General features: G+C 64.2%; 61 protein-coding genes, 3 tRNA genes and 1 pseudogene (1 of these 65 running past the window's edge). 17 read left to right on the top strand and 48 right to left on the bottom strand.

The window, feature by feature from the left end; genetic code table 11:
* The 9 genes from J3474_RS02800 to J3474_RS02760 all read right to left on the bottom strand — a co-directional run.
* On the bottom strand, positions 1 to 961 hold the start of the coding sequence (locus J3474_RS02800; RefSeq protein ID WP_013832701.1) for a potassium transporter Kup. 1007 nt of this gene lie to the left of the window's left edge; 961 of the gene's 1968 nt are visible here — the first part of the coding sequence; the start codon lies at positions 959 to 961; its stop codon lies off the left edge, out of view.
* 101 nt (positions 962 to 1062) lie between these two features.
* Positions 1063 to 1728, bottom strand: coding sequence for a tetratricopeptide repeat protein (locus J3474_RS02795; protein WP_207093042.1), 666 nt, complete (start codon positions 1726 to 1728; stop codon positions 1063 to 1065).
* Complete coding sequence (locus tag J3474_RS02790; protein ID WP_207093041.1) at positions 1725 to 2177, bottom strand: cytochrome c-type biogenesis protein; 453 nt, start codon at positions 2175 to 2177, stop codon at positions 1725 to 1727. The genes J3474_RS02795 and J3474_RS02790 overlap by 4 nt, the downstream gene beginning before the upstream one ends.
* Positions 2174 to 2728 (bottom strand): DsbE family thiol:disulfide interchange protein, encoded by a 555-nt coding sequence (locus J3474_RS02785; protein ID WP_207093040.1) that lies wholly within the window; start codon positions 2726 to 2728, stop codon positions 2174 to 2176. Before J3474_RS02785 ends, J3474_RS02790 begins: the two co-directional genes overlap by 4 nt.
* A complete protein-coding gene (locus J3474_RS02780) occupies positions 2725 to 4671 on the bottom strand; it encodes a heme lyase CcmF/NrfE family subunit (protein WP_207093039.1) in 1947 nt (648 codons plus the stop codon). Before J3474_RS02780 ends, J3474_RS02785 begins: the two co-directional genes overlap by 4 nt.
* A complete protein-coding gene (gene ccmE, locus J3474_RS02775; protein ID WP_007013816.1) occupies positions 4668 to 5120 on the bottom strand; it encodes a cytochrome c maturation protein CcmE in 453 nt (150 codons plus the stop codon). The genes J3474_RS02780 and ccmE overlap by 4 nt, the downstream gene beginning before the upstream one ends.
* Positions 5120 to 5263, bottom strand: a complete 144-nt coding sequence (locus tag J3474_RS02770; protein ID WP_007013815.1) for a hypothetical protein — start codon at positions 5261 to 5263, stop codon at positions 5120 to 5122. The genes ccmE and J3474_RS02770 overlap by 1 nt, the downstream gene beginning before the upstream one ends.
* 43 nt (positions 5264 to 5306) lie before the next feature.
* Positions 5307 to 6038, bottom strand: coding sequence for a heme ABC transporter permease CcmC (gene ccmC / locus J3474_RS02765; RefSeq protein ID WP_207093038.1), 732 nt, complete (start codon positions 6036 to 6038; stop codon positions 5307 to 5309).
* 106 nt (positions 6039 to 6144) lie between these two features.
* A tRNA-His gene (locus tag J3474_RS02760) sits at positions 6145 to 6221 on the bottom strand.
* A gap of 178 nt (positions 6222 to 6399) precedes the next feature.
* Here J3474_RS02760 and J3474_RS02755 point away from each other — a divergent pair.
* Positions 6400 to 7029, top strand: coding sequence for a 2OG-Fe(II) oxygenase (locus tag J3474_RS02755; RefSeq protein ID WP_207093037.1), 630 nt, complete (start codon positions 6400 to 6402; stop codon positions 7027 to 7029).
* Positions 7030 to 7069: 40 nt separating this feature from the next.
* Here the strand turns inward: J3474_RS02755 and J3474_RS02750 are convergent, their stop codons facing one another.
* Complete coding sequence (locus J3474_RS02750; RefSeq protein WP_207093036.1) at positions 7070 to 7615, bottom strand: superoxide dismutase family protein; 546 nt, start codon at positions 7613 to 7615, stop codon at positions 7070 to 7072.
* 239 nt (positions 7616 to 7854) lie between these two features.
* On the opposite strand from J3474_RS02750, the gene J3474_RS02745 reads away from it, so the two are divergent.
* Positions 7855 to 8223 (top strand): PilZ domain-containing protein, encoded by a 369-nt coding sequence (locus tag J3474_RS02745; protein ID WP_158511851.1) that lies wholly within the window; start codon positions 7855 to 7857, stop codon positions 8221 to 8223.
* Between the two features lie 101 nt (positions 8224 to 8324).
* Here the strand turns inward: J3474_RS02745 and rpmE are convergent, their stop codons facing one another.
* The 16 genes from rpmE to J3474_RS02665 form a co-directional block, all read right to left on the bottom strand.
* Positions 8325 to 8552, bottom strand: a complete 228-nt coding sequence (gene rpmE, locus J3474_RS02740) for a 50S ribosomal protein L31 (protein WP_007013811.1) — start codon at positions 8550 to 8552, stop codon at positions 8325 to 8327.
* A gap of 159 nt (positions 8553 to 8711) precedes the next feature.
* A complete protein-coding gene (gene fabZ / locus J3474_RS02735) occupies positions 8712 to 9164 on the bottom strand; it encodes a 3-hydroxyacyl-ACP dehydratase FabZ (RefSeq protein ID WP_007013810.1) in 453 nt (150 codons plus the stop codon).
* A gap of 20 nt (positions 9165 to 9184) precedes the next feature.
* The gene (locus J3474_RS02730) at positions 9185 to 9871 is read right to left on the bottom strand and encodes an OmpH family outer membrane protein (RefSeq protein WP_207093035.1); all 687 of its coding nucleotides are present in this window, start codon (positions 9869 to 9871) and stop codon (positions 9185 to 9187) included.
* Positions 9871 to 12486 (bottom strand): outer membrane protein assembly factor BamA, encoded by a 2616-nt coding sequence (gene bamA, locus J3474_RS02725; protein WP_242528163.1) that lies wholly within the window; start codon positions 12484 to 12486, stop codon positions 9871 to 9873. The genes J3474_RS02730 and bamA overlap by 1 nt, the downstream gene beginning before the upstream one ends.
* Positions 12487 to 12672: 186 nt before the next feature.
* Entirely contained in the window at positions 12673 to 14058 is a 1386-nt protein-coding gene (gene rseP, locus J3474_RS02720; protein WP_007013807.1) for an RIP metalloprotease RseP, read from the bottom strand.
* 1 nt (position 14059) lies between these two features.
* Complete coding sequence (locus J3474_RS02715; RefSeq protein WP_013832690.1) at positions 14060 to 15211, bottom strand: 1-deoxy-D-xylulose-5-phosphate reductoisomerase; 1152 nt, start codon at positions 15209 to 15211, stop codon at positions 14060 to 14062.
* A gap of 2 nt (positions 15212 to 15213) precedes the next feature.
* Positions 15214 to 15981, bottom strand: coding sequence for a phosphatidate cytidylyltransferase (locus J3474_RS02710; protein WP_207093034.1), 768 nt, complete (start codon positions 15979 to 15981; stop codon positions 15214 to 15216).
* 76 nt (positions 15982 to 16057) lie between these two features.
* Complete coding sequence (gene uppS / locus J3474_RS02705; RefSeq protein WP_207093033.1) at positions 16058 to 16747, bottom strand: polyprenyl diphosphate synthase; 690 nt, start codon at positions 16745 to 16747, stop codon at positions 16058 to 16060.
* 34 nt (positions 16748 to 16781) lie between these two features.
* Positions 16782 to 17339 carry a ribosome recycling factor gene (gene frr / locus J3474_RS02700; protein WP_013832687.1) on the bottom strand — a complete coding sequence of 186 codons (558 nt, stop codon included), beginning with the start codon at positions 17337 to 17339 and terminating at the stop codon, positions 16782 to 16784.
* A 5-nt stretch (positions 17340 to 17344) separates the two neighbouring features.
* On the bottom strand, positions 17345 to 18067 hold the full coding sequence (gene pyrH, locus J3474_RS02695; RefSeq protein ID WP_207093032.1) for a UMP kinase: 723 nt from the start codon (positions 18065 to 18067) through the stop codon (positions 17345 to 17347).
* A 192-nt stretch (positions 18068 to 18259) separates the two neighbouring features.
* On the bottom strand, positions 18260 to 18802 hold the full coding sequence (locus tag J3474_RS02690; RefSeq protein ID WP_013832685.1) for a carboxymuconolactone decarboxylase family protein: 543 nt from the start codon (positions 18800 to 18802) through the stop codon (positions 18260 to 18262).
* A gap of 212 nt (positions 18803 to 19014) precedes the next feature.
* A complete protein-coding gene (gene tsf, locus J3474_RS02685; protein WP_007013801.1) occupies positions 19015 to 19938 on the bottom strand; it encodes a translation elongation factor Ts in 924 nt (307 codons plus the stop codon).
* A 97-nt stretch (positions 19939 to 20035) separates the two neighbouring features.
* Positions 20036 to 20800, bottom strand: coding sequence for a 30S ribosomal protein S2 (gene rpsB / locus J3474_RS02680; RefSeq protein ID WP_013832683.1), 765 nt, complete (start codon positions 20798 to 20800; stop codon positions 20036 to 20038).
* A 667-nt stretch (positions 20801 to 21467) separates the two neighbouring features.
* On the bottom strand, positions 21468 to 22322 hold the full coding sequence (gene pssA, locus J3474_RS02675; RefSeq protein ID WP_207093031.1) for a CDP-diacylglycerol--serine O-phosphatidyltransferase: 855 nt from the start codon (positions 22320 to 22322) through the stop codon (positions 21468 to 21470).
* Positions 22319 to 23068 (bottom strand): phosphatidylserine decarboxylase, encoded by a 750-nt coding sequence (locus J3474_RS02670; RefSeq protein ID WP_013832681.1) that lies wholly within the window; start codon positions 23066 to 23068, stop codon positions 22319 to 22321. The genes pssA and J3474_RS02670 overlap by 4 nt, the downstream gene beginning before the upstream one ends.
* 97 nt (positions 23069 to 23165) lie before the next feature.
* Positions 23166 to 23251, bottom strand: a tRNA-Tyr gene (locus J3474_RS02665).
* A gap of 220 nt (positions 23252 to 23471) precedes the next feature.
* Here J3474_RS02665 and rlmB point away from each other — a divergent pair.
* Together rlmB and J3474_RS02655 are read left to right on the top strand one after the other, a co-directional pair.
* A complete protein-coding gene (gene rlmB, locus J3474_RS02660) occupies positions 23472 to 24212 on the top strand; it encodes a 23S rRNA (guanosine(2251)-2'-O)-methyltransferase RlmB (protein WP_207093030.1) in 741 nt (246 codons plus the stop codon).
* 58 nt (positions 24213 to 24270) lie between these two features.
* The gene (locus J3474_RS02655) at positions 24271 to 25101 is read left to right on the top strand and encodes a hypothetical protein (protein WP_207093029.1); all 831 of its coding nucleotides are present in this window, start codon (positions 24271 to 24273) and stop codon (positions 25099 to 25101) included.
* 168 nt (positions 25102 to 25269) lie between these two features.
* On the opposite strand, the gene J3474_RS02650 is transcribed toward J3474_RS02655, so the two are convergent.
* The 4 genes from J3474_RS02650 to J3474_RS02635 form a co-directional block, all read right to left on the bottom strand.
* Entirely contained in the window at positions 25270 to 25542 is a 273-nt protein-coding gene (locus J3474_RS02650; RefSeq protein WP_007013794.1) for an HU family DNA-binding protein, read from the bottom strand.
* Between the two features lie 410 nt (positions 25543 to 25952).
* Positions 25953 to 26321 carry a 50S ribosomal protein L19 gene (rplS, locus tag J3474_RS02645; RefSeq protein ID WP_007013793.1) on the bottom strand — a complete coding sequence of 123 codons (369 nt, stop codon included), beginning with the start codon at positions 26319 to 26321 and terminating at the stop codon, positions 25953 to 25955.
* Complete coding sequence (gene trmD, locus J3474_RS02640) at positions 26318 to 27064, bottom strand: tRNA (guanosine(37)-N1)-methyltransferase TrmD (RefSeq protein ID WP_207093028.1); 747 nt, start codon at positions 27062 to 27064, stop codon at positions 26318 to 26320. The genes rplS and trmD overlap by 4 nt, the downstream gene beginning before the upstream one ends.
* A gap of 55 nt (positions 27065 to 27119) precedes the next feature.
* Positions 27120 to 28034, bottom strand: a complete 915-nt coding sequence (locus J3474_RS02635) for a LysR substrate-binding domain-containing protein (protein ID WP_207093027.1) — start codon at positions 28032 to 28034, stop codon at positions 27120 to 27122.
* 113 nt (positions 28035 to 28147) lie between these two features.
* Here J3474_RS02635 and J3474_RS02630 point away from each other — a divergent pair, with 113 nt between their 5' ends.
* A complete protein-coding gene (locus J3474_RS02630) occupies positions 28148 to 28468 on the top strand; it encodes a hypothetical protein (RefSeq protein WP_242528162.1) in 321 nt (106 codons plus the stop codon).
* An 84-nt stretch (positions 28469 to 28552) separates the two neighbouring features.
* Here J3474_RS02630 and rimM read toward each other — a convergent pair whose 3' ends face one another.
* The 6 genes from rimM to J3474_RS02600 form a co-directional block, all read right to left on the bottom strand.
* Entirely contained in the window at positions 28553 to 29062 is a 510-nt protein-coding gene (rimM, locus tag J3474_RS02625) for a ribosome maturation factor RimM (protein ID WP_207093025.1), read from the bottom strand.
* Positions 29063 to 29081: 19 nt separating this feature from the next.
* Positions 29082 to 29525, bottom strand: a complete 444-nt coding sequence (gene rpsP, locus J3474_RS02620; protein WP_007013788.1) for a 30S ribosomal protein S16 — start codon at positions 29523 to 29525, stop codon at positions 29082 to 29084.
* A 31-nt stretch (positions 29526 to 29556) separates the two neighbouring features.
* Positions 29557 to 31014 (bottom strand): signal recognition particle protein, encoded by a 1458-nt coding sequence (gene ffh / locus J3474_RS02615; protein ID WP_007013787.1) that lies wholly within the window; start codon positions 31012 to 31014, stop codon positions 29557 to 29559.
* 164 nt (positions 31015 to 31178) lie between these two features.
* Positions 31179 to 31254 (bottom strand) — tRNA-Ala (locus tag J3474_RS02610).
* A gap of 170 nt (positions 31255 to 31424) precedes the next feature.
* Positions 31425 to 31745: a TIGR02300 family protein gene (locus J3474_RS02605; protein WP_207093024.1), complete on the bottom strand. Its 321-nt coding sequence runs from the start codon at positions 31743 to 31745 to the stop codon at positions 31425 to 31427.
* 9 nt (positions 31746 to 31754) lie between these two features.
* A complete protein-coding gene (locus J3474_RS02600; protein WP_007013785.1) occupies positions 31755 to 31925 on the bottom strand; it encodes a hypothetical protein in 171 nt (56 codons plus the stop codon).
* 25 nt (positions 31926 to 31950) lie between these two features.
* Here J3474_RS02600 and aroA point away from each other — a divergent pair, with 25 nt between their 5' ends.
* From aroA to J3474_RS02565, 7 genes are all read left to right on the top strand, one after another.
* Entirely contained in the window at positions 31951 to 33279 is a 1329-nt protein-coding gene (gene aroA / locus J3474_RS02595) for a 3-phosphoshikimate 1-carboxyvinyltransferase (RefSeq protein ID WP_207093051.1), read from the top strand.
* Positions 33276 to 33557, top strand: coding sequence for a permease (locus J3474_RS02590; RefSeq protein ID WP_207093023.1), 282 nt, complete (start codon positions 33276 to 33278; stop codon positions 33555 to 33557). Before aroA ends, J3474_RS02590 begins: the two co-directional genes overlap by 4 nt.
* A gap of 53 nt (positions 33558 to 33610) precedes the next feature.
* Positions 33611 to 33868: a hypothetical protein gene (locus J3474_RS02585; protein ID WP_207093022.1), complete on the top strand. Its 258-nt coding sequence runs from the start codon at positions 33611 to 33613 to the stop codon at positions 33866 to 33868.
* A gap of 38 nt (positions 33869 to 33906) precedes the next feature.
* Entirely contained in the window at positions 33907 to 34539 is a 633-nt protein-coding gene (locus J3474_RS02580; protein WP_207093021.1) for a d(CMP) kinase, read from the top strand.
* Between the two features lie 221 nt (positions 34540 to 34760).
* Positions 34761 to 36464 (top strand): 30S ribosomal protein S1, encoded by a 1704-nt coding sequence (gene rpsA / locus J3474_RS02575; protein WP_007013780.1) that lies wholly within the window; start codon positions 34761 to 34763, stop codon positions 36462 to 36464.
* A 136-nt stretch (positions 36465 to 36600) separates the two neighbouring features.
* A complete protein-coding gene (gene gloB, locus J3474_RS02570; protein WP_207093020.1) occupies positions 36601 to 37365 on the top strand; it encodes a hydroxyacylglutathione hydrolase in 765 nt (254 codons plus the stop codon).
* Positions 37366 to 37549: 184 nt separating this feature from the next.
* Complete coding sequence (locus tag J3474_RS02565) at positions 37550 to 37861, top strand: hypothetical protein (protein ID WP_232512673.1); 312 nt, start codon at positions 37550 to 37552, stop codon at positions 37859 to 37861.
* 213 nt (positions 37862 to 38074) lie between these two features.
* On the opposite strand, the gene J3474_RS02560 is transcribed toward J3474_RS02565, so the two are convergent.
* The 8 genes from J3474_RS02560 to J3474_RS02525 all read right to left on the bottom strand — a co-directional run bounded on the left by J3474_RS02560 (position 38075) and on the right by J3474_RS02525 (position 44882).
* Positions 38075 to 38662: a hypothetical protein gene (locus J3474_RS02560; RefSeq protein WP_083835203.1), complete on the bottom strand. Its 588-nt coding sequence runs from the start codon at positions 38660 to 38662 to the stop codon at positions 38075 to 38077.
* Complete coding sequence (locus J3474_RS02555; RefSeq protein WP_207093019.1) at positions 38655 to 39149, bottom strand: ATPase; 495 nt, start codon at positions 39147 to 39149, stop codon at positions 38655 to 38657. Before J3474_RS02555 ends, J3474_RS02560 begins: the two co-directional genes overlap by 8 nt.
* A gap of 99 nt (positions 39150 to 39248) precedes the next feature.
* Positions 39249 to 39473 carry a F0F1 ATP synthase subunit C gene (locus tag J3474_RS02550; protein WP_007013775.1) on the bottom strand — a complete coding sequence of 75 codons (225 nt, stop codon included), beginning with the start codon at positions 39471 to 39473 and terminating at the stop codon, positions 39249 to 39251.
* 36 nt (positions 39474 to 39509) lie between these two features.
* A complete protein-coding gene (locus J3474_RS02545; RefSeq protein ID WP_013832666.1) occupies positions 39510 to 40295 on the bottom strand; it encodes a F0F1 ATP synthase subunit A in 786 nt (261 codons plus the stop codon).
* 53 nt (positions 40296 to 40348) lie between these two features.
* Entirely contained in the window at positions 40349 to 40669 is a 321-nt protein-coding gene (locus tag J3474_RS02540; protein WP_007013773.1) for an AtpZ/AtpI family protein, read from the bottom strand.
* A gap of 339 nt (positions 40670 to 41008) precedes the next feature.
* Positions 41009 to 41404: a YdbL family protein gene (locus J3474_RS02535; RefSeq protein WP_207093018.1), complete on the bottom strand. Its 396-nt coding sequence runs from the start codon at positions 41402 to 41404 to the stop codon at positions 41009 to 41011.
* The gene (locus J3474_RS02530; protein ID WP_013832664.1) at positions 41404 to 41616 is read right to left on the bottom strand and encodes a YnbE family lipoprotein; all 213 of its coding nucleotides are present in this window, start codon (positions 41614 to 41616) and stop codon (positions 41404 to 41406) included. The genes J3474_RS02535 and J3474_RS02530 overlap by 1 nt, the downstream gene beginning before the upstream one ends.
* A 71-nt stretch (positions 41617 to 41687) precedes the next feature.
* Positions 41688 to 44882, bottom strand: coding sequence for a YdbH domain-containing protein (locus J3474_RS02525; protein ID WP_207093017.1), 3195 nt, complete (start codon positions 44880 to 44882; stop codon positions 41688 to 41690).
* Positions 44883 to 44935: 53 nt separating this feature from the next.
* Between J3474_RS02525 and radC the strand changes: the two genes are divergently transcribed.
* The 3 genes from radC to J3474_RS02510 all read left to right on the top strand — a co-directional run bounded on the left by radC (position 44936) and on the right by J3474_RS02510 (position 48368).
* Entirely contained in the window at positions 44936 to 45703 is a 768-nt protein-coding gene (radC, locus tag J3474_RS02520; protein WP_207093016.1) for a DNA repair protein RadC, read from the top strand.
* 1 nt (position 45704) lies between these two features.
* A complete protein-coding gene (locus J3474_RS02515; RefSeq protein ID WP_207093015.1) occupies positions 45705 to 46439 on the top strand; it encodes an NRDE family protein in 735 nt (244 codons plus the stop codon).
* 135 nt (positions 46440 to 46574) lie between these two features.
* Positions 46575 to 48368 carry an SLC13 family permease gene (locus J3474_RS02510; RefSeq protein WP_207093014.1) on the top strand — a complete coding sequence of 598 codons (1794 nt, stop codon included), beginning with the start codon at positions 46575 to 46577 and terminating at the stop codon, positions 48366 to 48368.
* Positions 48369 to 48380: 12 nt separating this feature from the next.
* Here the strand turns inward: J3474_RS02510 and J3474_RS02505 are convergent, their stop codons facing one another.
* Complete coding sequence (locus J3474_RS02505) at positions 48381 to 49556, bottom strand: aminotransferase (RefSeq protein WP_207093013.1); 1176 nt, start codon at positions 49554 to 49556, stop codon at positions 48381 to 48383.
* A 356-nt stretch (positions 49557 to 49912) separates the two neighbouring features.
* Between J3474_RS02505 and J3474_RS02500 the strand changes: the two genes are divergently transcribed.
* Together J3474_RS02500 and ftsH are read left to right on the top strand one after the other, a co-directional pair.
* Positions 49913 to 50998: a DUF4118 domain-containing protein gene (locus tag J3474_RS02500; RefSeq protein WP_207093012.1), complete on the top strand. Its 1086-nt coding sequence runs from the start codon at positions 49913 to 49915 to the stop codon at positions 50996 to 50998.
* Between the two features lie 120 nt (positions 50999 to 51118).
* Positions 51119 to 53050 carry an ATP-dependent zinc metalloprotease FtsH gene (ftsH, locus tag J3474_RS02495; protein ID WP_007013762.1) on the top strand — a complete coding sequence of 644 codons (1932 nt, stop codon included), beginning with the start codon at positions 51119 to 51121 and terminating at the stop codon, positions 53048 to 53050.
* A gap of 108 nt (positions 53051 to 53158) precedes the next feature.
* Here the strand turns inward: ftsH and J3474_RS02490 are convergent, their stop codons facing one another.
* The 3 genes and pseudogenes from J3474_RS02490 to J3474_RS02480 all read right to left on the bottom strand — a co-directional run.
* On the bottom strand, positions 53159 to 53953 hold the full coding sequence (locus J3474_RS02490) for a ParA family protein (RefSeq protein WP_242528168.1): 795 nt from the start codon (positions 53951 to 53953) through the stop codon (positions 53159 to 53161).
* A 67-nt stretch (positions 53954 to 54020) separates the two neighbouring features.
* Positions 54021 to 54365: a DNA-directed RNA polymerase subunit omega gene (rpoZ, locus tag J3474_RS02485; protein WP_007013760.1), complete on the bottom strand. Its 345-nt coding sequence runs from the start codon at positions 54363 to 54365 to the stop codon at positions 54021 to 54023.
* Between the two features lie 104 nt (positions 54366 to 54469).
* Positions 54470 to 54818, bottom strand: a pseudogene (locus tag J3474_RS02480) (phosphotransferase family protein); the annotation flags it as partial.

The raw sequence follows: 54818 nt of genomic DNA, 5'->3' as shown, positions 1-54818 counted from the left end.
GGCGCAGGTATTCCGGCGCGAGGTTGAAGAACGGGTTCTCCATCGCCTCTGCCGCCGAAGCATCGTCCAGGCCGAGAATCATCGCCGCCTGGCCGAAGTAGTTGATCAGCAGGCAGGGCATTACGAAGCCGAACCACGACATGCGCATCGGGCCGCGCCCGAAGTGGCCCATGTCCGAATAGAGCGCTTCCGCGCCGGTCACGGCCAGCACGACCGAGCCGAGAGCCAGGAAGCCGAGCATCTTGTCGGTCAGGAAGAACTGGATCGCGTACCACGGGTTCAGGGCGACGAGCACGCCGGGCATCTGCACGAGGTGATAGATGCCCAGGATCGCCAGGACCGAGAAATAGATCACCATGACGGGCGCGAAGAGCGCTCCCACCTTGGCCGTCCCGCTTTTCTGCAGAACGAACAGGCCAATCAGCAGGACCAGCGCAATCGGCAGGACGAGCGGCGCCAGGCGCGATTCGACGACTGTCAGGCCTTCGACCGCCGAGAGCACCGAAACCGCCGGGGTAATCATCGAGTCGCCGTAGAACAGCGAGGTCGCAAAGACGCCCAGCAGCACGACAAGACCGCCGTATCGCGATTTCTTGATGTGACCGGAAATCAGCGCGACGAGGGCGAGGCTGCCGCCCTGCCCCTTGTTGTCCGCGCGCATCAGGATGCCCACGTACTGGATCGATACGACCAGCGTCATCGACCAGAAGATCAGGCTGACGACGCCCAGAATGTGCAATTCGTCGATGGCCAGCGGGTGCGGGCCGACGAAAGTTTCACGAAAGGCGTAGATCGGGCTGGTACCGATGTCTCCAAAAACGACGCCGATCGCCCCGAAGGCGAGCTTGGCGACGTTGTTGGAACCATGACCATGGCCCCCGGGGACTGGATGCGCGGAAGACATCGCCGGATTGATTACCGACGGGGTTTCAGCACCACGACCCGATTGTTCATCACTCATTCCTGCGCCCCGTCATGGACTGGATAAGCCATCTCGCAGCTGCGGCAAGGGGTGGCCGTTAGCAGCATGCAGAGACCCAAGCAACGATACTTAAATCAGGCTCAGGGGGTTGACTGACCCGAAGAGGGACCTTGCCCACCCGATTGTCCGGCAAGGAACGCCTCCAGCTTGGACAGCTGATCCGCCAGAGGCGCGCGCCAGGGAGCATCCTCGGGCGCGCGTTCGAGCAGGTCGGACCACAGCTGGCGGGCCTCGGCGTAGCGACCAGACTGGGCGAAAGCGAGGCCCAGGAAGAACGGCGGCCCCGGTGCATCCGGATCCGACAGGGCCGCCTTGCGGAAGGCATAGAGCGCCGCGGGCGTCAGCAGCCCATCGGCATGGGAGACCAGCGCGTTGCCCATTGCCAGCCATGCCTCGGTGTTCTTGGGATCCGCATCGACCGCACCGCGCAGAACCTCGGCAGCATCGCCGTAACGGCCGTTTCGCGCCAGTCCGTCGGCAATCACCACCCATCGATCGCTCGGCGGCAGACTGCTGTCGCTGACCTTTCCGCGCGCATCGACCATCGCCGCTGCGTCCTTGGAGACCTGCTCGGACGCCGCCTTGGGCGCAGCGGGCAGGCCCGGGCTTGCCTGCGAAGCGTAACCGGCAATGCCCAGGACGAGCGCGGCGGCGATCGCTTCCCAGCCGCTGCGCGGCGCCTTGAGGACAAAGGCAATGCCTATGAAGGCGACCACCGCCAGAACGACGACGAGGACCCAGGTCATTGTTCCCCTCCCCTGCGAAAGCGCCGGCGCAGCAACAGCACGGCCAGCAGGATGAGAAAGGCAGGCACGGCAAAGAGCGGCCAGGTGAGGCTGGTCAATTGCGGTGCGTAGCTGACGTAATCGCCGTAACGTTCGATCAGCCAGCCGCGAATCGCCTCGGGATCTTCGCCTGCAGCGATCCGTTCCCGCACGAGCGAGCGCATCGAACCGGCAATTGGCGCATCCGAATCGGCAATGGACTGTCCCTGGCACTGCAGGCAGCGCAGCGTCTCCATCAGCGCCTGCGCTTTCTCCTCCTTGGCCGGGTCTTCCAGCTGGCGATAGGCATAAGGCGCGGTCGAATGCTCTTCCTGCGCCATGGCCGGCCCAGCGCACAGCAGGCCCAGAGCGGCCACGATCACCGCGAACAGGCGGTGGGGCGGGCGAAGACAGACTGGCAGGCGGCTCACTGCGCGGTCTCCTTCAGCTTGTCGAGAATCATCGGGATATGTTCGGGACGGATTTCGCCGATGTGCTGGTAGCGAATCACGCCCTTGCCATCGATCACGTAAGTCTCCGGCACGCCAGAGGAGCCGAGCGCGAGCTGGACCTTGCCGTCATCATCGGCACCGATTCGCTGGAACGGATCGCCGTGTTCGGCAAGGAAACCCTGCAGCGCCTCGGTCGTGTCACGTACGGAGATGCCTTCGATCGGCACACCTGCCCTGGCCAGTGCCGCCAGTTGCGGTGCCTCGACGCGGCACGGCAGGCACCAGCTGGCAAAGATGTTCACGAGATGCGGCGAGCCATTGGCGAATTGCCGACTGTCGAGCCCGGGTCGACCGGGCAATGCCGGCGGAAGCTGGAACTCGGGCATGGGCTTGCCGACCAGCGTGCTGGCCACGTTGCGGTCCGCCGGACGATAGAGCCCGATCATGACGAGCGCGACGAAGGCCACGAACAGCACCAGGGGCAGCCAGATCGCCCACTTGGGGGCCTTGGGAGGCGTTGGCTCGCTCATCGGCCCTGACTCTCGCGCCTGTCGGCAATCTTGTCACGCGCGATGAGGCGGCGCAGGTCGCTCTTCACGCGGCCGATCAGGGCCAGCACACCGCCCAGGGCAATCAGCAGACCCCCCAGCCAGATCAGGGTGACAAAGGGTTTCCACCACAGGCGAAGCTGCCATCGACCGTCTTCCGCTTCCCCGCCCAGAACCGAGTAAAGCTGCCCGTTCCAGCGCGTCAGCAGCGAAGATTCGCTGGTCTGTTGCGGGGGCGCCCAAAAGCTGCGCGACTGCGGCCGGGCGATGACCGGGTCCGAATCCTTGTACCGCACCTTCAGTTCCGCCTCGAGCGCGGTCCAGTTGGGGCCGGCCACCGGTTCGACCCGTTCGAGGCGAACAAGCCACGGACCGACCTGCGTCGTCTCGCCGGGCCTCACCGCAACCAGCTTCTCGACCGAGAAGGCGCTCTCGCTGCTCATGCCGAACAGCGCCACGGCAATCCCGAAGTGCGCGATCACCATACCCCACACCGGTAGCGGCGTGCGGCGCAGGTTGCGTTCGCGCAGCGGCATCAGGCTTGCCCAGGCAAGCCCTGCGGCCAGCGCCAGGCCGATGACCGGCAGGAATGCGACACCGCCAACGACCAGCAGCGCAATCACACCTGCCGCAACCAGCATGGCGGGAATCACCAACCGCTTGCCGACCCGGGAGAAGGCATCGCGCCGCCAGCGAAGCAGCGGACCGACCGCCAGGACCATCAGCATCGGCACGGCGAACAGGGCGCTCATCGGGTTGAAGTACGGCGGCCCTACCGAGACCTTGGCGCCCATGGCCTCGGCCACCAGCGGATAGAGTGTCCCGAACAGGACGATGCCGAGAATCGCCGAAAGCATCACGTTATTGAACACCAGCGCGCCCTCGCGGCTGACGACGGCGAAGCGTTCGCCCTCGGTCACGGTCGCGGCGCGCAAGGCGAAAAGCGTGAGCGCCCCGCCGATGTTGATCGCCAGAAGCGCGAGGATGAATGTCCCGCGCTCGGGGTCGACGGCAAAGGCATGGACGCTGGTGAGAATGCCCGAGCGCACCAGGAAGGTGCCGATCATCGACATCGAGAAAGCCACGACGCCCAGCATGATCGTCCAGGCGCGCAAGGCATTGCGCGCAGCGAGAACGCTGGCCGAATGCAGCAGCGCGGTCGCCGCCAGCCAGGGCATGAGCGAGGCGTTCTCGACCGGATCCCAGAACCACCAGCCGCCCCAGCCCAGTTCGTAATAGGCCCAGTAGGAACCGGCGGTGATACCCACCGTCAGGAAAATCCAGGCACCCATCACCCATGGGCGCATGGCGCGGGCGAAGGCCGGCCCGACCTCACGCGTGACCAGCGCGCCGATTGCGAAGCTGAAGGCCACCGAAAGGCCGACATAGCCGAGGTAGAGCGTGGGCGGATGGAACGCGAGGCCGAGGTCCTGCAGCAGCGGATTGAGGCCGTTGCCTTCAGCCGGAACCGGCGAGAGGCGTTCGAACGGGTTCGAGGCGATCAGCAGGAAGGCATAGAAGCCGAGGCTGACGAAGGCCTGTCCGGCCAGCGTTGCCAGCATCGTCGGCTCGGGCAGGCGCCTCTCGATCAACGCAACGAAACCGCCCGCCATGCCCATGACCGTGACCCACAGGAGCATCGAGCCCTCGTGGTTGCCCCAGGCACCGGCGATCTTGAAGACCAGCGGCTTCATCGAATGCGAGTTCATCGCCACCAGCTTCACCGACAGGTCGGTGACGGCAAAGACGTAGATCAGGCACAGGAACGAGACGAGCGCGAGCAGCCCCTGCACGACCGCGACCGGGCGCACGACGCCGCCCAGCGCTTCGCCGCGCCGGGTCAGGCCAAGCGCACCGGCAACGAGCTGCAGCGCGGCGAGCGCGGCGGCAAGCCAGAGCGCGGCGAGTCCGAATTCCGCGATCACTGCGTTTCCGCCACGATCTTGTCGGCCTGCGCTGCAGTCATCTCCTGCATCTCGCGCGGGACGTAGTTCTCGTCATGCTTGGCCAGCAGGTTGTCGGCAATGAAAGTCCCGTCCTTGCCCATCCGGCCTTCGGCGACGACACCCGACCCTTCGACGAAGAGCGAGGGGACGATGCCCTTGAAAGTCACCGGCACGCGCGCCTTCCCATCCTCGACGACAAAGGCGATGGTCACACCGTCGCCCTCGGTCTTGAGCGAGCCCTTCTCGACCATGCCGCCAAGGCGCACGGCGCGGTCGGGCGCTGGCGGACTGGCGACAATCTCGTTCGGGACATAGAAATAGCTCGCCTGATTGCGCAGCGCCCAGGCCGCGAGCAGGCCAGCGCCAATCAGCACGACCAGCGCAAGGACGAGGAGGACCAGCCTCTGGTGTTTCGCTTTCACGGCCATCAGCGCTGCCCTCGCGCCTTGTCGCGGCGGGCCTCGGCCCGCTTCATCGAGATCAGCGACCAGGCAATCATCGCAAGCGTCGCCCCGACGCCGACGGCGTAGGACGCGATCACGAAAGTCCAGGCATCCATAGCCTCGCGCATCAGATAATTGCCTCGCTCATCCCGTAAATGCCGCTTGTCTTTATCAGAATGCCGCTTCGCTCATCGCCTTGCGGCGCAAGCGGGCCTCTGCCTGCTGGTCGGCGAGTATGGCCCGCATCCGGGCCAGCACGACGCCTGCGAAAATCAATGTGAAGCCGAGGGTAGCGGCCAACAGCGGCCACAGGAAGGCCCCGTCCATCGCCGACTTGCCCATGGTGATGCTCGGCGGTTGGTGCTGGCTGTTCCACCAGATCACCGAGTAATGGATGATCGGAACGTTCACCGCACCGACCAGCCCGAAGATCGCCGGTGCCCGGGTATGCCCGCCGGCGCTGGCCTCGCTCGCCTGCGACAGCGCCATCCAGCCGAAATAGAGGAAAAGCAGCACCAGCATGCTGGTCAACCGGCCGTCCCAGACCCACCAGGTCCCCCAGGCCGGACGCCCCCACAGAGATCCGGTGATCAGGCAAACCGCGGTAAAGACCGCACCCGGCACCGCGCAGCCGCGCGCGGCGATCCCGGCGAGCGGATGACGCCAGACCAGTTCGCTAAAGCTGGCCGCGGCAATGCCCATCCAGCCTGCCATGCCCAGCCAGGCAGCGGGAACGTGAAGGAAGACGATGCGCACGGTCTCGCCCTGCAGGCGCTCCGGCGGGGCGCGAAACAGCCCCCAGTAAAGCGCGACCGTCGCGATAACGACTCCGACGCCCATGCAGAGCGGCATCAGCCAGCGGGCGATGCGCAGAAAGCGGGCAGGATTGGCAAAGCCGTGCATGACAGGCGCGTTCTATCGACAGACGCGCGCGGGGCAAGTGGACTTAGGGTCCACGCTGCAGATTTTCACCCGCATAGTGCCAAACCGCTCAGGCAAAGGAAGAAAATGGGGCGATCGATGGGGTTCGAACCCACGACCTCCGGTACCACAAACCGGCGCTCTAACCAACTGAGCTACGATCGCCACACCGGGACAGGAGCAATGGCGCCTGCCTCCGGAAAGCCGCCCGGAACGCTGCAAGCAGCGATCAGTGCGGGAGCGCGCCTTTGCACAAGGGAGGCCATCTTGCAAAGCAAAAATTCGGATCGATGCAAGACTCCTGCAATTTTCCCGCGACAATCGTGCCGCTAGTGTCCGCCCCATGACGGCTCCAGGCGAATCATCCGGCGCTGCCCTCTTACGTACGGGCATGCAACGCTTCCCTTCCTCGCGGCTCGAACTCTTCGTGAAGCGCGATTTCCTCGACACTGCGCAGTGCGATGCCCTGATCGCGCTGATCGAGGCCGAACACCGGCCCTCGACTGTCGCCAACTACAACGGCGACGACGTGTTTCGCACCAGCTCTACCTGCGATCTGTCCCCCGACGTTCCCGCCGTGGCAGCCCTCTCCCGAAAACTCTGCGATATTTCCGGCATCGACCCGGCCCATGCCGAACCCTTGCAGGGCCAACGCTACGAGGTCGGCCAGGAATTCAAGGCCCACACGGACTATTTCGAGCCCAACAACAGCGATTTCGAAAAGTACTGCAGCGTTTCCGGCCAGCGCACCTGGACCTTCATGATCTACCTGAACGACGTGGATGCCGGCGGCGCCACGCGCTTCAAGGTGATCAACAAGCTGATCCAGCCCGAACGCGGCAAGCTCGTCGCCTGGAACAACCGCCGCCCGGACGGCAGCCTCAATCCCGCCACCCTGCACCACGCAATGAAGGTGCGCCAGGGCCGCAAGTACGTCGTCACGCAGTGGTTTCGGGAACGGTCGTGGAGTTGAGCCGAGGGTGAACTAGTGCCCTCCCCCGGCCCAACATCGCTTATTTCGGCGCGCTGATCACCGCGCAGGCGATGCGTCCGCCCGCAGCGCCCGAGGGCTGGCTCTTGTAGTCGTCCGCACCGGCGTGAATCACCAGGGCCGAACCATCGGCATCCTCCAGAGACTTCGGTCCCGGCGCGAGCGTGACTCCGGTATTGAGGATCTGCGTTTCGAGCACGCCATCGGCACCCACGTGCTGGTTGGGCATATCGCCGCCGTGCGGACCGCCCTCGACCATCAGGCCATGCATGGCGCCCCCTGCGGCAAAGTGCCCGCCCGCAGTCGCGAACTTTTCCGCAGGCTGGCACACGCCCTTCTCATGGAAGTGGAAGCCATGCTCACCTTCGGGCAGCCCCTTGATGTCGGTCGAGACAAGAACGCCGGTCGGCGTGTCCTGGAGAGTCACCATCCCCAGCGCCTGACCATCGAGCCCGATCACGGTCGCATGGACTGGCGGCGCGGCCGCTTCGCCGTGATTGTCTGCCAGGACAGCATGAGCCGAGAGCGCGGCTGCGCAGACGGCTAGGGTTCGGACGGTACGGATCATCGGTAATCTCCCTTTGGGGCCGGAAACTCATGTTCAGACAGGACGCCGCGGACAGCACATTTCCTCAAGTCGAAACCGATCGGTCCGGTTCCTGCCGACACCATCGCGCAGCAACGCTACGCGACCTTCCATAGGCTAGGCTTATCGGCCTGAAAGGCAATTGCGGACAGTATCTTGGCACCCCGCAAGACGAATCGTCCTTCGACCACCCCCAGCAATGAGCCTCCATGGAGATGCCAATGCCCGGTCAACGTCTCACCCAGCCAAGTCCATCCCTTCAGGATGACCAGAACCCCAAAGCCTTCGATCCGTCCGAGCGGAGGCGCGAGGAACGGCGCCCCACCAGCTTCGAGGCCACGCTGGAGTTCTCCAACGGCGGGCGGGCCTCCGTCATGCTCGCCGACGTCTCACTTCACGGATGCTGTGTGCGCACCGAAGCGGAAAGGCTGCACCAGGGCGCGTTCGTGTCGATCGGCATGGGCGCCGAACCGAAGATACCGGCAATCGTGCGCTGGGTTCGCGGCAGCTCGGCAGGCATGGAGTTCCTTCTCCAGGTACCGGTTGAACATGCCGACTGGCATGACCTGATAGGCAACGGACCGAACTGAACCAGCCCGGCGAAACGGGCCGCCGCGTCAAGTCACGGCTGCAACAAAAAAGGCGGCCCTTGCGGACCGCCCCTTTCGCGTGTTCGCGATGGAACCCCGGCTCACTTCTTCTTGAGCGAGAGTCCGCCGAAACGCTTGTTGAACTGCGCGACGCGGCCGCCTTCGTTCACGCGCTGCGTACCACCGGTCCAGGCGGGGTGCGACGTCGGGTCAACTTCCAGAACCAGCGTGTCACCTTCCGAACCCCAGGTCGAGCGGGTCTGGAACTTGGTGCCGTCGGTCATCTGGACGGTGATCATGTGGTAGTCGGGGTGCGTATCGGCCTTCATTTCGAATCTCTTTCGCATATGGCCGGTTCCGACCGGCCTGCCTTGGAAAGCGGCGCGCTTACAGCGAAGCGGGCTGAAATGCAAGTGGGAGTGGGGCTTCCCGTCCGTGTACCCATCCTGCCGGCGGGAGAGCCGACCGGAAGGCCCCACCCCGAAAAATCAGCTGTCGGCGATCATTGCCGTGAAGTTCACTTCACAGGTGACCTTGTCGCCGATCGACGCCTTGCCCCAGAACTTGCATACGCGCGAACGCTTCTGGACGAAGCCGGCGCGCAGGTCGAGCAAGTTGCCGGGGGTTACGGGATTGCGGAACTTCGCGTCCTCGATCGCCATGAAGTAGACCAGCTTGCCGGTCCCGGCGAGGCCGAGGGACTCGATGGCAAGGATACCTGCCGCCTGCGCCAGCGCCTCTATCTGGAGAACGCCGGGCATGATGGGACGGCCCGGGAAATGCCCCTGGAAGAAATCCTCGTTGAAGCTGACGGCCTTGACCGCATGGATCTCCTCCTCGGTGAAGGAGACCACGCGGTCGACCAGCAGCATCGGGTAGCGGTGCGGAAGCGCCGCCAGGATCTTCGCGGTATCGTAGACCTGTTCGGTCGTCTCGCTCATGTCCTGCCCCCGATCAGCTCTTAGCGTCCGGTCGGCTGGGCAGCCGTGCTCGGCGCAGCCTGGCCCTGGGCGGCGGCCTGCTGCGCGCGCGCTTCACGGATCTGGCGCGGTTCCCAGCCCGACGGCGGGACCAGCTGCGCCGACGGGATCGAGGCGTTCAGCTCGTTCAGGATGTCCTGGTTGAGGTTGTAGGCGCTGCCGTTGACCGCAAGGATCGAGTCCGGCGAAAGCAGGATCGAAACCTTCTTCTTGGCCATCGCGGACTTCACCGCAGCGTCGAGCTTGTCCTCGATCTGCTCGTTCACATAGGCCTGCGACAGGCCGACCGGCGCGAGGATGCGCTGGATTTCCTGCTTGCCGCTTTCCTGGATCTGCTGGATCTGCGCGGCCTGCTGCTGCAGCGCAGTCTGGTTCGGGTTCGCTGCCTGACGGTCGGCGTTGAACTTGTCGATCATCGGCTTGAGCTGGGCATTGAGCGCTTCACTGCGCTGCTTGGCCTGATCGTACTGCGCCTTGTAGGTCGACTCGCGCTGCTGCTCGGCAGTCTTGTAGGCGTTCGAGTTGGCGATCACCGCATCGAAGTTCGCAATCGCGAGGCCCTGCACGATGGTGCCACCGTTCTTGTCCTGCGCAAGAGCGGGCTGAGCAGCGACGGTAGCCAGCGCCAGGCTCGAGGCCAGCGCGGCGGACTTGAGAAGAGTCTTCATCAGAATTGTGTTCCCACGTTGAAGGTGAATGCCTTGGTGTCGTCGCCCTTCTCCTTGAGAAGGACCTTCGAGAAATCGATCCGGAACGGACCGAAGGGCGAATTCCAGTTCACGCCGATACCGACGGCAACACGCGGCTTCCAGGTGTTGCCCAGGTACTCTTCGGTGAAGTAGCTGGTGCTGCCGGCAGGGTCGCCATTCGGCGTGGTCGTGGTGCCGGTAATGTTGTTGTCGGCGTCGCGCGTATAATAAAGCTGGTTGCCGTCGGAATCGCGCTGCTCGATGAAGCAGCCGTTGCTGCAATCGAGGGTGTCGGGCGTCTTGGTGCCCCATACGGCGCCGGCATCAACGAAGATGGACGGGCGCAGTCCCAGTTCGCGGGCACCGGAACCGAGCGGAATCTCCAGTTCACCGCGAGCCTTGTAGTAATACTTGCCGCCGAGTGCGTCGTCGGAATCGTTGGACATGGTCGTGTCCTCCGCGCCAACGACGCCGCTGTAGTACTGACGGATGACGCGCGGGCCGACGCCGCGGATGCCGAAGCCACGCATCTGCGGCTCGCCGAGGTAGAAACGGTCGGTCAGACGTACACTGTCGCCACCGTAGCCCTTGATCGCGCCGCCTTCGCCCTGCACGGAGAAGACGAAGCCTCCGCCGAGCGGCCAGTACTTGGCCGCGTTGGCACGCAGGCGAGCGTACTTCACGTCACCGCCCAGCCCGGCGATATCGAGGTTGATCGATGCGGTTTCGCCCCTGGTCGGACGCACGCGGTTGTCGAGCGTGTCGTAGATCAGCGACATGCCGACGATCGAACTCAGGCGCTTGCCGATGGCTTCGCACAAGTAGCGGCCGGCGCGCAACGGATCGCAACTATAGTCGCCGTTCGAGTCAATCGAATAGAACTGGCTCTTGCTCACCGAGATGTCGTCGTAGTTGAGCGTATAGCGGCCAACCGCCGTCAGGTACTCGGTGAGCGGCACACCGGCGCGGACCTGGAAGCCGGTAGTCGACTGCTGGTAATTCGTCTTGCGGCTGGAGTTGTAGTAGTTGAAGCTGTTGTAGTCGCGGCGATAGATGTCGACGCCCAGCGACACGTTCTTGTCGAACAGGTACGGCTCGACGAAGCTGGCCTCGACGCTCTTCGAATAGCGCGAATAGCTGCCTGAAAGGCCGACTGTCTGACCGCGGCCGCGGAAGTTGCGCTGGCGGATCGAGGCCTGGAAGATGAAGCTTTCAAGGCTCGAGAAGCCCGCCGAAAGCTGCAGTTCGCCCGTCGGCTTTTCCTCGACATTGGCTTCAAGGATAATGCGGTCGTCGGCGCTTCCGGGCTTCTGCTCGACCTCGAACTTCTCCTGGAAGTAGCCGAGCGACTTGATGCGGTTGGTCGAACGCTTGACCTGCAGCGAGTTGAACGCGTCGCCTTCGGCCAGACGGAACTCGCGGCGCACGACCTTGTCCTGGGTTAGTGTGTTGCCGTTGATGTCGATGCGCTCGACATAGACGCGCGGCGCTTCCTGGATGACGAAGGTCAGACCCATGGTGAGGTCGTCCTTGTTGCGGTCGTACTGCGGCCGCACGTCGGCGAAGGCGTAGCCGTAGGCACCGGCGGTGTCGTTCAGGCTCTCGATCGTGTCTTCGACGAGCTTGGCATTGTACCAGTCGCCCTGCTTCATCGGCAGGTTCTTGGTCAGGCGCTCGCCGTCGAAGTCACGCAGCTGGCTTTCGACCTTCACATCGCCGAACTTGTAGCGCTGGCCTTCCTCCACCACGTAAGTGATGATGAAGTCCTTCTTGTCCGGCGTCAGCTCGGCGACCGCGGAGACGACGCGGAAATCCGCGTAGCCCTCGGTCAGATAGAACTGGCGCAACTTCTGCTGGTCGAACGCCATGCGATCGGGATCGTAGCTGGTGCTCGAGCTGAAGATGCGGGTGAAGCGCGCCTGCTTGGTCACCATCTCGCCGCGCAGCTTGCCGTCGGAGAAGTGCTCGTTGCCGATGATGTTGATCTGGCGGACCTTGGACTTGTCGCCCTCGGTGATCTCGAAGACGATATCGACGCGGTTCTGGTCGAGCATGACCATCTTCGGCTCGACGGTCGCGGCGTAGCGGCCCTGGCGCTTGTAGAGTTCGATGATGCGGGCGACGTCGGCACGGATTTTCGAGCGGGTAAAGATCTGGCGCGGCGCGACCTTGATCTCGGGCAGGATCTTGTCGTCCTTGATGCGCTTGTTGCCCTCAAGGATGATGCGGTTGACGACCGGGTTTTCCTTCACCTGGATGGTGACGTTACCGTTGTCGTTGGAAATCTGGACGTCGGCGAAAAGCTCGGTCTCGTAGAGATCCTTGAGCGCAGCGTCGGCCGATGCCTTCGAGTAAGGCTGACCGACACGCAGCTTGATATAGGAGAGGACCGTCTGCGGCTCGAGACGCTCGGCACCGGTCACCTGGATCGACTGGATCGTCTGGACAGGCGCAGTCTGGCTCGACTGGGTCGAGGCCGCATCGCCGCCCGCATCCTGAGCGAAGGCAGGTGCAGGCAATCCGGCAAGGATCGTGCTGCCGAGAAGCACGGCTGCGATCTGCGAAGCACGGTGGGCGTCAGTGCCTCGAACCATTTCCAATCCCATCATTCTACGCAAAATCCTGTAATCGATATCGCGAGACTATCTGCCGTCGGCGACAAGACATGAACCCGACCGCTAACCTGTACGGCAGGCAGTCGCAGCCATCTGCCCGATGGATGGCTTGCGATCAAGCAGCCAAACCCGGCAAGATTGTGATCGCGAGTGAATTCCTCCTGGCTATCCCCCGAAAATCGGGAGCGAAGCCACATCATTGACCGTTACGAAGACCATCAGGGCCAGCACCAGTGCCACGCCCGTCCGTATCGCCCATTCCTGACTGCGCACACTCAGCGGCTTACGACGGACCGTCTCGGCCGCGTAGAAAGCCAGGTGCCCGCCGTCGAGGCCAGGGATTGGCAGGAGGTTGATGAATGCCAAGTTAATCGAAATCAGCGCCGCGAAACTGATGAAATCCTCCCAGCCGAGGGAGAACTGCTCGCCCGAATATTTGGCGATCTTGATCGGTCCGCCAAGCTCCTTCACCGAGCGTTCGCCGGTGAAGATCTGGCCGATGCCGGTTACCATCATCTTCATGATGCCAAAGGAATTCTCGAAGCCGAGCTGCACCGCCTCAGCCGCGCCGACCGGCTCGATCTCGCCGAACCCGGCCTTGATCCCGAGCTGACCGACAGTGACCTTGTTACCCTTCTCGTCGACCGCCTCACCCCTGCCCAGAGTGACCGGGAAGACACGGGTCTGTCCGTCGCGATTGACCACGACCGAGATCGTATCACCAGCGCGCGGCTGCACGAGTTCGGGAATCTGGGTGAAGCTGCGGATCTCATGATCGTCGATGGCGGTAATGCGGTCGCCTACCTTCAGGCCGCCCGCCTCCGCGGCAGAATCGCCGAAGAAGCCCCCAACCGTGGGCACCGCGAAGTCGATGCCCAGATCGCCGATGCGCGACTGGTTCCCGAAGCTATCGCTGACGGTCCGGTCGGCCAGCTTGACCGGTAGCGAGATATCGCGCCCGTCACGCCGGATGCCAAGCGTGACGGTCCGCCCCGGAAACGGGACGATATGCTCGGGCAGGTCGGAAATGGTGGCGACCTTGTCGCCATCGACGGCGACGATCTTGTCGCCGATTTCCACGCCGGCCGCCTGCGCCTGCGAATCCTGGGTGAACATCGCCACTTCCGCCGGCGATACGATCTTGCCGTGGGCGAAGTTGAACGCAGCGATGATCGCGACTGCGAACAGCAGGTTCGTGAGTGGCCCGGCCAGCACGATCAGCGCGCGCTGCCACAGGGGCTTCACATGGAATGTCTGGGCTCGCTCCTGCGGGGTCAGCCCATCCTCGGCGGCCGTTGGGGCGCTGGCGGCATTCATGTCGCCGGCAAACTGAACGTAACCGCCCAGCGGCAGCGCCGAGAGCTTCCAGCGGGTTCCACGCCTGTCGGTCCAGCCGGCGATCTCCTTGCCGAAGCCAATCGAGAACGCGTCGGCCTTCACACCGAACAGCCGGCCGACGAGGTAGTGTCCCAGCTCATGGATCAGCACAAGCGGGCCAAGCACGAGCAGAAACGCGAAAATCGTCGTCAGCAGGTTGGGTGAACCGGTCAAGTCAGGCAGCCTCCATCAATATCCGCGCCCTTGCCCGCGCTTCCCCGTCGACAGCCAGCACTTCGGCAAGGCCGGTCGGCGCGGGCGGCGCGAAGGACCCGAGTACGTCTTCCACATGTGCGGCAATGCGGGTGAACCCAATCTGACCGTTCAGGAACGCGGCAACGGCGACTTCGTTCGCGGCGTTGAGAACGGCGGGAATGCCGCCCCCTGCCTGCGCCGCCTCACGCGCAAGGCGCGTGGCCGGGAAGCGCTCTTCGTCCGGCTTGCGGAAGGTCAGTTCGCCGATCTCGGCAAGATCGAGCGGCGCACAAGGCGTGTCCATTCGCTCCGGCCAGGCCAGGGCCGATGCGATCGGCACGCGCATGTCCGACGGGCCAAGCTGGGCCAGCGTCGATCCGTCGCGATACTCGACCATGGAATGCACGATCGATTGCGGGTGGACGATGATGCGCAGCCGGTCGAGCCCGACCGGAAAGAGGTAGTGCGCCTCGATCAGTTCAAGGCCCTTGTTGAACATCGTGGCGGAATCGACGCTGATCTTGGCGCCCATGTCCCAGTTGGGATGCTTGATCGCCTCGGCCGGAGTGGCGCGAGACAGACGCTCCCACGACCAGTCGCGGAACGGGCCGCCACTGGCAGTCAGCGTGATCCAGCGCACATGCTCGGCCGCATTGCCCTGCAGGCACTGGAAGATGGCGTTGTGCTCTGAATCGATCGGCAGGAGCGTCGCGCCATGCCTGGCCACCGCCGCGGTCATGATCTCACCCGCCGAAACGAGCGCTTCCTTGTTGGCAAGCGCGATGACACCGCCCCGCTCTATCGCGGCCATGGTCGGGGCCAGACCCGCACAGCCGACGATGGCGGCCACGGTAAAGTCCGCGCCGCGCCCCGCCGCTTCTGCCAGCGCAGACGCGCCGCCAGCCGCCTCGATCCCGCTGCCGGACAGCGCATCGCGAAGTTCCGGCAATTTCGCTTCGTCCGCGACGACCGCGATGCTGGCGGAAAACTCCCGCGCGAGCTTCGCCAGTTCGGCGACATTGCCGTTGGCGGTCAGGGCCTCGATGCGCCAGGCATCCCGATTGCGCCGGAGCAGGTCCAGCGTCGAGGCGCCAATCGAACCGGTGGCGCCGAGAACGGAAATGCTGCGCATCATCACGAGCCCGGTTGAAACAGGATCATGAGGCCTAGCACGAAAAGCACTGCCAGCAAGCCATCAACGCGATCGAAGAATCCACCATGTCCGGGAATGAGACTGCCCGAATCCTTCACCCCGGCGCGCCGCTTCAGCCAGCTTTCGAAGAAATCCCCACCCTGCGCGCAGATCGCGAAGAGAATCCCGGTCATCAGGCAGGTGGCGAAAAGCGGGACCACGCGGGCTCCGAGATACCAGCACGGCTGCATGCCGAAGCAGGACACTTCCTCGACCGACCGGCCCGCCTGGGTCAGGGAAATCGCGCCGGAGCGCCAGAGCATCGCTGCGCCGAACAGGACCAGAGTCGCAGCCGCTATCGCACCGAACAGTCCGGCCCATGTCTTCGAGGGGCTGATCGCCGGCGCGATCTTCGGTCCTCCGAAAGTCCGTCCAGCAAAGTAGGCGCCGACATCGACCGCAATGACCCCGCAGACGACCGTCAGCAATGGCGCGAGCGTGAAGGCCGGATTGCGCAGGAACAGCAGCATGGCCGCGCAGGTGCCGACATAGAACATGCCGGCAAAATTCCAGAATCCACGCTCAGCCGGATTCGGCGTGCCGGCCCGGGTCAGCTTCACCCACTCCCACAGCACGCCCACAGCGATCGCGCAGACGAAAGCGGTCCAGACCGCACCGCCCAGCCATATCGCGAAACCTGTAACGGCGAGCATCACGACTGCGGAAATCGTCCGCACCCGCAGATCGGATTTCTTTGGAGCATCGCTCACGTCAGCATCCCCTGCCCTGCATCGTCACACAGGGTCCCTTTTCGTGTTTCGTGCCGAGCCGCGCAGACCGATCCGTTCAGCGTCCGCCATAGCGACGCTCACGGGTGGTGAAAGCCTCGAGGGCGTCGCGCAAGTGCTCGGCCGTAAAGTCCGGCCACAGCACGTCGGTGAACATCATTTCGGCGTAGGCCGCCTGCCAGAGCAGGAAGTTCGACAGCCTCACTTCTCCGGAAGTCCGGATCAGCAGGTCGAGCGGCGGCAGGTCAGCCGTATCCAGTTCGGCGGCGATGGTCTCGGGCGTGATCGGTCCCTTGGCCGCAGCCCTGGTTGCCGCGCGGGCGATCTCGTCCTGCGAACCGTAGTTGAGAGCGACGGCCAGCGTCGTGCCGGCATTGCCGGCAGTACGAGCGATCGCCTTCTCCACCAGTTCGACAACATCGGGCTTGAAGGCCTTGTAATCGCCAATGATCTTGAGGCGCACCCCGGCCTCGGCGAATTCGTCGAGATCGGAAAGGATGAACCGTTTCATCAGGCTCATCAGGTCCGAGACCTCTTCCTCGGGGCGGCGCCAGTTCTCGGTCGAGAAGGCATAGAGGGTGAGCGCTTCGAGACCCATCTCACGGGCGCCGCGCACGACCTTGCGCACGGCCTCGACACCGCGCTGGTGCCCCAGCGCGCGCGGCATCAGGCGCTTCTTCGCCCAGCGCCCGTTGCCATCCATGATGATGGCAACATGGCGCGCCCTTGCGGGTTCGGCCTTGCTCATCCCATACGCCTCGATCCGGACCGAACGCGTATCCTCACTTGTTGAGGATTTCCTTTTCCTTGTGCGCCAGCGCGTCGTCGACGGCCTTGATCTGCTCGTCGGTCAGCTTCTGGACTTCGGCCTCGGAGCGCTTGCGCTCGTCTTCCGAGATTTCCTTCTTGTTCTCGTCGGTCTTGAGGTTTTCCATGCCGTCGCGGCGCACGTTGCGGATCGCCACGCGGGCCTTTTCGGCATACTGCCCGGCCAGCTTGGCGAGTTCCTTGCGGCGCTCCTCGGTCAAATCGGGGATCGGCAGACGCAGCGTATTGCCGTCGTTGATCGGGTTGAGGCCGAGGCCCGCCGAACGGATCGCCTTTTCTACCGGGCCGATATTCGACTTGTCCCAGACCTGCACCGAAAGCAGGCGCGGTTCGGGCGCCGAGATCGTCGCGACCTGGACGATCGGCATCATGGCTCCATAGACTTCGACAGTGATCGGCTCGAGAAGCGCGGTGTTGGCGCGGCCGGTGCGCAGACCGGAGAGGTCGTGCTTGAACGATTCCACAGCGCCGTGCATGCGGCGTTCGAGATCGGCCTTGTCGTACTTGGCCATGGCTATCAGGCTCCTTTCTGGACGATCGTCTGCGTGCCCTCACCCGCGAGAACCCGGGCGAGGTTGCCCTTCTCTCGGATCGAGAACACAACGATCGGAATCGAATTGTCGCGGCACAAGGCAACGGCGCTGGCGTCCATCACCTTGAGATTGTCGGCGAGGACAGTGTCGTAATCCACTGTCTGGTAACGCTTTGCGCCAGGATTGGTCTTGGGATCGCTGTCATAGACACCGTCGACGCTGGTACCCTTGAGCAGCGCGTCGCAGCCCATTTCGGCCGCGCGCAGGGCGGCGCCGGAATCGGTGGTGAAGTATGGTGCGCCGACACCGGCCGCGAAGATCACCACGCGACCCTTTTCGAGATGGCGTTCGGCCCGGCGGCGGATCACCGGCTCACATACCTGATCCATCTGCACAGCCGACTGCACCCGCGTCTCGACGCCGAGCTGCTCGAGCGCGTTCTGCATCGCCAGCGCGTTCATGACGGTCGCCAGCATGCCCATGTAATCGGCCTGGGCACGGTCCATGCCCTTGGCCGCACCGGCCATGCCGCGGAAAATATTGCCCCCGCCGATCACCAGGCAGATTTCCAGCCCGGTTTCCTTGGCCGCCTTCACTTCCTTGGCCAGTTCCGCCACGAATTCCGAGTCGATGCCGAACTGCTGCTCCCCCATAAGAACCTCGCCCGACAGCTTCAGCAGGACGCGTTTATAGGAGGGATTGCTCATTGGCCGATTTTCTCACGCAGGGGGATGAACGGCCATCGCATTAGGGGGCGGCGCGCGGATTGCCAAGGGGCGAGCTTGCGCAAATGCACCTCGCCGCGACCGATGCAGCCAACGTTTCGACCGTTCGCCGTGAACGCCGCGCAAGAAGGGACGCAGCGCCCACGCGCCGCGCCCCCGTCCCGACGTGCCGGATCAGGCCGCCGCGCTCTCCAGCGGGCCGCCCACCGAGCATGCGGTATCGACGCCCAGCACGTGTGCCACGCGCCCCAGCGCCATCCACGCCGCCGTGCTGTATGTCAGGTCGACGATCTCCTCATCGCTGAGCGCACCTTTGAGCTTGGTCCAGAACGCCTCGTCGCCGGATAGCCCGCGCGGATCCGTGCCCATGCGCTGCGAGTATTGCACGGCAAGGCGCTCGCGCTCGCTGAGCGATGAAAGATCGCCATTGAGAACCGCCTGATACATCGCCTCGTCGGGCGCATCGTCCTGATCGATGACGCCATGTTCGATGCCGAGCAGGCGCAAGTCACGCTGCGAACGCCAGTTCATGCACACGATGCAGCCATTGATCACGGCCGTCGCGATGCGACACGCCTCGAACATGCGCAAAGGAAGCTTCGAATAGCGGTATGGTGCCATCGAGAATTCACCGCCTGCCTTGGTGATCTCCCGGCAATATTGCGCTGAAATATCCGGGATCGCATTGCCCGGCTGGGGTGCCAGTTCGACTCGCATAGGTCGCTCTCTCCTCTCGGCCGACCCTCATCCGGGTCGGTCTCCGACCGAAAGCCCTGATGACTCCGGCGTGGCAACAAGGCTACGCGGTCAGGGCAAAAAGTCAAACATGTCTGTTTTACGTAGCGGCGATGCGGGCCGCAACAAGAACGGGCCGGGAAGCCCAAGCTTCCCGGCCCGTTCTGATAATTCCCGAAGGAAGCTGGCTGAAATCAGCCCGCAACCGCCGCGGCGACTTCGGCTGCGAAGTCCGACTCTTCCTTCTCGATCCCTTCGCCGAGCTGGAAGCGCACGAAGTCCTTGAGGACGATCTTCGTGCCGGCTTCCTTGCCAGCCTGGTCGACGACCTGCTGGACCGGGGTCTTGTTGTCCATGACGAAAACCTGGCTGAGCAGCGCGTTTTCCTTGGCGTACTTGGCGATCGCGCCTTCGACCATCTTTTCCTGGACGTTCTCGGGCTTGCCCGATTCGGCCGCCTTTTCCTTCGCGATCTTGCGCTCACGCTCGATCAGCTCGGCGTCGAGATCGTCGGCGTTGAGGGCCAGCGGGAAGGCAGCGGCGATGTGCATCGCAATCTGCTTGCCCAGGCCTTCGAGAACCTCAGCCGAAGCGTCCGACTCGAGAGCGACGAGGACGCCGATCTTGCCGAGGTTCGGAGCGGCCGCGTTGTGCATGTAGGGAACGATGAGGCCCTGCGAGACTTCAACGGTCTTCATGCGGCGAACCTGCTGGTTCTCACCGATCGTGGCGACGTTGTTGGTCAGCGCGTCGGCGACAGTACCGCCGTTCGGGTAGCCAGCAGCCTTGAGCGCTTCGACGTCGTCACCGGCAACGCCCAGGGCGACTTCGGTGGTCTTGCGCACGAAGTCCTGGAACTGCTCGTTCTTGGCGACGAAGTCGGTTTCCGAGTTGACCTCGACCGCAACGCCCTTGGTGCCGGTCACGGCAACGCCGACCAGACCTTCGGCAGCGGTGCGGCTCGACTTCTTGGCAGCGGCGGCAAGACCCTTGGCGCGCAGCGCGTCGACGGCGGCTTCGATGTCGCCGTTCGATTCGTCGAGAGCCTTCTTGCAGTCCATCATGCCGGCGCCGGTGCGCTCGCGCAGATTCTTCACGTCAGCGGCGGTGTAGGCCATCGCTTTTATCCTTCTTCAGTAATTGACAGGCGCGCCGGGCCCGATGGACCCGGCGCGCGACATTTCAATGACGAAAATGCCGATTGCGTCGGGCCGATCAGGCCCCCGCGGTTTCCGCAGCGGCTTCGGCGACCGGCTCTTCCATCGCGCCAATGTCGGCACCCGAGTCGACAACCGCGTTCTGGCCACCCTTGGTGGCAGCCTGGGCGATCGCTTCGCAGTAGAGGCGAACGGCGCGGCTGGCGTCGTCGTTGCCCGGGATCGGGAACGCAATGCCTTCGGGGCTGACGTTGGTGTCGAGCACGGCGACAACCGGAATGCCGAGGGTGTTGGCTTCCTTGATCGCCAGGTCTTCCTTGTTGGCGTCGATCACGAACATGACGTCCGGAATGCCGCCCATGTCGCGGATACCGCCGAGCGAAAGCTCAAGCTTGTCACGCTCACGGGTCAGCTGAAGGACTTCCTTCTTGGTCAGACCGGCCGTGTCGCCGGCAAGCTGCTCTTCAAGAGCCTTGAAGCGCTTGATCGACTGCGAAATGGTCTTCCAGTTGGTGAGCATGCCGCCCAGCCAGCGATGGTTGACGAAGTGCTGACCGCAGGCGCGGGCGGCCTGGGCGATCGGCTCCTGGGCCTGGCGCTTGGTGCCGACGAAGAGCACCTTGCCGCCGGCCTGCACGGTGGCCGAGACGAAGTCGAGCGCGCGGGCCATGAGCGGCACGGTCTGCGACAGGTCGATGATGTGGATGCCGTTGCGGGCGCCGAAGATGTACGGCTTCATCCGCGGATTCCAGCGGTGAGTCTGGTGGCCGAAGTGAGCGCCGGCCTCGATGAGCTGCTGCATGGTGACGACAGGAGCCGCCATAAGTAAATTCCTTTCCGGTTGCACCTCTGGAAGGCTGGAACCGTGCGGCCGGGCAAGAAGCCCCTCGATCCGCTGCGGCACCGGTATGTGCGCCTTCCATGTGGATTTGCCCTCCGCGATCTGCCGGGAATCGACAGGCACCGCTCAGGCGGGGCCGCCCATAGCCCTCTCCACTCGAGAAATCCAGCGCGAAATTGCGCCGGAACCGCTGCGCCTCGGCCAACTCGCCTCGGGAACGGAGCCATGTCTCGGGGACAATCCCATGTCCGCTGTCCTAGTTCCCGCTCGCAAGGGCAACCCGAAATGCCCATGCTCAAGCCGCCCAATCGCCCTGCATGCAGAAACAGGCTTGACTTGGATGGAACAAAATAAGAACAAGGGCCGCAAGGAACATTGGTAGAACAGATTCGTTATTTCCACAAGCTGTCCACAACCCTGTCCCTCACGGGATCGGGCGCTGGCCCTGAAAGGAAGATGGTCATGACTGCATTTGCCGCTTCGCTCTTCACCCTTGGCGCAATCGTGTCGCTCTGGGTTATCGCCGCAAGCTGGATGCGCCACGGCCGCAAGGCACTCGCGCTCCGGGCCCAGCTTCAGGCTTGCCCAGGTACGCTGACTGTCACGTGGAAGATGATCGAGCGGGTGCCGGTTCCGGCCCTTGCCGCGCTCAGGACGGATCGGAAGGGACGTCCGGCCCATCGCCAGGCCCAGCGGTCGGCACTGGTGTGGCCTGGCCTGGAGCACGCCGCCTGACCTTGGCGTAGGACGCGATTCCCAAGGGGATCAGGGCAAGATAGCCCAGCGTGATCACCGCCAGAGTATACCAGGGCTCGGTCAACAGCGCCGCCACGGTCAGGCCGACCACCGCGATGAGGCCAATGCGCAAGTCGCGCGGGGGCTGCATCTTCGACCAACTCAGGGTGGGCACGCTCGAAATCATCAGGAAGGCGATCAGTACCATCCAGATGCTGACGGCAACGTCATTGGCGAATTCGGGAATGCCGGTCGCGATCCACAGATAAATCGGCAGGAAGGCAAGGCCTGCGCCCAGCGGTGCGGGAACGCCGGTCAGGAAGCCCGCCTGCTTGTGCGGCTGGTCGAGCATGTCGAGGCGCGCATTGAAGCGCGCGAGGCGCAGCACGCAGCAGATTGCAAAGGCAAGCGATGCGATCCAGCCCAGGCTGGGCAGCTGGTGGAGCGTCCACAGATAAACGATCAACGCGGGGGCGACGCCGAACGAAATCGAATCGGCCAGGCTGTCGAGCTCGGCCCCGAAGCGAGTCTGGGCGCGCAGCAGCCGGGCTGCGCGGCCATCGATACCGTCGAGCAGGCCGGCGAGTATTACGGCCTGCACCGACTTCTCGAAATCCCCGGCGATCGCAAAGCGAATCCCCGTCAGGCCGGAACACAGTGCTGCCGCAGTGATGGCATTGGGCACGATCGCCCGCATCGAGAGCCCGCGCGCAAGCCGGCGGCGCGGCGAAAGCCGATCCTCGGCAAGCGGATCGGGCTCATCGATCACTGCGCGACGCCCTCGATCACGCGGGCTTCGGACACTTCGGCAAGGACGGTTTCACCGGCAACGATGCGCTGCCCCATGAGAACCTTCGGCTCGGTGCCGGCGGGAAGATAAACGTCGACGCGGCTGCCGAAGCGAATCAGTCCGACGCGCTGGCCTGCGGCGAGAATGTCGCCCGGCTTGACGAAAGGAACGATCCGGCGCGCGACCAGACCGGCAATCTGCGTGAAGCAGATGCGCAGGCCATCGCCGCGTTCGATGAGGATGTGCTGGCGCTCGTTCTCTTCGCTCGCCTTGTCGAGATCCGCATTCACAAACTTGCCGGGGATATAGATCACCCGCCGAACGGTGCCGCCGATCGGCGCGCGATTGATGTGGACGTCGAACACGCTCATGAAAATGGAAACGCGCGTAACCGGCTGCGTATCCATCGGCTTGGCACCGCTACCGTCTTCCATGGTCAGCTCACGCGGCGGCGCGACCTTCTGGATCAGCGTCACGAGGCCATCGGCCGGCGCAACGATCGCACGCTCGTCCTGCGGCGTCACACGCACCGGATCGCGGAAGAAGGCCAGTACGCACAATGTGAGCACGGCAAGCGGCCAACCGACCCACGGGCCCAGCAGCAACCAGCCTACAACCGCGATCACCCCGGCGATGCCGCCGAACTTGCGACCTTCGGGATGGATGGAGGGCCAGCGCCACGAAGCTTCGCCGCGACCTTGGTTATCGAGAATATCTCCGGGCATGGCTCTCTTCTAGAAGTGCTCGTCGGATACCGCAATGCCAAGGAATACCGTAGCTTCCCTGGAGGGGTATTGCCGATGTCGGTGATGGGGAAGCTGGTGGTGGACAGGGCTGGATTCGAACCAACGTACGCTTGCGCGGGCAGATTTACAGTCTGCTGCCTTTAACCACTCGGCCACCTGTCCACACCAGTTCTGGCTTGCGGGAAAACCCGCTTTGGTGAGGCTCCAGGAAGGAGCCCGTTGCCGAGGAGCCGCGCCTTTGCCGAAGCGAGCCTTGCCTGTCAATGGGGTGACTGGCAGGAGCGAAAATAGTTTTTTGTTGAAAGGACATTTCATGAGTAAGCGCGGCGATCATCAGGGCGGTGGAAAACCAGCCCGGGCCCTACGTGGAAGGGCCGGCCGCATGAAAAACGGGCGCGGTAGCGGACGTGCTTCCTCGGGCATGGTTCGCCTGTGGGGAAGACATGCCGTTGAAGCCGCTCTCAAGAATCCCGACCGCCATCACCGCAAACTGTGGGCCACTCGAGAGGGCGTTGATTCGCTCGACGGCGAATTACCCACCGATTTCTCGGTCGAATGGGCACAGCCCGCCGACCTTGCCCGGCTCGTCGCCCGCGACGCGCCGCACCAGGGCCTCGTTCTCGAATGCGAGCCGCTGGATGATGTCTTTCTCGCCGACGTGCTCGACGGCGACCCGGCACGGCCCGTTCTCGTGCTGGACCAGGTTACCGATCCTCATAACGTCGGCGCGATCATGCGCTCGGCCCTCGCCTTCAATGCCTGCGCCATCGTCACGCAGGACCGTCACGCTCCGCCCGAATCGGGCACCCTGGCCAAATCGGCTTCCGGCGCGCTCGAAACGCTGCCCTGGGTACGCGTGGTGAACCTGGCCCGCGCGCTCGAGGAAATCGCCGAAGCCGGATACTGGCGGCTCGGCCTGGATGGTGAAGCGGAGGCCACGCTGGCCGAAGCCCTCCCCGCCGGTCCTGTCGCGCTCGTGCTCGGCGCTGAAGGCGACGGAATGCGCCACAACATCGTCCAGCACTGCGACGCCGTCGCCAAGCTGCCGATCAGCAGCGAGATGGAAAGCCTTAACGTCAGCAATGCCGCTGCCATCGCGCTTTACGCGGTGGCGACGCGCTGACTTGAGAAAATCAGCCACAGCTCTGAAACCAGGGGGAACAGAGATGCGACACTTTGCAATGTCCAAAATACACGGCCGCAGAGCGCTAACCGCGCTGGCGACCGGGGCCCTCACCCTGCTGCTGGCCGCGTGCATCTTCGCGCCCGGCAAGTTCACCTCGCAGCTCGACGTGCGCAAGGATCGCAGCTTTGCGTTTCGCTACACCGGCGAGATCCTGATGGTGCCGCTGATGGAGGCGTCGAAGAAGCAGAACTTCGAGCCGGAGACCTGCTACGAAGAAGACAGCTTCGACAAGCGCAAGTGCACCGACGACGAGATCGCGCAGCAGAAGCAGGAATGGGAAAAATCGCGCGAGGAAAGCAAGCAGAAGGACGCGCAGGCCGCGCAGATGCTGCTGGGCGGCATCGATCCGAGTAACCCGGAATCCGGCAAGGCGATTGCAGAGAAACTGCGCCGGCAGGCCGGCTGGAACAAGGTCGAGTATATCGGCAAGGGCAAATTCGATGTCGACTTCGCCATCGAGGCCCGTCTCGACCATGACTTCACCTTCCCGACCTTCGAAGGCATGCCAATGACCAATGCCTTCGTGCAGCTATCGCTGCGCCAGGACGGCACAGTGCGAGTCGACGCCCCCGGGTTCGGTCCGGCCAACAGCCCGGGCGCGATGGCGGGCATGATGTCGGGCATGGCCAAGGGTGCGGCGGGAGGAGATGACGGACCGGCCACGCTGGCGGATGGAACCTTCACTATCCGTACCGATGCGCAGATCCTTGCCAACAACACCGATGAAGGCCCCAAGGCCGCTGCAGGAAGCACGCAGACGCTGGCCTGGCAGGTCAACCCGCGAACGCCTGCAGCCCCCACGGCCCTGCTCAAGCTGGCGCCCTGAACGCGAAAGGATCCGGTAACGCCGTGCGCTACCGGACCCTGTCTGAACCTGGCTTTGGACACTGCGCGATCGCGGCGTCGAAGAACCAATAAGAAACGCCGCGCTGACCCTGGGGTCGGCGCGGCGTAATCTTTTCAACCTGTGAGGCGAACAGGCTGGCCGTCTGGATTAGTTGACGGCGTCCTTGAGGCCCTTGCCAGCCTTGAACTTCGGCTGAGCCGAAGCCTTGATTTCCATGGGCTCGCCGGTGCGCGGGTTGCGGCCGGTCGAGGCCTTGCGCTTGGCAACCGAGAAGGTGCCGAAACCAACCAGGCGGACCTCGTCACCCTTCTTCAGCGCGCCGGTGATGGCGTCGAAAACGCCTTCGACGGCCTTGGTCGCATCGCTGCGGGTCAGACCGCTGGTGTCGGCAACTGCGCTGATGAGATCGTTCTTGTTCATTATGGGTACCCCCTAACCTTTCAGTGGAACCGGATGTGATGGGATAGTTGAATCGCCTCTTGAATGGCCCGGGAATTGAGCGGGTTTTCTCTGCCGTGTCAAAGACAAAACAGGCGAAAAACCCGCACTTAATCGCGTTTTTCCGCCATTCTTGTGACGAATTGCGATTGTGCAGCGCAGCATCGGTGTTCTGGAGACATTCCGAATCGCTGCCCCTGTGCAAACCTGCCGAGGTCAAAACCGAAAGATCGCAACCGCGTCATTCGGCGTAACCCCGATTCGGGTGTTAACATCCTGTAATCTGGAGGCCTTGCCATGGACCAGGAGGATTGCAGGAGCGCGCAAAAAAGGCGGTCCGAACCGAACCGCCTCTCAAGCTGCCTGCCGCAAGACAGGCAATGTGCCGATGCTTACGCGTCGGCGCGAACGTCGCGGCGCTCGGCGATGCGGGCGCGCTTACCGGTACGACCACGCAGGTAGTACAGCTTGGCACGACGCACGACGCCGCGGCGAACCACGGTGATCGAATCGATGTTCGGCGAGTACAGCGGGAAAACGCGTTCCACGCCTTCACCGAAGCTGATCTTGCGGACGGTGAAGTTCGAACCCATGCCACGGTTCGAACGCGCGATGCACACGCCTTCGAAGTTCTGGACGCGGGTACGGGTACCTTCGACGACCTTCACACCGACGCGGACGGTGTCGCCCGGACGGAACTCAGGGATATCCTTGCCGGCCTTGGCAATTTCCTCGGCCTCGATCTGCTGAATCAGGTTCATGAACCCAAATCCTCATCTTTGTGCCGCGCGCCAGAGGCAGACTGGTCCCGAGCGCCCCTATGACGCTCCCAAAGGTCCGGTCTGCGTAACCGTGTGTCTTCCTCCGCCTTTTGTTTCCGCCAGGCGGCGATCTTCGCATGATCCCCCGATCGCAGCACTTCAGGGATCGTGCGCCCTTCCCACTCGGTGGGTCGGGTATAGTGCGGATACTCGAGAAGACCGTCCTCAAACGATTCCTCGGCCCCGCTGGAAGCCGCGCCCATTACGCCGGGAAGCAGGCGAATGCAAGCGTCCAGCAGCATCAGGGCCGCAGGTTCTCCGCCAGACAGGACGATATCGCCGACCGACACCTGCTCCACGTTGCGTCCCTCGAAGATTCGCTCGTCAAAGCCCTCGAAACGGCCGCACACGATGGTCACGCCCGGACCGGCCGCAAGCTCGCGCACCCGGGCCTGCGAAATCGGGCGGCCGCGCGGCGTCATCGCGATCACCGGGGCCTCGGGGCTGAGGCTGCGCGCATGGTCGATGGCGGCGGCCAGAACGTCGGCCTTGAGAACCATGCCCGCGCCACCGCCGGCAGGCGTATCGTCGACCGTGCGGTGCTTGTCCCTGGCGAAGTCGCGGATCTGCACCGTCTCGATCGACCACTTGCCTTCGGCCAGGCCGCGCCCGGCAAGCGAAATGCCGAGGGGGCCCGGAAACATGTCAGGATAAAGTGTGAGGACGGTGGCCGCGAATGTCATGGCCGCGGCAAAGCCCAAATCGGCAGCGCGGGCAAGAGGCCCGGACGCGAAAATGTCACAAGGGCTTGAAGATCCGGTCAGGCAAGACGCCGCGATAGGCTTCGAGTTCCTCCAGCAGCCATTCGCGCAGGCGCTCGATCTTGCGTACCCCGACGCGGTTGACCGGATGGACCAGCCAGTGTGCGCTTCCCGGCATATAGAGTGTCTCGAAGGGCTGGATCAGCCGCCCGCTCTCCAGCTCTGCCTGCCAGAACAGCGGGGACATCAGAGCCACGCCGTAACTTTCCTGGACGATGCTCGCTTCCTGGGACTGGTTGTCCATGACGATGCCGCGGCGCGGCGCGAGCTTCGCTTCCACCCCGGCAGCAGCGAACCACCCGGCCCACCCGGCATCGTTCGGCGCGAGCCGCTCCGCGCGCAGGAGATCCTCAGGCCTGGCGATCGCATTCGCCTCAAGGAATTCGCGCGTGCAGATCGGCGTGAAGTGCTGCCGGAACAGGAACGTGCTGCGCAGCCCCTCCCAGACGCCGGAACCGGCGCGTATCGCCACGTCGAAGGACGAATTGCCCAGATCGATCGTCTCGTTCGCCAGCGACAGGCGCACCGCCAGGTCCGGAAAACGCATCTGGAAGCGGCCGATGCGCCCGCTCAACCAGACGCTGCCGAGCGAGATCGCGGCATTGATCGCAAGGACCTCGTGATCCTCCTCCCTCAGCGCCGCGAAGGCGTCCGCCATGCCGGCAAAGGCTGCCGTGACGGCCGGGAGCAAACGGTGCCCCGCCTCGGACAGGCGCACCCTGCCCTTCTCGCGCACGAAAAGAGAGCGGCCAAGACGATCCTCCAACTGGCGCACCTGATAGCTGACCGCAGCCTGCGTCATCCCGAGTTCCACTGCCGCGCGCGAGAAATTCTCGAGGCGACCTGCGGCTTCGAAGGCGCGCACGGCACTGAGTGGAGGAAGCGGTTCCATGCCGCAATCATAAGCCAGCCTTATACCCTTCGCCAGTGCTTTTGTTGGCTTGGCAGCGCTCCGGGGAGCATCAGGATCGGGTCAGAACACCCCTCCAGGCAAGGAGCAGAACCATGCAGGACGATCACTTCATCAGGGATTGGAACGCCAGCCGCATCAGCTTCACCGGCGAGCGCACGCCGGCACTGTCGCGGCTGGTACGCCGCTTTCATCGCCGCCCTCAAGCCAAGGATGCAATAGGCAAGGCTTATGGAGCCCGCAAGGAAACGGCGCTTGCCCGCAAGGCCCGCCTGACCGGCATCGCCCTAATCGGGGGCATGTCGGCCGGAACCAGCCTCGCCGTGCTTCTGCTTGGGCTTGCCGCGATGACTTATCCAGTGGCCGGTCATGCCGTCAGCGCTGCGCAGGCCAGTTGCGCAGGCACCCTGGCCTGAAACGGCGCACTGGGGCGCGCCAGGGCGTTGGTCAGTTCGGGAAAAACGAAGAAGGCCGCGCACGGTGCGCGGCCTTCCCCCTGTTCATTCTTCCGCAAAAGCGGCGGCGATCACCAGCTTCTCGTGATCCCATTCGGGCACGGCTGCCTCGTTCATCGGCACCATGAAGCGGCGGCGCTTGCCATCCTCGCCCGGTGGTCGCTCGATCTCGACGACGTCGCCGGCTCCGAAGTTCTCCACCGCGACACAGGTACCCAGCGCTTCACCCGTATCGGAAACCGCGGCCAGACCGATGAGATCCGCGAAATAGTACTCGCCATCCTCCAGCTCAGGCATCGCCGAGCGAGGCACGGTAAGTGCGGTACCGCGCAACTTCTCGGCGGCGTTGCGGTCAGCCACTTCCTCGAAGCGGGCGATGGCGCCGCCCTTTCCGTCATCGCGCAGCTTCTTGAGCGTAAGGGTCGAAGCGTTGAAGGCGCGGTAGCGCTTGAGCGCCGCCACGCCTTCACCGAACAGCTTGAGGCGGACTTCGCCCGTCACGCCGTGGGCGCCGGAAACGGCAGCCAGCGTGACGGTGCGGTCGTTATCAGCCACAGGTCGGTCCTATGCGGACTCAGCCCTCGGTCTGTTCCTCGGTCGCTTCGGCAGCGGGAGCTTCCTCGGCAGCCGGTGCTTCCTCGGCGGGTGCTTCTGCAGCAGCCTTGGCAGCCTCTTCGGCCTCACGCAGCTTCTCGGCCTTCTCTTCGGCGCGATCCTTGGCCTTCTGGCCCGGCTCACCCTTCTGCGGGTTGCTGGTCGCGGCGCGTTCCTTGATGCCGGCCTTGTCGAGCATACGGGCAACGCGGTCGGTCGGCTGGGCGCCAACGCCAAGCCAGTAGCGCACGCGGTCTTCGTTCAGGCGAACGCGGTTCTCGTCGTCCTTGGCGAGCAGCGGGTTGTAGGTGCCAACCTGCTCGAGATACTTGCCGTCGCGCGGAGCGCGCGAGTTGGACACGACGACCTTGTAGTACGGGCGCTTCTTGGCACCACCGCGCGAAAGACGGATAGCTACGGACATTCTTCTACCTTTCTGTCAAATTCTGTAAAAATTACTTCTTCAAAAACTTGCTGAGATCGGGCTGACCGGCTCCGCCGAGCCCGGGCAACCCGCCCGCGCCGGGGCCGAGGCCCTTACCGCCGAGACCCGGCATGGCGCCGTCGAGGCCGCCCTTGCCGAACATCGCGGCAAGCCCCTTGAGGCCGCCCATCTTCTTGATCTGCTTCATGGCCTTGGACATCTCCATGTGCATTTTCAGCAGCTTGTTGACGTCCTGGACCTGGGTACCCGAACCATTGGCGACGCGGATCTTGCGCTTGGCGTTGAGCAGCGCGGGATTCGCCCGCTCCTTGGGCGTCATCGAACCGATGATCGCGTCCATGCGCAGCAGGACCTTGTCGTCCATGCCCGACTGCTGCATCGCCGCCTTGGCCTTCTTCATGCCCGGCATCATCCCGGCCAGCATGCCAAGACCGCCCATGTTCTGCATCTGGCGCAGCTGGGTGCGCAGGTCGTTCATGTCGAACTTGCCCTGCTCCATGCGCTTGGCCAGCGCTTCGGCTTCCTCGACCTTGACCGATTCGGCGGCCTTCTCGACGAGGCTGACGACATCGCCCATGCCAAGGATGCGGTTGGCAACGCGGCTCGGGTGGAACACCTCGATCGCATCGGCCTTTTCACCGGTACCGGCGAACTTGATCGGCTTGCCGGTAACCGCGCGCATCGAGAGCGCGGCACCACCGCGGGCATCGCCGTCCATGCGGGTCAGCACGACGCCGGTCAGATCCACTTCGCCCGCGAAGCTCTGCGCGACGTTGACAGCGTCCTGGCCGGTCAGCGAGTCGACGACGAGCAAGGTCTCGCGCGGGTTCGAGATGGCGGCAACCGCCTTCATCTCGTCCATCAGCTGCTGGTCGACGTGGAGACGGCCGGCGGTGTCGAGCAGAAGGACGTCGATCGCCTGCAGCTTCGCCGACTGCATCGCGCGGGTGGCGATCTCGGTGGGCTGCTGTCCGGCGATGATCGGCAGGGTGGCAACGCCGACCTGCTCGCCCAGAACCTTGAGCTGTTCCTGGGCAGCCGGACGGTTGACGTCGAGCGAGGCCATCATCGCCTTCTTGCCGTGCTTCTCCTTGAGCAGCTTGGCGATCTTGGCAGTGCTGGTGGTCTTGCCCGAGCCCTGGAGGCCGACCATCATGATGACGACCGGCGGAGAAGCGTTGAGGTCGAGCTCCGGCGTCGTATCGCCGCCGAGCATTTCCACAAGGGCGTCGTTGACGATCTTGACGACCTGCTGGCCCGGCGTGACCGAGCGCAGGACCGACTGGCCTACCGCCTTTTCAGTGACCTGATCGACGAAACGGCGAACGACCGGGAGGGCGACGTCGGCCTCGAGCAGCGCGATGCGCACTTCGCGCATGGCATCGCGAACGTCCTGCTCCTTGAGCGCGCCGCGTCCGCGCAGCTTGTCGAACACGCCGCCGAGACGATCGGAAAGGCTGTCGAACATGGCCAAACTCCACTTTTGGCAAGCCATCGGCCTGCCAGAACGCCGAAAACGCCGGCAGGCGAAACCTCGCTGACCGGCGTGCCGTGACAATTACGCGAAAAACGCCGGCGGACGAAACCTCGTCGGCCAGCGTATCGCTATCACGCGAAACTCATATGTCGAAATGGTGGAGCCGAGGGGGATCGAACCCCTGACCTCTACAATGCCATTGTAGCGCTCTCCCAGCTGAGCTACGGCCCCGTCCATTTCAGCAGATCGAGCCTGGGAGGTTCGATCCGTTTCCCTTGCGTCAACCTTGGCTTCCGCTTGGGAGGCCGCCCTCTAGTGGGGGCATTCCCGGTTGGCAAGAGAGAAATTTGCGAGCGCGGAATTTTTTTGTCCGCGCCCGCCAATTCCTTCACGCAGCGCGCTTACTCGTCGCGATCGTCGTCGTCACCGCCTGCGCCGATGCCGAGATCGTCGTCGCCGCCGAGGTCGACGTCGTTGTCGGGCGAATCGCCGTCATCATCGATGTCGAGATCGTCATCGGCCAGATCGGAGTCCTCCTGCTCGGGGGCTTCCTTCTTCTGGACTTCCTCATAGGGAATCGGCTGCTTCGACTTCAGCACCGGTTCCGGATGCCACTCGTTGCCGCACTCAATGCAGGTAACCGGGTCGTCCTTGCCCAGGTCATAAAAGCGCGTGCCGCATTTCGGGCAGCCGTGCTTGGCGCCCCACTCAGGCTTTGCCATGAAACGTCCTCATCTTTCCGGCCCGAAGGAGCCGGGCGTAAATTCCGTGTCTTGATGGTGGGACAGGCGCGCAAAATCAAGCATGCCGGCCGCATCAGGGCGCGCGCCTTGCCATAGGCGGCCCGCGCTGTCAAAAGCCGCGCGATTTTGCAGCCCCTGATAGTCCGAAAGAAGTTCCATCGTGAGCCACGCCGACGCCGCCGCCATGCGCCCCCGCCGCTTCCTGCCGACCGGCCCGCTCAAGGGCAGGATTCGCGTCCCGGGCGACAAGTCGATCAGCCACCGCTCCATCATGCTGGGTGCGCTGGCCGTGGGTGAAACCCGCGTGACCGGCCTGCTGGAGGGCGAAGACGTGCTGGCAACGGCTGCAGCGATGCGGGCGATGGGCGCCTCGGTCGAACGCGTCGGCGACAGCGAATCTGGCGGCGAATGGGTGGTGAACGGCGTGGGCGTAGGCGCCCTGCTCCAGCCCGAGGCCCCGCTGGACATGGGCAATTCGGGCACTTCGACCCGCCTGCTGATGGGCCTGATCGCCAGCCACCCGATCACCGCCACCTTCATCGGCGATGCCAGCCTGTCGAAGCGCCCGATGGGCCGCGTCATCACGCCGCTCTCGCAGATGGGCGCCAGCTTCGAAGCGAGCGAGGGCGGGCGCCTGCCGCTGATCCTCAAGGGGACGTCGCCCGCGGTGCCGATCACGTATCGCCTGCCGGTCGCATCTGCGCAGGTGAAAAGCGCGGTCCTGCTCGCAGGCCTGAACACGCCGGGCAGGACGACGGTCATCGAACCCGTACCCACGCGCGACCATTCCGAACGCATGCTCAAGGGATTTGGCGCACAGCTCGAGGTCGAAGTCGAACCGGACGGCACGCGCATCATCACCGTGACCGGCGAAGCGGAACTTCGGCCGCAAGTCATCGACGTGCCGGGAGACCCTTCCTCTGCCGCGTTCTTCATCGTGGCCGCCCTCCTCGTTCCCGGCAGCGAAGTGCTGATCGAGAATGTCGGCCTCAATCCCACGCGCGCAGGCCTCGTTTCGGTCCTGCGCCAGATGGGCGGCGACATCACCGAGGTTAACCCGCGCGAAGTGGGCGGCGAGCCGGTCGCCGACCTGCTCGTCAAGCACTCGGTCCTCAAGGGCATCGACGTCGATGCGGAGATCGCGCCCGCCATGATCGACGAGTTCCCCGTCCTTTTCGTTGCTGCCTCGCTGGCCGAGGGCAAGACGACCACGAGCGGCCTCGACGAATTGCGTGTCAAGGAATCGGACCGCCTCGCCGTCATGGCCGCCGCGCTCACGGCAGCGGGGGCGCGCATCGAGGAGCGCGAGGACGGCCTCGTGATCGAAGGCACCGGCGGCGAAGCGCTCCCCGGCACGGAAGCGGCGATCGCCACGCACCTCGACCACCGAATTGCCATGTCGATGGCCGTGGCGGGTCTTGTCAGCCGTGGCGGCGTCGAAGTCGACGATACCCGTCCGATCGCCACCAGCTTCCCGGTTTTCGAATCGATGCTGGCCGGGCTGGTCGCATGATCCTGCCCATTTCCTCGCAACTGGCGAACGTCATCGGCTTCGCGGGGATGGCCTGCATCGTCTTCGCCTATGCCTACATCACCGGCCGCGAGAGGCCGAACCCGCTCGTGCAGCACGGCGTGAACCTGCTGGGGGCCTGCCTGCTGACGATTTCGCTGCTGGTAAACCTGAACCCTGCCTCGCTCGTGCTCGAGGGTTTCTGGGCCGCCATCGCAATCTGGGGCCTCGTCAAGGCCGTGCGCGATCGCACGTCCGGCACCCGGGCGAGGCAGAACTAAGCAATTCGGTAACCAGCCTCGCGTAGGATCCCTTCAGAAGCAGGGGACTTTCGATGCGACTGGCGCGACCCGGCGACGGGGACATTGTCACGATGGTCGCTCACGCGGTCTGGCGCATGCGGCGCGCGATCGCCCAGGCCCCGCTACTTCTGCTTGTCCCCGCAACGCTGCTGATCGCTGCGCTCACCGCCCCGCTCGGCGTGCTTGTGCCGCTGCTCGCCTGGCTTGTCCGACACTCATGGAACTACGAAGCCGAACTGACCGAGCTTTATGGACGCGACAGCCCGGAACTGGACGATATCGCGCGCTGACCTTGCCTAGCCTCGCGTGAAAGGCCAAAGGCAGCGCCATGATTATTGCCGTCGACGGACCAACCGCCTCGGGCAAGGGCACCATTGCCAGGGCCCTCGCCGCTCACTTCGGACTGCCGCATCTCGATACCGGCCTGCTCTACCGTGCGGTGGGCCGCCAGGTCATGCTGAACGGCGGCGACCCCGACGATGCCGGAGCCGCCCTTGCCGCCTGCGCCTTCCCCGACAGCCTGCTCGACGATCCCGAACTGCGCTCCGAAGCGACCGGGGGCCTTGCAAGCCGCGTTTCGATCCACCCGCCGGTGCGCAGCGCGCTCTACGAACGCCAGCGCGCATTCGCCCTGCAGAAGGGCGGCGCCGTGCTCGACGGCCGCGACATCGGCACCGTCATCGCTCCCGAGGCGGACGCCAAGCTGTTCATCGACGCCTCGGTCGAAGCCCGCGCCCAGCGCCGCTTCCTCGAAATGCAGGACCAGGGACGCGCGGTCTCGCTGGAGGCCATTGCCACCGACCTTGCCGCGCGCGACGAGCGCGACCGCAATCGCACGGATTCGCCGCTCGTGGCGGCGAATGACGCAGTGCTGATCGACACCTCCAGCCTGCGCCGCGAAGAGGCCATCGCCGCGGCCATCGCCGCCGTCGATGCGGCCATGGATCGCGCCCACGCCTGAAGGCCGCGCGAGGCCCCATTTCCCTTGCATTTTACCCCCCCGGGGCGTAGTGGCCGCCGGTCCGATGGGTCCTTGCGGCCTTGAGGACGCCGTGACCGGCATTCGGCCGCCGCGGCAGTTCGGCCCTTTGGCCCGGTCGTCGCATGGGGCGATGAGCGGAGAAAAGACCGGCGGATTCAACCGCCTGGCCGGAAAAATCGTTGAACAGGAAAGACCTGATAATGGCTACTTCTGCCAATCCGACTCGCGACGATTTCGCGAAAATGCTTGACGACCAGCTCGGCGGCGTCGCCGATGACGGTTTCGAAGGCCGCGTCGTCAAGGGTACCATCACCGCCATCGAAAACGACAAGGCCGTCATCGACGTCGGTCTCAAGAGCGAAGGCCGCGTGCCGCTGCGCGAATTCGCGCGCGGTGAAGCCGAGCACGGCCTGAAGGTCGGCGACGAAGTCGAAGTCTATGTCGACCGCGTCGAGAACGCCGAAGGCGAAGCGATGCTGTCGCGCGACCGCGCCCGCCGCGAAGCCGCATGGGACAAGCTCGAAAACGAATTCGGCGAAGGCAAGCGCGTCGAAGGCGTGATCTTCGGCCGCGTCAAGGGCGGCTTCACCGTCGACCTCGACGGCGCCGTTGCGTTCCTCCCCGGCTCGCAGGTCGACATCCGCCCCGTGCGCGACGTCACCCCGCTCATGGATGTGCCGCAGCCCTTCCAGATCCTCAAGATGGACCGTCGCCGTGGCAACATCGTCGTGTCGCGCCGCGCCGTCCTCGAAGAAACCCGCGCTGAACAGCGCAGCGAGCTGATCGACAAGCTGAGCGAAGGCCAGGTCATCGACGGCGTCGTCAAGAACATCACCGACTACGGTGCGTTCGTTGACCTGGGCGGCATCGACGGCCTGCTCCATGTCACCGACATGAGCTACAAGCGCGTCAACCACCCGAGCGAAGTGATCAACATCGGCGACACCGTCACCGTCCAGATCATCCGCATCAACAGCGAAACGCAGCGCATCTCGCTGGGCATGAAGCAGCTCGAGAGCGATCCGTGGGAAGGCGCAGCCGCCAAGTACCCGGTCGGCGTGAAGCTGAGCGGCACCGTCACCAACATCACCGAATACGGCGCCTTCGTGGAACTGGAGCCGGGCATCGAGGGCCTCGTCCACGTGTCCGAAATGTCCTGGACCAAGAAGAACGTCCACCCGGGCAAGATCGTTTCGACCTCGCAGGAAGTCGAAGTCATGGTGCTCGAGGTCGACTCCGACAAGCGCCGCATCTCGCTCGGCCTCAAGCAGGCTCAGCAGAACCCCTGGGAAGCCTTCGCCGAGAAGCACCCGGTCGGCTCGCAGGTCGAGGGCGAAGTCAAGAACGCCACCGAATTCGGCCTGTTCATCGGCCTGGACGGCGACGTCGACGGCATGGTCCACATGTCGGACATCGCATGGGGCATCTCGGGCGAGGACGCCCTGGCCCTGCACCGCAAGGGCGAGCAGGTCTCGGCCGTGGTTCTCGACGTCGACGTCGAGAAGGAACGCATCAGCCTCGGCATGAAGCAGCTTGAGCGCGGTGCTCCGGCCGCCGGCATCGCCGCTGCTGGCAGCACTCTGCGCCGCGGTGAAACCTGCACCGTCACCGTTCTCGAAGTCCGCGACGGCGGCCTGGAAGTCCAGGCCGGCGAAGATGGCGCCACCGGCTTCATCAAGCGTTCGGACCTCGGCCGCGACCGCGACGAACAGCGTCCGGACCGTTTCCAGGTCGGCCAGAAGGTCGATGCCATGGTCACCGGTTTCGACCGCTCGAAGAAGCCGAACTTCTCGATCAAGGCCCGTCAGCTGGCCGAAGAGAAGGAAGCGGTCGAGCAGTACGGTTCGTCGGACTCGGGTGCGTCGCTCGGCGACATCCTTGGCGAAGCGCTCAAGAATCGTTGATTCTCGGGCGTCCCGTCCGGGACACCGTAACCACATCACCAAGGGCCCGTCCGGAGCGATCCGGGCGGGCCTTTGCTTTGTGCAGGGCTTCAGATTACGGACATCGTCGCTACATTGATCCGCAGGAGAGATCCCGATGCTCGAAGTCCACCAGTTTCCCTGCCTGTCCGACAACTACGGCTTCCTGCTGCACGATCACGATAGCGAGGAAACCGTCTGCATCGACACGCCCGATGCCGACGAGTACCTGCGCCAGGCCGGCAAGAAGGGCTGGCAGATCACGCAGATCTGGAACACCCACTGGCACCCCGACCACGCCGGCGGCAACGAGACGATCAAGCGCGTCACCAATTGCTCGGTCACTGGCCCCAAGGCGGAAGCCGACAAGATCGCGGGGATCGACCGCATGGTCGGCCAAGGCGATGTCATCAGGATCGGGGACCGCAAGGCCTGCGTCATCGACGTCGGAGGCCACACGCTCGGCCACGTCGCATATCATCTGCCCGGTGCCCGGATGGCCTTCGTCGGCGATTCGGTGTTCGCCCTGGGATGCGGCCGCATGTTCGAAGGGACCCCGGAGCAGTTCTGGACCAGCCTCAAGCGGGTAAAGGCCCTGCCGGCTGAAACCATGCTCTACTGCGCACATGAGTACACTGCCGCCAACGCAAAGTTCGCGGTCCATGCCGATCCCGACAACGCCGAGCTTGCCGGCTATGTCGAAGAGATCCTGAAACACCGCGCCAACGATCAGCCCACTGTACCGATGAAGCTGGAACGCGAGCTGGCGACCAATCCCTTCCTGCGCGCCGACAATCCCCGGATGCAGGCCCGTTGGGGGGGCGGCGATGCCGTGGCCACGTTTGCGGCCCTCAGGCGCGCCAAGGACGATTTCAGGGGGTGATGCCGCCCCTTCGGGTTCGGCGCGCCTCCGGCAAGGCCAGGGGCATGTCAGCGCGCCGGGCCGCTTGCGGCAGCGATTAACGCTTCACGAGACTTGGATACCAATTTGAGACTACGCCATCTTGCCGCTTTCCTTGCTTTCGCTTGTTTGATCCAATCGGGAAACAAGAAACAGGGAGGCGTAAATGGCACGATCTTTACGCGTGTTGACCGATGAAGGAGAGCGGCTCCCCGAGCCCGCTACGTCGTTTGACGTGACCGCCGAGCTTGGCAAGCTGCTGGTAATGCTTCGCGAAGTCTGTCCGCCCAATGCCGATGTCAGCTTCGACTTCGACGGGCAGCTCCACGTTCGAATCGATGTGCGGCAGGTCGAGGAAGTCCGCCTGATCCAGTCGCTCCTGCCCAGCGTCGGCGTGGGCCTGTTCGACAACATCAGCCATGGCCGTACACCGCACAGGCCATTCTACCACCGCATCAGCGCCGTGGTGATCCACTAGGCTGGTGCGCGTATCCCGTTGCCTGTCGTCACCCCGATCTTGATCCGAAAGCCTGCCCGTTCGGGAAGAAGCAGCGGAAAAACAGAAGCCCCAACCAGTTCGGGGATAACGTGAGTGTGGCGCCGATCCCGCTGCGAAACGGCCCGGGTACGGACAACAAAAAAGCCCCCGCGAAGGCAGGGGCTTTCTTGTTTTTAGATCGTGGAGCCGGGCTCAGATAGAGCCGATGGCCTGATCTACGAATGCCTTGTCGGCAGTGGCCGAATGGTTCGCCTTGATCAGTATTCGGGCCGAAGCGGCAGCAGCGGCAGCGGCCTGGTTCTGCAGGTCGGTCACGGCAGCACGCTCGGCAGCACCGATCTTGTCCTGCGCCATCTTCTCGCGCCGCACGATCACATCGGCGGAGTCCTTCTCAGCCTTGGCGACGATCGCCTCGGCTTCGTGCCGGGCGTGATCGATCATCGCCGCCGCGTCCTTTTCGGCGTTGGCGATCTTGTCGGCATACTCCTTGCGCAGGGCTTCCGCCTCTGCGCGAAGGACCTTGGCCTCTTCGAGCTGCGCCTTGATGTCGGCAATCCTGGAATCGAGGCCGCCGGCGATCATCCTGGGCAGTCCCTTCCACAGGGCGATCAGGATCAGCACGATCATTGCCGAGCTGACGACCGCTACCGGCGGGGCAACGCCCAGTAGCAGAGGTTCGGCATGGTGCTCCACGGCGGCGTGGGTGTCCTGGGCTCCGGTGACTTCAGCGGCCTCGTGGGCAAGGCCCTGCTCGACCGCGGGGGAGACGTTCTCAGCCATGGACCAGGTTCTCCTTCACGGTCGCACGAACCGCGGCATCGTCGAGAGACAGGCCGGCGATGCGGCTGACGATATCGCGGGTGGCGTCGGCAGCGACGTCCTCGATCTCGGCGGCAGCCGACTTGCGGGCCTCCGCGATACGGGCTTCGGCTTCGGCCAGCTTCGTGTCGATCACGGACTGGGCGGCGGCAAGACGCTGATCGGTAGCGGCAGCGGCCTTGGTGCGGGCCTCGGCGATCAGGGCCTGAGCCTCGGCGCGATTGGTGTTCTCACGCACGCGCCATGCTTCCTCTTCCTCATTGGCCTGCTTGCGCGCGCGCTCTGCAGCGATGAGGTCGTCGGAAATCTGTTTGTCGCGCTGCGCAACCGTATCCATCACCTTCGGCACCATGCCCCGTCCGACGACGAAGAAGGTGAAACCGAAGAAGACCAGCAGCCAGAAGATCTGGCTGGAATAGGTCGCGGCTAGCTGTTCGATCTGAGGCATTGGTCAGCCCTGTCTCGAGGTGGCCGGTAAAAAACTTGCCCCCGCGAGCCGGCCGCTTCACCAAAGGGCGTTGGCGGCCGGTGCGGGGTTTGCGCGCGATCAGGCGAAGATCAGCAGCGCGGCAACAACGAACGAAAGCAGACCGAGAAGCTCGGCACCGGCGAAGCCGATGAAGAGACGGCCCTGCTGCGCGTCGGCAGCACCCGGGTTGCGCAGCGCGCCTTCGAGGAACTTGGCGAAAACGCTACCCACGCCGATCGAAGCGAGACCGCAACCGATCGCGGCGAGACCAGCACCAAGCAGCTTTGCAGCTTCTGCGTCCATTTCAAAAACTCCCTTTGGTAAACTTGAAGGATAAAATCAGTGAAGGTTCTCTGCGTCGTTCAGATAGACGCAGGTGAGAAGAGCGAACACGTAGGCCTGGATGCCGGCCACGAGCAGTTCCAGCGCGCAGATGCCGACCATCAGCACGAAGCTGGGCAGGCCGGCAATGGCGAACAGGCCGATGTTGGCGTTGCCCGAGCTGATCACGAAGCTCGAAAGCACTTCGAGCAGGACGTGGCCGGCCATCATGGCGACGAAAAGTCGCAGGCCAAGGCTGAACGGACGCACCAGGAACGAGATGAGTTCGACGAAGAAGATCGGAACAACCATCACCACGGGCGTGCCGTGCGGCACGAAGAGCGAGAAGAAGTGCAGCTTGTGCTTCACGAAGCCGACGATGAGCACGATCGAGAACGACAGGATCGAGAGCACGCCGGTGGCCGAGAAGTGGCTGGTGAACGTGAAGGGATGCAGGCCGATCACACCGAGCGGCAGCAAGCCAAGGAAGTTCGCGAAGAGAATGAACATGAACAGCGAGAAGATGTACGGAACGTACTTCTTGCCGTTGGGGCCGACGTTGGCGGCCAGCATTCCATCGACGAAACCGGTGAAGGTCTCGACCGCCATCTGCCAGCGACCCGGCACGAGCTGGCGCTTGGCGCCACCCGCAACGAAGACCAGCAGGGCGACGGTGGCGATAGCCATCCACAACGCACTGTTCGTAAAGGCGATGTTGTAACCCGCGATATTCCAGCCATCCGAGCCAAACAACGGCTGGATGCTGAACTGATGCATCGGATCGACCTTCGCTTCGGCTGCCACGCGAATTTCCCTGTCGCCAATGAACGACAGCGCCCTGTTCACCCCCCGTTGGGTCAATTCGGGCGCTGGTTCGAATTCCTTATAATATTTCTGAAGGCGACGAAGATTCCGAAGAACAACATCACCAACAGTCCCCAGGGCGAGGTCCCGGCAAAGTGATCAATCACCCAGCCAAGGAACAAGCCACCGGCAACACCTCCCAGCAAGTCGGCCAGGACGCGGTTTCCGGCGCGATAGCTCGCATCCGATTCCGCGCCTCCAACCGGCTTGTGACGCTGCTCTTCCCGCTCACGAAGGGCCTTGAGCCTTTCGTCCAGCGAATCGATGCGGGCGTCCTCACCGACAGGGTCCCGTGCGTTTGGCTCGTCGCTCATGCCTTCCCCCTTCGTGTTTGCACTCTATCGTGCACTCAACCCGGTTCGATCGACACAATCAACGGCTGCCCGCCGAGGGCGCCGCCCCCTTAGGGTGGGGGATTTGCCGAGTCAACCGTACCGCGCGTGGCACTCTTCAGTTGCAGACGCAGTATCGAAGCGCATCTGCGGAAAGCGCGCAAGAAGCCTAGTACCAATTGCCGATGCCGGAACAATAGCGCATCGGCGATACACCGGGCATCGTGCAAATCGAAAGGGACTGCAAGGCGCGTTTACCTTGCAGTCCCTTCACCAATTCGAATCGCGAATTCCTGGCCGGACAGGCCGCCCGGAAAAGAATTACGGGCAGCGCGGATCGCGTACCGGTGCACCGCCGTCGCGGACCTTCCAGGAGCCATCGGGCGCCTGATACTTTTCACCGGGCCTGGTTTCGAGAATCAGGCGGCACGCGGTCGCGAAGGCATATTCCTCGATCGTGCTCTTGCCTGCGGCCTTCTCGGTGTAGACGGCGCGGCGCTTGTTGTTGAGGTCCTTGACCATGGCGCGAACGTCCGGCGACGCATTGCCGACCACGCCGAGGTAACCATCGGTCTGCTCACCCACCTGCCCCGCAGCGCGCGCGGCGGCGTAGGCCGGGTCGCGATTCTGGGCGAAAGCCGCGCTACCGGCGCCCAGCGCCAACATGGCACCGGCGATGCCGATTGCGGCGACAGACTTGCGGAACAGACTTGCCATCAGAAAATCTCCGGGTTCTCGTCGATCGTATTGGCTGCATCCGCCGCCAACTTGTAGATCACTTCCTGCCTGATGTTGATGTTCAGCTCGATCACGATCGGCTTGTCGGGCGCGGAAACATTGATGCACCCCCCAAGCGCCGGGACCGTGCCCAACACCACCATCGCGGCGCATGCGGCGCGCCAGCCGGACCGGGGCCTTCCCTGCTGCATCGTCAACTCCCCTCGGCCGAACATGGCGGGGTATGTTGCAGCCGGAACGCTTCCGGTCAATTCGCAGGATTTCATGGATTATTCTCGCTGACTGGAGGCTGAATGGCGATGGATGGAGGCTGCGGCCTCACTTTCCCGTCCCGGTCGATCAGACCGAGCGTTCGCGGATCGGTGAGATAAGTCGGATCGTAAAGCGAGCGCATCGAGCCGAACAGGCTGAAGAACGGCGCCTTGATGTTGAGAATGAAGCGAATCGGCAGCTTGGCAACCTGCCTGGTCAGGAAGTTGCTCTTGGCCCCTGCCCCCTGGCTCAATCCGTCGAAGCTGATACGGGTCACGATCTCGCCGGAGAGGGATCCGCCGAGGCCGATCTCCATGCTCTTGTAGTCGACCGACCTGAGGGCATTGAAGGCGAAATTGCCCATCGCCGAGAGGTCCTTGTAAGTCAGCGCGCCGATGTAGGAGACATTGCCGCCCGGCTCGCGCGACTTGAGGTAGCCGTTCTCGATCCGTCCGCCGTCCTCGTCGAAGACCAGCGGCAGTTCGCCGTCGAACACGCCGGATGCATTGATGTTCGAGAGATCGAGGTGCTGGACGAAAGTCGCCGCGTCGAGCCCGGTCACCTTGAGCGTGTAGTTGCGCGTCTCGGCAACGCCGATGCGCATGCGTGCAGGTTCCAGCGTCAGCGTGCCGTCCATAAACGGCCAGTGCGCACCGTTTACCACCAGCAGATAGTCGGGCTTCATCTCGAAGGAGAGGACGCCGTCGTTCACCTCTATGCCCGGGTTGATCGAGGCGATCCTGAGCTTCTGGTCAGGTGCCGTAACAAGGCCGAGCAGGTCGGTGAAGCGCACTTCGCCGGAAAGCCCCTTCACCGGGCCGAAGGCGGCGGCGAAGTCCACGCCATCGGTTGCAAAGCGACCGCGGCTGCTCACGCCCGCCTCGTTCCAGTCGATGCGACCGGTGCCTTGCACCGATCCTTCGAGATTAGAGACCACACCCAGCGCGAGATGGGACAGTGTGTCCGCCTGCAGCGATTTGTCGAAAGTGATCCCCCTGACCGTCAGGTCCGCGTGACCGCTGGCATCCATGAGATTGTGAACAATGTCGGCTCGCACAACCTCGCGATCCGAGCGCGGCTCGCGCATCACCGCTTGGGCAGTGACCACATTGTCGGCAAGACGCAAGGTGGCGTCGCGGGCGACAACCGGCTCGAAACGCGCCACCTTCTCGCGGTCGACCAGCGTGAAGCTCGCCTTGTCGATGGTCAGGACACCATCGGCGTAGCGCCAGTCCCCGGCCGTCTGATGAAGGTCGAGCGGCACGGCATAGAGCGCGACGTCCGCCTCATCGAACTTCCCGCCGATATCCTTGCCCACGAGCGCATCGAGGTGGGTCACCCTGAACCGGGAAGCGCTGTCAGCAGCCCCCAGTTCGACATCGAGTGCTTCGGCCGAGACGGCGCCGGGATTCGATCCCTTCTGGGCGTAGCCGATGGCTCCGCTGGAGAGGCGGATCGGGGTTTCGCCGAGGTGTCCGGCGAGATCGAGTGAAGGAACGCCGGCAGCCACCTCGAATCGGCCGGACCGGCTACGCAAGACCGGGCCTCCCGCGGCAGGGCAGACTTGCAGGCTCCGCTTGTCGATCGTCAGGTTGGCAAAGGCGAGACGGTCGAAACCGATCGTCGTGCACCGCGGCCAGACGCTCAGATCCCCGTTCGCCGCCCAGTCGCCATGGATCGGCAGGATCAGGTTTTCGGCGCTCCCGCCCGGCAAGGCGCCGGTCAATCGGGCGCTGCCGGTAAAGCCGAGACTGCCGCCCGGCGCCTGCACCAGATCGAGCGCGGGCAGGGCAAGGCGCGTGTCGCCCGCGCGGTATTCGGGCATTTCGACATGCATCGAAAGCCCGCCATTGTCGCCGGATTCCATGCGCCCCGCGATCCTCGGCAGGCCTTGCCCGCCAGTCGCGAAATTGCCGGTCAGGCGCGGCGCACTTCCGGAGAACATGGCCTGCACGCGCGAAAGCGTCAGCAAGGCCTTGCCGCTGCCGCCCCGCACGGAGCCGCGCGGGACGACGAGGCTGATACCCTCACGCGAGTGCCGCAGGATCAGGCTCGCTTCGAGAGTGCTCCCCCGCGTCTCGCGCCGGAGCGCCTTGCGGACCTGGCTTGCCACCGGCCCCAGAAAAGTGCCTTCGCCCGAATGCGCGGCATCGGCAAGGGTCCGGTCGAGCTGTGCGCCAAGCGCCAGCCCCTTGCCCGAAAGTTCGCTTTCGACATCGATCCGCGCAAGGCCGGCATTCGAACGCACCCGGCCGTCTATCCCCAGGCTGGCCATCCGCGCCTGCGGCGTCGCCAGACCGCGCGCGGTAAAATCGTAGCGGGCGTTGAGCGTCTGCTTGCGATAGCTGACCTGCGCCTTGCCCGAAGCCCCGTCGAAGCGGTTGCTGGCGTAGTGGCCCTTCCCGGCCGTCAGGCCGATGCTGCCTTCACCGCCGTCGAGCGCCTTGTCGAAAGTGAAGTCGATCTTCGCTGCGGAGTTGGCGAGCGCCAGATCCTGATCCGCGCAATCGAGGCTCGCGAACCGCAAGGGCCCGGCGAAGCGCGGCCTTTGCGAGGCTATCGAAATCTTGCCGTAAAGACTGGCCTTGCCGGTCTCGCAGCCAGCCATGGTCAGGCCGGGCGCCACTGCCGCCAGTTCGCCTGCGAACCCACCGCGCAAAGGCCCTTGCCCTGCGATCCGAACCCCGATCCGGCCATGCTCGCTCTCGACCAGGCCGCGTCCGTCGACGATCTTCAGATCGTAGTCCGGCATCGCGAAAGGTTCCTTGCCTCCCGTGAACAGCACCTTGTCGAGCGTGCCGAAGCTGGGACGATTGCCATGCATCGTACCGTAAAGGCGCGGCTTGACGATTGTGATCCGGCCGATCCCGGGAATGCCCCAGTTCAGGCGCGTCCGGACGCGAATTTCCTCGATGGTCAGATCCGGCCTGTCCGGATCGCCGATCGACAGGTTGCGGATCACCTGTTCCGAGGGACCGATGCTGACGACCTCGTAGCGTGCGGGCAGGCCCAGCGAATCGAGTTGGCTCGCAATGAAGTTGTCGGCAATGTCCTCACGCAGGAGCCAGACGGTACCGCCGGCCACCGCGGCAAGCGCCAGAACGCCTGCCAGCGGCGCGCGCCAGCGACGTCGCCGCCGGGCTTCGCCCGGTAGCGGTTCAGGTGTCTCGATTCCTTCGACAGGCTGGTCTTCGTCTTGCGCCATCCGCTCCATCACTTGCGCTGGCCGTGCCGGAAAGGCAATTGTTTGTGCAGGATATGCCAGACCAAGCCCCACTCTTCGATGAACGCGGCACCGATTCCGGCGACGGAATGGCGCATGACGAGGCCCCGCGAGAAAGCACCAAGGCGGGCGGCAACGATCCGGCCGGTCATCGCGCGCGCCTTCGAAGGCGGCTGATTGAGGGCGGGGACGAGGCTCTGGCGGATCATGAGGTCATTGAACTCCTCCTGATGCAGGCCGTTCCCCGCCGCGACATGAAACCGCTGGCGCGCAGCCTGCTCCAGCGCTTCGGCTCTCTGGCGGGGGTTCTGCAGGCTGCGCCGCGCACGCTTGCCGCGCATCCGGGCATGGGCGAGGCGAGTGCCGTCGCCCTGCGTATCGCCACAGTCGCCGCCACGCGGCTGGCCCGGCAGAAAGTGCGCGAGGCGCCGGTCATAGGATCGTGGCAGGCCCTGATCGACTACCTGACCATCGACATGGCCCACCTCACCCTCGAACGCGTACGGGTGCTCTACCTCAATGCGAAGAACATGCTGATCCTCGACGATCTCGTCGGCGAAGGCTCGATCGACGAGGCCGCGATCCACCCGCGCGAAGTGATCCGGCGAGCGCTGGACCTGGGCGCGACGGCCTTGATCATCGTCCACAACCACCCGTCCGGCTCACCCGAGCCCAGCCGCGCCGACATCGATGTGACCAACCGCATCGCCGAGGCTGGCAGGCTGCTCGGCGTCACGGTCCACGATCATGTCGTCATCGGCCGCGAGGGCCACGTCAGCCTGCGCGCCAAAGGCCTGATCTGAGATGTGCGTCGCCGCCATCGCCTGGGACGCTCACCCCGACTGGCTCCTTGTCGCCATTGGCAACCGGGACGAATTTCACGCCCGTCCGGCCGCTCCGCTCGCCCCCTGGAACGATGGCAGCGGGATCATTGCCGGCAAGGACCTGCTGGGGGGCGGGACCTGGCTCGGCCTCAGCGAGGCGGGCCGCTTTGCGCTGCTCACCAACTTCCGCGTGCCGGAAGGTTCCCGTCCCGGCAGGCCGAGCCGGGGGAAACTCGTCACCGACCTGCTCGAAGGCCGGGATGCGGAGGGCCTGGGGCAGATGAATGCCTTCAATCTGGTCGAGGCCGACCACGGCGAAGCTCGGTTCCACACCAATTACCCACGTCTGGAGAGCCGCCGCCTGACGCGCGGGATTCACGGCTTGTCGAACGGCGGCTTCGACGTTCCATGGCCCAAGACAGTCCAGTTGCAACAAGCCCTCGCGGCGTGGCTGAAGCAATCCGCTGCGGAGATCGCACCGCTGCTCTCCAGCCTGCGGTCGGATACGCCGCCCGCCGAAACGGCACCGATCGAGAACGGGCCCGAGCCGCAATTTGCACCGATTTTCATCCGAAACGAAACTTATGGCACCCGCTGCAGCACCGTGGTGACTATTACGCGAAGCGGGCATGGCCTGATCCACGAACGCAGCTTTTCCGCCACTGGCGAGGTTACCGGGGACAGATCCCTCGCCTTCCGCTGGCCCCTCGATTGACCCCGCCCCGCGCGTGGACCAGCAATTGCGCATCACCTGTGAAAACTTTTCTTTTCTTGCGCATCGGCGGTTTGCCGGTAACTCCTCGCCCCGGGGAATGCATTCCCGGGTGCGGCGTGTAGAACAGGGATAACGATGATCTTCGGAATCGATGCGGGTTCGCCGGCCGTGATGGCCGTGCTCCTGCTGCTGCTGTTCCTGGCCTTCGCATTCGAGGTGGCCGCGCCCGAAGTCGTCGCTCTCGTGCTGGTCTCCGTCCTGCTCCTGCTGGGCGTTCTCTCGACCGACGACCTGCTCGATTCGATGGGCAATCCAGCGCCGCTGACCATCGCCTGCATGTTCATCGTCTCGTCCGCCATGGTGCGCACCGGCGCGCTGGACCTGATGGCCAGCAAGATCACCGGGCTGGGCAAGCGGCGGCCGACACTGGCCATCGCGGTTTTCCTCGCGACGATCGCGACGCTTTCGGCGTTCACCAACAATACCCCGCTGGTGATGATGATGATCCCGGTCGGCATGGCGCTGGCCAAGGAACTGCGGATCACACCATCGAAGATCCTGATGCCGATTTCCTTCGCGGCGGTCCTTGGCGGCACCGTGACGCTGCTGGGCACCTCGACCAACATTCTGGTGGACGGCGTCGCCCGCAAGGCGGGCCTTGCGCCCTTCTCGATCTTCGAGATCGCTCCGGTCGGCGCGGTCGTGGCTATTGCCGGCGTCATCTGGCTGGCAATCAGCCACCGCCTCCTGCCCGACCGCCAGACCGTTGCCGGGCTCACCACCCAAGGGGAAAACAAGCGCTTCATCGTCTCGATCTTCGTCGAGGCCGGCTCGCCCTACATCGGACAGAACCCGCGAGAGATCGATCTTCTTTCGCGTTCCGAGCGCCGGCTGGTCGACGTCCTGCGCGACGACCAGTCGCTGCGGCGCGATTTCGATCACTGCCAGCTGGAAGAAGGCGACATCCTTGTCGTGCGCACCTCGGCGGCAGACCTGATGACCATCAAGGAGCGCGGCGACCACGCTCTAACCGATTCATCGGCCGATCCGCATGTCGTGCAATTGTCCTCGCGCAACTCGGTCATGGTCGAGACGCTGCTTGCGCCGGGCGCGGGCATCATCGGCCATACCCTGGCCGACCTGCGCCTGCGCCGCCGCTACGGCGTCTATCCCATCGCGCTGCACCGCAAGGGCACCAATCTGCAGAAGCGCTACGAGGACGTGCCGCTGCAGGTAGGCGACACCCTGCTGCTCGAAGGCGCACAGGAGGACCTGCGCAGGCTCGTCGAGGACCAGCAGCTGGTCAACATCGCCGAGCCAACAATCCGCGGTTTCCGGCGCAACAAGGCCTGGATCGCGGTCGCCACGATGCTCGGCATCGTCGTGGCCGCCTCGTTCAATCTCATGCCCCTGGCAGGTCTTGCGGTGCTGGGCGTCGCAGTCGTGCTGGGCTGTCAGTGCGTCGAACCCGACGAGGCATTCAAGTCCGTCGACTGGCGCATCATTGCCCTGATCATCGCCATGCTTTCGATCGGCACTGCGCTGGAAAAGACCGGACTGGTCGAATCGGTCGTGCATCTGGCCACCCCCTGGCTCGGAACGATGGGCCCGATGGTGGCGCTCGCGGCGATCTACCTGCTCAGCCTGGTCCTGACCGAACTGGTCACCAACAACGCGGTAGCCGTGGTGGTCACGCCCATCGGGATCCATCTTGCCCAGGCGCTGGGCGTCGATCCGCGCCCCTTCGCGGTCGCGGTGATGTTCGCCGCGTCGGCCAGCTTCCTCACCCCTATCGGCTACCAGACCAACACCCTTGTCTATGGCGCCGGCGGCTATCGCTTCTCCGACTTCTACAAATACGGCTTCCCGCTGACGGCGCTGGTCACGGTCACCACGCTGATCATGATTCCCCTGATCTGGCCGCTCTGACGCGACAGTCCGTCAGGTCAGGTTGAGCCGGAACGCCGCCAGCCGCGCTACGGCCTCGTCGAGAATCGCGTCAGGCTTGGTAAAGCAGAAGCGCACGATGTGCTCGGGCCTGCCCTCGCCTTCGTAGAGCTCGGAAACCGGGATCGTGGCGACGCCAGCCTCGAGGATCGCGCGCTCTGAAAAATCGCGGTCGCGAATGGGCAGTCCCGAAGCCGCCAGGTCGACGCAAAGGAACCAGGTGGCCTGGTTGGGCAGAACGGCGAATCCGGCGCGGTCCAGCCCGGCCATGAGCCTAGCGCGCGAAGCGGCCCATGCAGCGCGCTGATCGTCCAGCATCGCGTCGGGCAGGGTAAGACCTTCGGCCACGGCCCACTGAAGCGGCGGTGCGCTCGCATAAGTCAGGAACTGGTGGGCCCTGGCCAGCCCATGGCCGACATCGCCCCTGCCGATCATCCAGCCGATCTTCCAGCCCGTCACGCCAAAGATCTTGCCTGCCGAGCCGATCTTCACGCAGCGCTCGGCCATGCCGTCGAGCTGCATCAGGGAACGATGGCGCTTCGCGTCGAAGCGCACCTCCTCCCAGACTTCGTCGCAGATCGCGATGAGTTCGCGTTCGACGCAAAGGCGCGCAATCGCCGCCAGTGCCTCCTCGCTCGCCACGGTCCCTGCCGGATTGAGCGGATCGTTGAGTATCAGCAGCCGTGTCCGCTCGGTCAGCACCGCCTCTATTGCCGAAATCTCGTAACGGAAATGAGGCGGCACCAGAGGCACCGAAACGGGCACGCCCCCCGCTCTGAGGACCATCGGCGCATAGGCATCGTAGGCCGGCTGGAACAGCACGACCTCGTCTCCGGGCTGGACGAGCGCCAGCAGCGATGCGGCAATTGCCTCTGTCGCTCCGGAAGTTACGGTCACATCCTGAGGATCGACCTCAAGCCCCTGACGCCGCGCGTAATAGCCGCAAACCGCCTCGCGCAGTTCAGGCAAGCCCACGCCGGGAGGATACTGGTTCGACTTCTCGCGCAAGGCGCGCACCGCCGCCTCGATCACCGGTGCGGGACCGGGACCATCGGGGAAGCCCTGCCCCAGGTTGATCGCCCCGGTTTCGCGCGCGAGCGCCGACATCCGGTCGAACACGGTCCTTTCCATCTGCGCATAGACGGGATGGACCCGGCTGGACGACAACATGACTCAACTGCTCCTTTACCGGGGCGGGACGAATTGAAGACCGAAGCGATAACTTTCAAGCTGCCCGAAAGCACCTGTCCCTGTCGCCCCCGGGCGCATTACCTTCAAACCTTTTGCGCTGCGAGCCCGTCTCAGCCCCCTCAGTTAAATCCATGAAATCGAACAGGAAGCGCCGGTTTGCCCTCTTGCCAGCGTCGGGCTACGAACATGCCTTTCTGGAACTTGATCTGCGTTCAAGCGTCTATCGCCTTGAAGCTGGACGATTCGATGCAAGGGACCTCAATGCGAATCGCCCTGGCAATGACCGCAAGAGAGATAAGCAGCCCGGATCGGCAGGACCGTTCCCTGCCAACCCCATGGGGACTGACTTGAGCAAGATCAGCCGATTCACCGAACGCCTGCCGCTGCTGAGCGGCATGCCGCCGGTGCAATATGGCGTGACGCTTGCGCTGTGCCTGCTGGCCCTGCTGCTGCGCTGGGAACTCGATGGCGCTTTCCCTCCGGGCTACCCTTATCTGACGTTCTTCCCGGCTGTCATCATCACCTCGTTCCTGTTCGGCCCGCGCCCGGGCATCGTCGCGGCCGTGCTCTGCGGCCTGTTCGCGTGGTATTTCTTCATCCCTCCGCGTCTCTCCTTCCACGGCGACAGCGGAACCGTAACCGCGCTGCTGTTCTATGGCGGTGTGGTCGCAGTCGACATCGGCCTCGTCCACCTGATGCAGGCCGCGAACCGCAGGCTGCTCGATGCACGGGAGAACGTGCGTGAGCTGGCAGAAGAGCGCGGGCGGCTTGCCGATCGCAGCGAACTGCTGTTTCAGGAAATGCAGCACCGGGTCGGTAACAACCTGCAGATGATCGCGGCGGTCCTGTCCCTCCAGCTGCGCGGACTGAACGAGCCGAGCGCACGCAACGCCCTGTCCGACGCCGTCTCGCGCCTGCAGGTGATCGGGCGAATCCAGCGCCAGCTCTACCGCCCCGATGGCGATCTCATGCCGCTCGACAGCTTCATCCGCGAAGTCGTGGGCCAGTTGATGGCCTCCAACGGCAGGCCCGGGATCGCGTGCAACATCGAAGCGGACTCCGGTATCGTTCTCAGGCCCGGAACTGCCGTTCCGCTTGCCCTGATTCTCTCGGAAGCGGTGGCCAATGCGCTGGAGCATGGGCTTTGCGAGCGCGAGAGCGGAACGATTCTCGTGAAGGTCCTCCAGCGGGACGACGACATCCTCCTCTCTGTCGAGGACAATGGCGCCGGTCTGCCCGACGGGTTCGACCTCGAAAAGGCGGACAGCGTGGGCCTGCGCATCTCGCGGCTGCTCAGCCAGCAACTCGAGGGCCGGATGATCCTGGAAAACCACGGTTCTGCGCCCCATTTCGATGGCGCGCGGATGACGATGGTTCTACCTGCATCGCAGATGCGAGCGCCGGAGAATGGCCCTCTTTGACACGAGGCGGGCCAACTGCCTGCAACGACCTGTCGATTCGATCAGTCTATACGGCTTCGCTAACTTGCGATTCAGCCATGCGCGCTTACATTGGCGGACGAAAGGACGGTTTATCCGACAATGAACGACGACCAGCCCAACGGCAATCCCTGGGTCAAGAGCCTCCTCGTCTGGGGTGGCATCTTCCTTGCACTGCTCATGGTGGTTTCCATGTTCAGTTCGCGCAGCGACGCTGGCCCGATGATTCCCTATTCCGATTTCCGCGCCAAGGTTGCCGAAGGCAGCGTGATGGCGGTCGAGATCGGCGAGGAACGCATCGATGGCCAGATGAAGAACGGCGACACATTCTCCACCGTGCCAGTTCCTGGCGACACCACCCTGACGCAGCTGCTCCAGGCCAATGACGTCAAGTATGCCGGCAAGGCGCCCGAGGAAGGCAACCTGCTGGTCTACATCCTGGCCCAGACCCTGCCCTTCCTGTTGATCGTCGGCATTGCGTTCTTCGCGCTGCGCCAGGTCCAGAAAGGCGGTGGCTCGGGTGCGATGGGCTTCGGCAAGTCGAAGGCGAAGCTGCTCACCGAACGGTCGGGCCGCGTTACCTTTGCAGACGTCGCGGGCATTGACGAAGCGCGCGAGGAACTGGAGGAAATCGTCGAGTTCCTGCGCGATCCCTCGCGCTTCTCCAAGCTCGGCGGCCAGATCCCCAAGGGCGCGCTGCTGGTCGGCTCGCCCGGTACCGGCAAGACGTTGCTCGCCCGCGCCATCGCGGGTGAAGCGGGCGTTCCCTTCTTCACCATCTCCGGTTCGGACTTCGTCGAAATGTTCGTGGGCGTGGGCGCCAGCCGCGTACGCGACATGTTCGAGCAGGCGAAGAAGAACGCACCGTGCATCGTCTTCATCGACGAAATCGACGCCGTGGGCCGTCACCGCGGCCATGGCCTCGGCAATTCGAACGACGAGCGCGAGCAGACGCTGAACCAGCTGCTGGTCGAGATGGACGGCTTCGAGGCCAACGAAGGCATCATCATCATCGCCGCGACCAACCGTCCGGACGTGCTCGACCCCGCGCTGCTGCGCCCGGGCCGCTTCGACCGCCAGGTCGTCGTGCCGGTTCCGGACATCGAGGGCCGCGAGAAGATTCTCGAAGTGCACATGAAGAAGGTGCCGCTTGCCCCCGACGTCAATCCGCGCGTCATCGCCCGCGGTACGCCGGGCTTCTCGGGCGCGGACCTCGCCAACCTCGTCAACGAGGCCGCCCTGCTTGCCGCGCGTCGCAACAAGCGTCTCGTGGCCATGCAGGAATTCGAGGACGCCAAGGACAAGGTCATGATGGGCGCGGAACGCCGCTCGATGGTCATGACCGACGACGAGAAGAAGATGACCGCCTATCACGAGGCCGGCCACGCGATCGTCTCGCTGAACGAAGAAGCTTCGGACCCGATCCACAAGGCAACGATCATCCCGCGCGGCCGCGCGCTGGGCATGGTCATGCGCCTGCCGGAACGCGATTCCTACTCGTATCACCGTGACAAGATGCTCGCGAACCTCTCGGTCGCGATGGGCGGCCGCGTCGCCGAGGAAATCATCTTCGGACACGACAAGGTCTCCAGCGGCGCCTCGTCGGACATCCAGTATGCCACCAGCCTGGCCCGCAACATGGTCACCAAGTGGGGCATGTCCGACAAGCTCGGCCCGCTGCAGTACGAAGAGCAGCAGGAAGGCTACCTCGGCATGGGCGGCTCGCATCGACTGATGGCCTCCGACGAGACCAACAAGCTGATCGACAGCGAGATCCGCCTGCTGGTCGACACGGCCCATGCGCGCGCCACGCAGATCCTCAACGAGAAGAACGAGCAACTGCATCTGCTCGCCAACGCCATGCTCGAGTACGAGACGCTCTCTGGCGACGAGATCAAGCAGCTCATGGATACCGGCGAGATCGACCGGCCAAGCGAGCCGAGCGGCAAGGGCAAGCCCGCGCGCGTGGCCGGGTCCTCGATTCCCAAGGCCGGCAAGCGCTTCTCCGGAGGCACAGCGCCGCAAGGGGCCTGATCCAGCGGATAGCATACCGCGGTTTTCCCTCGGGAAAATGCAGGAGGGGGCGGCGAGCAGAGATACTCACCGCCCCTTTTGCTTGCCTGCCCGCTTCGGCCCGACCGCCTATTTGCGGCGTTCAGCCAGCTTGCGCTCGATCGCATTCCACAAGAGCGCGAACTGCTTCGCAGCCGGACTCTGGGGCGCGAAAGCCCCGACGGGCTGCTGGCGAACCGCGCTTTGCTCCACTACGCTGGCATAGGGGATGGCAGGCCAGTTCGGATGCTCCTTGAGCACTTCGCGGTGCAGCCCGCGCCGCAGGTCGAGCATCGAGAGTACCGGCAGGATCGGCGGATGCTTGCGGGTATTGCCCGCGATCTCCCGAACCACGAGATCGAAGGCCCGCGACGAAAGCGGCGATGGCGGCAACGGCACGATGACGAGATCCGCTGCGCGCACGACCTGCGCGCTCACCTCGTTCATTACCGGCGGGCAATCCAGGATGATACGATCGTAGTCGGTCGCCAACTGCGCGGTAAGCTTGGCGAGACGCTTGCGCTTGCCGATCTGGATGAGCTTGGTGTCGAGCGCGCGCAGACTCTCGTCGGCCGGCAGAACGTCGATGCCATCGATGGGGGTATGCTGGATCAGCCGCTCGGGAGATTCTTCTTTCGAGAACACATCCTCGGCATGGCGCGATCCCCTGGGCTCAAGGTCGAACAGGAAGGCCGAGCCACCGGCTGCATCGAGATCCCACAGCAGGGTTCGATGCCCGGACAAGTTGGCCGCGCACCACGCAAGATTGGCGGCGAAGGTGGTCTTACCTACGCCGCCCTTGACACTGTATATGGCGATTGTCGCACCGGAGGGCTTCGCCCTCCCGGATGATCTGGCACTGGTGCTGCCGGCTATGCGGGGCAGTGTACGTTTCTTTCCACTCACCCCGCAGAGACTTGCCGGTCAACCTGTCCCAGTCAACCTTAGACCGTCAGCCGTCGTAATCGCCGCCGATCGAGGTGTTGCGGGTCGGCGCCGAAGCGGTGATCCGCAGGGCCTCGGCCGACTGGCTGAGCGAGCCGACATCGTCCATCTCGTCATCGTCGTCGGGCAGGACGCGCTGCATCGAGGTGATGAGCGTTTCCTTGAGCTCGGCGGGACGAACCGTCTGCTCGGCGATCTCGCGCAGGGCAACAACCGGATTCTTGTCACGGTCGCGGTCGACGGTCAGCTCCGCACCACCTGAGATCTCACGCGCACGCTGTGCGGCAAGCAGGACGAGATCGAAGCGGTTGGGAATCTTGTCGACGCAATCTTCGACAGTAACGCGCGCCATGGGCACTCCGTAAGAATCTGCTGGTTCGGAAAGGCCGGCCAATAGGCAGATGGGCCGGGAAAGTCAAGAAAACGCGGGGGAGGCGCATTTGCGCCCCTTCCCTGTCAGCCCAGTTCTCCGCGCGAGGCCTGCAGCGCGAGCCGGGCGAGCTCTGGAAAGGCCTCGGCGCGTTCCTTTGCCTGTGCGTTGGCTGCGGTGCCGCGGATCACGCGGCCCTTGATGCCGTGGAAGATCGCGGCGAGGCGGAAGAAGTTGAAGGCCATGCAGTAGCGGTAACCCGGCATGTCCTTGCGCCCGGTGCGCCGGCAATAGGCCGCGACGTAGTCCTTCTCGCTGGGAATGCCCAAGGCGACGATGTCGGCTCCGGCCAGCCCGGCCACGATATGCGGCGGCATGTGGTACATCATCGCGTGATAGGCGAAGTCTGCCAGAGGATGGCCCAGCGTCGACAGT

This window comes from Novosphingobium sp. PY1 (assembly GCF_017312445.1).
Lineage (GTDB): Bacteria > Pseudomonadota > Alphaproteobacteria > Sphingomonadales > Sphingomonadaceae > Novosphingobium.
Note: the sequence above shows the minus strand (reverse complement) of the source record. Positions and strands in the feature narration are given on the sequence as shown.

Bases quoted from the DNA above. Each gene is read 5' to 3' on its own strand.
- J3474_RS02730 (WP_207093035.1), bottom strand. From the start codon at position 9,871: ATGAAGACTCTTCTCAAGTCCGCCGCGCTGGCCTCGAGCCTGGCGCTG.
- J3474_RS02550 (WP_007013775.1), bottom strand. From the start codon at position 39,473: ATGGACGCAGAAGCTGCAAAGCTGCTTGGTGCTGGTCTCGCCGCGATC.
- J3474_RS02540 (WP_007013773.1), bottom strand. From the start codon at position 40,669: ATGAGCGACGAGCCAAACGCACGGGACCCTGTCGGTGAGGACGCCCGC.
- fabZ (WP_007013810.1), bottom strand. From the start codon at position 9,164: ATGAGCGAGACGACCGAACAGGTCTACGATACCGCGAAGATCCTGGCG.
- radC (WP_207093016.1), top strand. From the start codon at position 44,936: ATGCCAGACCAAGCCCCACTCTTCGATGAACGCGGCACCGATTCCGGC.
- J3474_RS02500 (WP_207093012.1), top strand. From the start codon at position 49,913: ATGGGGACTGACTTGAGCAAGATCAGCCGATTCACCGAACGCCTGCCG.
- J3474_RS02510 (WP_207093014.1), top strand. From the start codon at position 46,575: ATGATCTTCGGAATCGATGCGGGTTCGCCGGCCGTGATGGCCGTGCTC.
- J3474_RS02655 (WP_207093029.1), top strand. From the start codon at position 24,271: ATGTCCAAAATACACGGCCGCAGAGCGCTAACCGCGCTGGCGACCGGG.
- pyrH (WP_207093032.1), bottom strand. From the start codon at position 18,067: ATGAGCAATCCCTCCTATAAACGCGTCCTGCTGAAGCTGTCGGGCGAG.
- rplS (WP_007013793.1), bottom strand. From the start codon at position 26,321: ATGAACCTGATTCAGCAGATCGAGGCCGAGGAAATTGCCAAGGCCGGC.
- J3474_RS02745 (WP_158511851.1), top strand. From the start codon at position 7,855: ATGCCCGGTCAACGTCTCACCCAGCCAAGTCCATCCCTTCAGGATGAC.
- tsf (WP_007013801.1), bottom strand. From the start codon at position 19,938: ATGGCCTACACCGCCGCTGACGTGAAGAATCTGCGCGAGCGCACCGGC.
- J3474_RS02650 (WP_007013794.1), bottom strand. From the start codon at position 25,542: ATGAACAAGAACGATCTCATCAGCGCAGTTGCCGACACCAGCGGTCTG.
- J3474_RS02560 (WP_083835203.1), bottom strand. From the start codon at position 38,662: ATGGCTGAGAACGTCTCCCCCGCGGTCGAGCAGGGCCTTGCCCACGAG.
- J3474_RS02590 (WP_207093023.1), top strand. From the start codon at position 33,276: ATGATCCTGCCCATTTCCTCGCAACTGGCGAACGTCATCGGCTTCGCG.
- J3474_RS02755 (WP_207093037.1), top strand. From the start codon at position 6,400: ATGACGGCTCCAGGCGAATCATCCGGCGCTGCCCTCTTACGTACGGGC.
- rpsA (WP_007013780.1), top strand. From the start codon at position 34,761: ATGGCTACTTCTGCCAATCCGACTCGCGACGATTTCGCGAAAATGCTT.
- J3474_RS02530 (WP_013832664.1), bottom strand. From the start codon at position 41,616: ATGCAGCAGGGAAGGCCCCGGTCCGGCTGGCGCGCCGCATGCGCCGCG.
- J3474_RS02770 (WP_007013815.1), bottom strand. From the start codon at position 5,263: ATGCGCGAGGCTATGGATGCCTGGACTTTCGTGATCGCGTCCTACGCC.
- J3474_RS02630 (WP_242528162.1), top strand. From the start codon at position 28,148: ATGCAGGACGATCACTTCATCAGGGATTGGAACGCCAGCCGCATCAGC.
- J3474_RS02600 (WP_007013785.1), bottom strand. From the start codon at position 31,925: ATGGAACTTCTTTCGGACTATCAGGGGCTGCAAAATCGCGCGGCTTTT.
- J3474_RS02565 (WP_232512673.1), top strand. From the start codon at position 37,550: ATGGCACGATCTTTACGCGTGTTGACCGATGAAGGAGAGCGGCTCCCC.
- J3474_RS02515 (WP_207093015.1), top strand. From the start codon at position 45,705: ATGTGCGTCGCCGCCATCGCCTGGGACGCTCACCCCGACTGGCTCCTT.
- rpoZ (WP_007013760.1), bottom strand. From the start codon at position 54,365: ATGGCGCGCGTTACTGTCGAAGATTGCGTCGACAAGATTCCCAACCGC.
- ffh (WP_007013787.1), bottom strand. From the start codon at position 31,014: ATGTTCGACAGCCTTTCCGATCGTCTCGGCGGCGTGTTCGACAAGCTG.
- J3474_RS02690 (WP_013832685.1), bottom strand. From the start codon at position 18,802: ATGCGAGTCGAACTGGCACCCCAGCCGGGCAATGCGATCCCGGATATT.
- rpsP (WP_007013788.1), bottom strand. From the start codon at position 29,525: ATGTCCGTAGCTATCCGTCTTTCGCGCGGTGGTGCCAAGAAGCGCCCG.
- ccmC (WP_207093038.1), bottom strand. From the start codon at position 6,038: ATGCACGGCTTTGCCAATCCTGCCCGCTTTCTGCGCATCGCCCGCTGG.
- rpmE (WP_007013811.1), bottom strand. From the start codon at position 8,552: ATGAAGGCCGATACGCACCCCGACTACCACATGATCACCGTCCAGATG.
- trmD (WP_207093028.1), bottom strand. From the start codon at position 27,064: ATGACATTCGCGGCCACCGTCCTCACACTTTATCCTGACATGTTTCCG.
- aroA (WP_207093051.1), top strand. From the start codon at position 31,951: ATGCGCCCCCGCCGCTTCCTGCCGACCGGCCCGCTCAAGGGCAGGATT.
- J3474_RS02795 (WP_207093042.1), bottom strand. From the start codon at position 1,728: ATGACCTGGGTCCTCGTCGTCGTTCTGGCGGTGGTCGCCTTCATAGGC.
- J3474_RS02785 (WP_207093040.1), bottom strand. From the start codon at position 2,728: ATGAGCGAGCCAACGCCTCCCAAGGCCCCCAAGTGGGCGATCTGGCTG.
- J3474_RS02555 (WP_207093019.1), bottom strand. From the start codon at position 39,149: ATGCCTCAGATCGAACAGCTAGCCGCGACCTATTCCAGCCAGATCTTC.
- J3474_RS02670 (WP_013832681.1), bottom strand. From the start codon at position 23,068: ATGCCCGGAGATATTCTCGATAACCAAGGTCGCGGCGAAGCTTCGTGG.
- bamA (WP_242528163.1), bottom strand. From the start codon at position 12,486: ATGGTTCGAGGCACTGACGCCCACCGTGCTTCGCAGATCGCAGCCGTG.
- J3474_RS02605 (WP_207093024.1), bottom strand. From the start codon at position 31,745: ATGGCAAAGCCTGAGTGGGGCGCCAAGCACGGCTGCCCGAAATGCGGC.
- J3474_RS02635 (WP_207093027.1), bottom strand. From the start codon at position 28,034: ATGGAACCGCTTCCTCCACTCAGTGCCGTGCGCGCCTTCGAAGCCGCA.
- gloB (WP_207093020.1), top strand. From the start codon at position 36,601: ATGCTCGAAGTCCACCAGTTTCCCTGCCTGTCCGACAACTACGGCTTC.
- frr (WP_013832687.1), bottom strand. From the start codon at position 17,339: ATGGCCAAGTACGACAAGGCCGATCTCGAACGCCGCATGCACGGCGCT.
- J3474_RS02580 (WP_207093021.1), top strand. From the start codon at position 33,907: ATGATTATTGCCGTCGACGGACCAACCGCCTCGGGCAAGGGCACCATT.
- ftsH (WP_007013762.1), top strand. From the start codon at position 51,119: ATGAACGACGACCAGCCCAACGGCAATCCCTGGGTCAAGAGCCTCCTC.
- J3474_RS02525 (WP_207093017.1), bottom strand. From the start codon at position 44,882: ATGGCGCAAGACGAAGACCAGCCTGTCGAAGGAATCGAGACACCTGAA.
- J3474_RS02715 (WP_013832690.1), bottom strand. From the start codon at position 15,211: ATGCGCAGCATTTCCGTTCTCGGCGCCACCGGTTCGATTGGCGCCTCG.
- J3474_RS02505 (WP_207093013.1), bottom strand. From the start codon at position 49,556: ATGTTGTCGTCCAGCCGGGTCCATCCCGTCTATGCGCAGATGGAAAGG.
- ccmE (WP_007013816.1), bottom strand. From the start codon at position 5,120: ATGGCCGTGAAAGCGAAACACCAGAGGCTGGTCCTCCTCGTCCTTGCG.
- uppS (WP_207093033.1), bottom strand. From the start codon at position 16,747: ATGAGCAAGGCCGAACCCGCAAGGGCGCGCCATGTTGCCATCATCATG.
- J3474_RS02750 (WP_207093036.1), bottom strand. From the start codon at position 7,615: ATGATCCGTACCGTCCGAACCCTAGCCGTCTGCGCAGCCGCGCTCTCG.
- J3474_RS02535 (WP_207093018.1), bottom strand. From the start codon at position 41,404: ATGGCAAGTCTGTTCCGCAAGTCTGTCGCCGCAATCGGCATCGCCGGT.
- J3474_RS02585 (WP_207093022.1), top strand. From the start codon at position 33,611: ATGCGACTGGCGCGACCCGGCGACGGGGACATTGTCACGATGGTCGCT.
- rpsB (WP_013832683.1), bottom strand. From the start codon at position 20,800: ATGGCGGCTCCTGTCGTCACCATGCAGCAGCTCATCGAGGCCGGCGCT.
- rlmB (WP_207093030.1), top strand. From the start codon at position 23,472: ATGAAAAACGGGCGCGGTAGCGGACGTGCTTCCTCGGGCATGGTTCGC.